General features: G+C 67.5%; 47 protein-coding genes (2 of these 47 cut by a window edge). 25 read left to right on the top strand and 22 right to left on the bottom strand.

All coding sequences use genetic code 11. From position 1 onward, the window contains the following. Both CV_RS07460 and pta read left to right on the top strand, forming a co-directional pair. Nucleotides 1-315 carry the end of an acetate kinase gene (locus tag CV_RS07460; protein WP_011135083.1) on the top strand. It extends 879 nt beyond the left edge of the window, so only the last 315 of its 1,194 coding nucleotides appear in the window; the start codon falls outside the window, past its left edge; it ends in the stop codon at nt 313-315. 13 nt (nt 316-328) lie between these two features. Further along, entirely contained in the window at nt 329-2,410 is a 2,082-nt protein-coding gene (gene pta / locus CV_RS07455; RefSeq protein WP_011135082.1) for a phosphate acetyltransferase, read from the top strand. An 84-nt stretch (nt 2,411-2,494) separates the two neighbouring features. On the opposite strand, the gene CV_RS07450 is transcribed toward pta, so the two are convergent. Genes CV_RS07450 through CV_RS07440 form a run of 3 tightly spaced genes read right to left on the bottom strand, consistent with a single transcriptional unit; the run spans nt 2,495 to nt 4,401 of the window. After that, nucleotides 2,495-2,890 carry a DUF350 domain-containing protein gene (locus CV_RS07450; protein ID WP_011135081.1) on the bottom strand — a complete coding sequence of 132 codons (396 nt, stop codon included), beginning with the start codon at nt 2,888-2,890 and terminating at the stop codon, nt 2,495-2,497. Between the two features lie 3 nt (nt 2,891-2,893). Then, on the bottom strand, nt 2,894-4,030 hold the full coding sequence (locus tag CV_RS07445) for a glutathionylspermidine synthase family protein (RefSeq protein ID WP_011135080.1): 1,137 nt from the start codon (nt 4,028-4,030) through the stop codon (nt 2,894-2,896). Nucleotides 4,031-4,032: 2 nt separating this feature from the next. After that, complete coding sequence (locus tag CV_RS07440) at nt 4,033-4,401, bottom strand: hypothetical protein (protein ID WP_043595781.1); 369 nt, start codon at nt 4,399-4,401, stop codon at nt 4,033-4,035. Between the two features lie 31 nt (nt 4,402-4,432). Between CV_RS07440 and CV_RS23445 the strand changes: the two genes are divergently transcribed. Then, complete coding sequence (locus CV_RS23445) at nt 4,433-4,726, top strand: hypothetical protein (RefSeq protein WP_011135079.1); 294 nt, start codon at nt 4,433-4,435, stop codon at nt 4,724-4,726. 89 nt (nt 4,727-4,815) lie between these two features. On the opposite strand, the gene CV_RS07435 is transcribed toward CV_RS23445, so the two are convergent. Continuing rightward, entirely contained in the window at nt 4,816-5,595 is a 780-nt protein-coding gene (locus CV_RS07435; protein WP_043595779.1) for a Cof-type HAD-IIB family hydrolase, read from the bottom strand. Between the two features lie 156 nt (nt 5,596-5,751). Here CV_RS07435 and CV_RS07430 point away from each other — a divergent pair, with 156 nt between their 5' ends. Together CV_RS07430 and CV_RS07425 are read left to right on the top strand one after the other, a co-directional pair. Then, nucleotides 5,752-6,534, top strand: a complete 783-nt coding sequence (locus CV_RS07430) for a DeoR/GlpR family DNA-binding transcription regulator (RefSeq protein WP_043595777.1) — start codon at nt 5,752-5,754, stop codon at nt 6,532-6,534. Between the two features lie 128 nt (nt 6,535-6,662). Then, nucleotides 6,663-8,168, top strand: coding sequence for a methyl-accepting chemotaxis protein (locus tag CV_RS07425; protein ID WP_043595775.1), 1,506 nt, complete (start codon nt 6,663-6,665; stop codon nt 8,166-8,168). Between the two features lie 12 nt (nt 8,169-8,180). Here the strand turns inward: CV_RS07425 and CV_RS07420 are convergent, their stop codons facing one another. The 3 genes from CV_RS07420 to CV_RS07410 are packed head-to-tail and all read right to left on the bottom strand — an operon-like array spanning nt 8,181 to nt 11,442. Beyond that, nucleotides 8,181-8,849: a response regulator gene (locus tag CV_RS07420; protein ID WP_217806397.1), complete on the bottom strand. Its 669-nt coding sequence runs from the start codon at nt 8,847-8,849 to the stop codon at nt 8,181-8,183. Beyond that, entirely contained in the window at nt 8,816-9,943 is a 1,128-nt protein-coding gene (locus CV_RS22090; protein WP_011135074.1) for a sensor histidine kinase, read from the bottom strand. Before CV_RS22090 ends, CV_RS07420 begins: the two co-directional genes overlap by 34 nt. After that, the gene (locus CV_RS07410) at nt 9,940-11,442 is read right to left on the bottom strand and encodes a sensor histidine kinase (protein ID WP_147296199.1); all 1,503 of its coding nucleotides are present in this window, start codon (nt 11,440-11,442) and stop codon (nt 9,940-9,942) included. Before CV_RS07410 ends, CV_RS22090 begins: the two co-directional genes overlap by 4 nt. 100 nt (nt 11,443-11,542) lie before the next feature. On the opposite strand from CV_RS07410, the gene CV_RS07405 reads away from it, so the two are divergent. Beyond that, a complete protein-coding gene (locus CV_RS07405; protein ID WP_080508947.1) occupies nt 11,543-12,202 on the top strand; it encodes a hypothetical protein in 660 nt (219 codons plus the stop codon). Between the two features lie 57 nt (nt 12,203-12,259). Here the strand turns inward: CV_RS07405 and CV_RS07400 are convergent, their stop codons facing one another. Then, nucleotides 12,260-12,724 (bottom strand): carboxymuconolactone decarboxylase family protein, encoded by a 465-nt coding sequence (locus CV_RS07400; RefSeq protein WP_011135071.1) that lies wholly within the window; start codon nt 12,722-12,724, stop codon nt 12,260-12,262. A 41-nt stretch (nt 12,725-12,765) separates the two neighbouring features. Next, nucleotides 12,766-13,614: an isocitrate lyase/PEP mutase family protein gene (locus tag CV_RS07395; RefSeq protein WP_043595771.1), complete on the bottom strand. Its 849-nt coding sequence runs from the start codon at nt 13,612-13,614 to the stop codon at nt 12,766-12,768. A 95-nt stretch (nt 13,615-13,709) separates the two neighbouring features. Here CV_RS07395 and CV_RS07390 point away from each other — a divergent pair, with 95 nt between their 5' ends. From CV_RS07390 to CV_RS07365, 6 genes are all read left to right on the top strand, one after another. After that, nucleotides 13,710-15,140 (top strand): PLP-dependent aminotransferase family protein, encoded by a 1,431-nt coding sequence (locus tag CV_RS07390; RefSeq protein ID WP_011135069.1) that lies wholly within the window; start codon nt 13,710-13,712, stop codon nt 15,138-15,140. A gap of 66 nt (nt 15,141-15,206) precedes the next feature. Beyond that, the gene (gene hrpA / locus CV_RS07385) at nt 15,207-19,142 is read left to right on the top strand and encodes an ATP-dependent RNA helicase HrpA (protein ID WP_011135068.1); all 3,936 of its coding nucleotides are present in this window, start codon (nt 15,207-15,209) and stop codon (nt 19,140-19,142) included. Between the two features lie 75 nt (nt 19,143-19,217). After that, entirely contained in the window at nt 19,218-20,357 is a 1,140-nt protein-coding gene (locus CV_RS07380) for an HD-GYP domain-containing protein (protein ID WP_043595769.1), read from the top strand. A gap of 100 nt (nt 20,358-20,457) precedes the next feature. Continuing rightward, nucleotides 20,458-21,918, top strand: coding sequence for an alkaline phosphatase (locus CV_RS07375; protein ID WP_043595767.1), 1,461 nt, complete (start codon nt 20,458-20,460; stop codon nt 21,916-21,918). Nucleotides 21,919-21,932: 14 nt separating this feature from the next. Then, nucleotides 21,933-23,291 carry an alkaline phosphatase gene (locus CV_RS07370; RefSeq protein WP_043597572.1) on the top strand — a complete coding sequence of 453 codons (1,359 nt, stop codon included), beginning with the start codon at nt 21,933-21,935 and terminating at the stop codon, nt 23,289-23,291. Nucleotides 23,292-23,343: 52 nt separating this feature from the next. Then, complete coding sequence (locus CV_RS07365; RefSeq protein WP_011135064.1) at nt 23,344-23,985, top strand: hypothetical protein; 642 nt, start codon at nt 23,344-23,346, stop codon at nt 23,983-23,985. On the opposite strand, the gene CV_RS07360 is transcribed toward CV_RS07365, so the two are convergent. After that, complete coding sequence (locus CV_RS07360) at nt 23,964-24,740, bottom strand: AraC family transcriptional regulator (protein WP_011135063.1); 777 nt, start codon at nt 24,738-24,740, stop codon at nt 23,964-23,966. The two genes, CV_RS07365 and CV_RS07360, sit on opposite strands and share 22 nt — an antisense overlap. A 96-nt stretch (nt 24,741-24,836) precedes the next feature. On the opposite strand from CV_RS07360, the gene CV_RS07355 reads away from it, so the two are divergent. Both CV_RS07355 and CV_RS07350 read left to right on the top strand, forming a co-directional pair. After that, on the top strand, nt 24,837-25,961 hold the full coding sequence (locus tag CV_RS07355; protein WP_011135062.1) for a multidrug effflux MFS transporter: 1,125 nt from the start codon (nt 24,837-24,839) through the stop codon (nt 25,959-25,961). A 203-nt stretch (nt 25,962-26,164) separates the two neighbouring features. Continuing rightward, entirely contained in the window at nt 26,165-26,425 is a 261-nt protein-coding gene (locus CV_RS07350) for a hypothetical protein (RefSeq protein ID WP_011135061.1), read from the top strand. A gap of 50 nt (nt 26,426-26,475) precedes the next feature. On the opposite strand, the gene CV_RS07345 is transcribed toward CV_RS07350, so the two are convergent. Then, nucleotides 26,476-27,240: a YdcF family protein gene (locus CV_RS07345; RefSeq protein WP_011135060.1), complete on the bottom strand. Its 765-nt coding sequence runs from the start codon at nt 27,238-27,240 to the stop codon at nt 26,476-26,478. Nucleotides 27,241-27,610: 370 nt separating this feature from the next. Between CV_RS07345 and CV_RS07340 the strand changes: the two genes are divergently transcribed. Next, nucleotides 27,611-28,351 carry a substrate-binding periplasmic protein gene (locus CV_RS07340; RefSeq protein ID WP_011135059.1) on the top strand — a complete coding sequence of 247 codons (741 nt, stop codon included), beginning with the start codon at nt 27,611-27,613 and terminating at the stop codon, nt 28,349-28,351. A 201-nt stretch (nt 28,352-28,552) separates the two neighbouring features. On the opposite strand, the gene CV_RS07335 is transcribed toward CV_RS07340, so the two are convergent. The 10 genes from CV_RS07335 to CV_RS07290 form a co-directional block, all read right to left on the bottom strand. Continuing rightward, the gene (locus CV_RS07335) at nt 28,553-29,263 is read right to left on the bottom strand and encodes an ABC transporter ATP-binding protein (RefSeq protein ID WP_011135058.1); all 711 of its coding nucleotides are present in this window, start codon (nt 29,261-29,263) and stop codon (nt 28,553-28,555) included. Then, the gene (locus CV_RS07330) at nt 29,260-30,030 is read right to left on the bottom strand and encodes an ABC transporter ATP-binding protein (RefSeq protein WP_011135057.1); all 771 of its coding nucleotides are present in this window, start codon (nt 30,028-30,030) and stop codon (nt 29,260-29,262) included. Before CV_RS07330 ends, CV_RS07335 begins: the two co-directional genes overlap by 4 nt. A 2-nt stretch (nt 30,031-30,032) precedes the next feature. Beyond that, nucleotides 30,033-31,124: an ABC transporter permease subunit gene (locus CV_RS07325; protein ID WP_011135056.1), complete on the bottom strand. Its 1,092-nt coding sequence runs from the start codon at nt 31,122-31,124 to the stop codon at nt 30,033-30,035. A 16-nt stretch (nt 31,125-31,140) separates the two neighbouring features. After that, on the bottom strand, nt 31,141-32,070 hold the full coding sequence (locus CV_RS07320) for a branched-chain amino acid ABC transporter permease (RefSeq protein WP_011135055.1): 930 nt from the start codon (nt 32,068-32,070) through the stop codon (nt 31,141-31,143). 661 nt (nt 32,071-32,731) lie between these two features. After that, complete coding sequence (gene astB, locus CV_RS07315) at nt 32,732-34,078, bottom strand: N-succinylarginine dihydrolase (protein WP_011135052.1); 1,347 nt, start codon at nt 34,076-34,078, stop codon at nt 32,732-32,734. Nucleotides 34,079-34,088: 10 nt separating this feature from the next. After that, nucleotides 34,089-35,549, bottom strand: a complete 1,461-nt coding sequence (gene astD, locus CV_RS07310; protein WP_011135051.1) for a succinylglutamate-semialdehyde dehydrogenase — start codon at nt 35,547-35,549, stop codon at nt 34,089-34,091. Next, nucleotides 35,549-36,592 carry an arginine N-succinyltransferase gene (astA, locus tag CV_RS07305; RefSeq protein WP_011135050.1) on the bottom strand — a complete coding sequence of 348 codons (1,044 nt, stop codon included), beginning with the start codon at nt 36,590-36,592 and terminating at the stop codon, nt 35,549-35,551. The genes astD and astA overlap by 1 nt, the downstream gene beginning before the upstream one ends. A gap of 11 nt (nt 36,593-36,603) precedes the next feature. After that, complete coding sequence (gene aruF, locus CV_RS07300; protein ID WP_011135049.1) at nt 36,604-37,623, bottom strand: arginine/ornithine succinyltransferase subunit alpha; 1,020 nt, start codon at nt 37,621-37,623, stop codon at nt 36,604-36,606. A 141-nt stretch (nt 37,624-37,764) separates the two neighbouring features. Further along, nucleotides 37,765-38,979 (bottom strand): aspartate aminotransferase family protein, encoded by a 1,215-nt coding sequence (locus tag CV_RS07295; protein WP_011135048.1) that lies wholly within the window; start codon nt 38,977-38,979, stop codon nt 37,765-37,767. 345 nt (nt 38,980-39,324) lie between these two features. After that, on the bottom strand, nt 39,325-40,245 hold the full coding sequence (locus tag CV_RS07290) for a LysR family transcriptional regulator (RefSeq protein WP_011135047.1): 921 nt from the start codon (nt 40,243-40,245) through the stop codon (nt 39,325-39,327). A gap of 192 nt (nt 40,246-40,437) precedes the next feature. On the opposite strand from CV_RS07290, the gene CV_RS07285 reads away from it, so the two are divergent. Further along, a complete protein-coding gene (locus tag CV_RS07285; RefSeq protein ID WP_011135046.1) occupies nt 40,438-41,469 on the top strand; it encodes an alpha/beta fold hydrolase in 1,032 nt (343 codons plus the stop codon). Nucleotides 41,470-41,694: 225 nt separating this feature from the next. On the opposite strand, the gene CV_RS07280 is transcribed toward CV_RS07285, so the two are convergent. Continuing rightward, nucleotides 41,695-44,331, bottom strand: a complete 2,637-nt coding sequence (locus tag CV_RS07280; RefSeq protein ID WP_011135045.1) for a family 20 glycosylhydrolase — start codon at nt 44,329-44,331, stop codon at nt 41,695-41,697. A 479-nt stretch (nt 44,332-44,810) separates the two neighbouring features. Here CV_RS07280 and CV_RS07275 point away from each other — a divergent pair, with 479 nt between their 5' ends. The 9 genes from CV_RS07275 to CV_RS07235 form a co-directional block, all read left to right on the top strand. Then, on the top strand, nt 44,811-46,910 hold the full coding sequence (locus tag CV_RS07275; RefSeq protein WP_011135043.1) for a TonB-dependent receptor domain-containing protein: 2,100 nt from the start codon (nt 44,811-44,813) through the stop codon (nt 46,908-46,910). A gap of 115 nt (nt 46,911-47,025) precedes the next feature. Then, on the top strand, nt 47,026-47,307 hold the full coding sequence (locus CV_RS07270) for a DUF2218 domain-containing protein (protein WP_011135042.1): 282 nt from the start codon (nt 47,026-47,028) through the stop codon (nt 47,305-47,307). Between the two features lie 10 nt (nt 47,308-47,317). Continuing rightward, a complete protein-coding gene (locus CV_RS07265) occupies nt 47,318-48,427 on the top strand; it encodes an ABC transporter substrate-binding protein (protein WP_011135041.1) in 1,110 nt (369 codons plus the stop codon). Then, nucleotides 48,424-49,491, top strand: coding sequence for a FecCD family ABC transporter permease (locus tag CV_RS07260; RefSeq protein WP_011135040.1), 1,068 nt, complete (start codon nt 48,424-48,426; stop codon nt 49,489-49,491). The genes CV_RS07265 and CV_RS07260 overlap by 4 nt, the downstream gene beginning before the upstream one ends. Then, nucleotides 49,488-50,255, top strand: a complete 768-nt coding sequence (locus tag CV_RS07255) for an ABC transporter ATP-binding protein (protein WP_011135039.1) — start codon at nt 49,488-49,490, stop codon at nt 50,253-50,255. The genes CV_RS07260 and CV_RS07255 overlap by 4 nt, the downstream gene beginning before the upstream one ends. Before the next feature lie 156 nt (nt 50,256-50,411). Further along, nucleotides 50,412-54,320 carry a non-ribosomal peptide synthetase gene (locus CV_RS07250; protein ID WP_043595761.1) on the top strand — a complete coding sequence of 1,303 codons (3,909 nt, stop codon included), beginning with the start codon at nt 50,412-50,414 and terminating at the stop codon, nt 54,318-54,320. Between the two features lie 212 nt (nt 54,321-54,532). After that, entirely contained in the window at nt 54,533-55,711 is a 1,179-nt protein-coding gene (locus CV_RS07245; protein ID WP_011135037.1) for an isochorismate synthase, read from the top strand. Beyond that, entirely contained in the window at nt 55,708-57,315 is a 1,608-nt protein-coding gene (locus tag CV_RS07240; protein ID WP_011135036.1) for a (2,3-dihydroxybenzoyl)adenylate synthase, read from the top strand. The genes CV_RS07245 and CV_RS07240 overlap by 4 nt, the downstream gene beginning before the upstream one ends. A 5-nt stretch (nt 57,316-57,320) precedes the next feature. Next, nucleotides 57,321-57,671 carry the 5' end (the start) of an isochorismatase gene (locus CV_RS07235; protein ID WP_011135035.1) on the top strand. Its footprint extends 528 nt past the window's final position, so the window shows 351 of its 879 coding nt (coding positions 1-351); it begins with the start codon at nt 57,321-57,323; its stop codon lies off the right edge, out of view.

Below are 57,671 nucleotides of genomic sequence, written 5' to 3'. Positions count from 1 at the left end.
GCCAAGCGCGCGCTGGAAGTGTTCGCCTACCGTCTGGCCAAGTACGTGGCCTCGATGAGCGTGGGCGCCGGCCGCCTGGACGCCGTGGTGTTCACCGGCGGCATCGGCGAGAACTCGTCCTTCCTGCGCGCCGAAGTGATCAACCAGCTGGGCTTCCTGGGCCTGAAGCTGGACGCGGCCGCCAACGAAGCCTGCATCCGCGGCAACGCCGGCCGCATCACCGCCGCCGACTCCGTGCCGGCGCTGGTGATCAACACCAACGAAGAGCTGATGATCGCCATGGACACCGCCAAGCTGGCCGGCCTGGCCAACTAAGGGGAAGCAGGCCATGCAGACATTCTTCCTCGCCCCCACCGGCTTCAATGCCGGCCTGACCTCGGTCACGCTGGGCGCCATCCGTTCGCTGGAGCAGGCCGGCCTGCGCGTGGGCTTCGTCAAGCCCATCGCCCAGGACACCAAGGACGGCGAAGCCGAGCGCTCCACCCACTTCGCCCAGGCCATCTGCCGCCTGAATCCGCCGCAGCCGATCAGCATGGAACGCGTCGAATACCTGCTGTCGCAAGGCCAGGTCGATCAATTGATGGAAGAGGTGGTCAGCCTCTACCAGCAGGCCGCGCAAAACGTGGACGCCGTGATCGTGGAAGGCCTGGTGCCGGACCAGAAGCAGGTGTTCTCCACCTTCCTCAACACCAAGATCGCCCGCAACCTGCAGGCGCAGACCATCCTGGTCAGCTCGGTGAAGGAATTGGGCGCCGCGGAAATCGCCGAACAGCTCGAGATGAACATCCAGGCCTTCGGCAGCCAGGCCATCGCCGGCTACATCCTCAACCACGTGCTGCCCGCCGTCGACCGCGCCGAGCTGGCGCGCGAGGTGCGGGAATCCGGCAACCTGAAGAAAGCCGGCCTGCCGCTGCTGGGCGTGATTCCCTACCAGTCCGAGCTGCTGGCGCCGCGCACGCAGGACGTGGCCCGCTACCTGAACGCCAACGTGGTGCATGCCGGCCAGCAGGCCAGCCGCCGCGTGCGCAACATGGTGGTGGCCGCCCGCACCGCGCCCAACATCGTCAATCTGCTGAAGCCGGGCGCGCTGATCATCACCCCGGGCGAACGCGAAGACGTGGTGATGGCCACCTCGATGGCAGCGATGAACGGCGTGCCGCTGGCCGGCCTGCTGCTGACCTGCGACTCCCAGCCCGACCCGCGCATCCAGCAGCTGTGCCAACAGGCGTTCACCGGCGGCCTGCCGGTGCTGGCCACTTCGCTGAACTCGATGGAAACCGCCGGCGCGCTGAACGCGATGAGCCACCAGGTGCCGTCCGACGACCTGGAGCGCATGGAGAAGGTGATCGAGCACGTCGCCGAATTCCTCGACGTGTCCTCGCTGAAGCAAAGCGTCGGCGAGCCGCGCGAACTGCGCCTGCCGCCGCCGGCCTTCCGCTTCCAATTGATGGAAAAGGCCCGCAAGGCCAACAAGCGCATCGTGCTGCCGGAAGGCAACGAGCCGCGCACCATCCAGGCCGCCGCCATCTGCCAGGAAAAAGGCATCGCCCGCTGCGTGCTGCTGGGCAACCGCGCCGAAATCCTGCAAGTGGCCGAAACCCAGGGCGTGACGCTGCCGGAATCGGTCGAAATCCTCGACCCGAACGAAATCCGCGGCCGCTACGTCGAGCCGATGGTCGAGCTGCGCAAGGGCAAGGGCCTGAACGCGCCGATGGCGCTGGCGCAGCTGGAAGACACCGTGGTGCTGGGCACCATGATGCTGGCGATGAACGAAGTGGACGGCCTGGTTTCCGGCGCCGTGCACACCACCGCCAACACCATCCGTCCGGCGCTGCAGCTGATCAAGACCGCCCCGGGCTCCAGCATCGTGTCCTCGGTATTCTTCATGCTGATGCCGGAACAGGTGTACGTTTACGGCGACTGCGCGGTGAACCCGGACCCGACCGCCGAGCAGCTGGCCGACATCGCCATCCAGTCCGCCGATTCCGCCGTCGCCTTCGGCATCAACCCGCGCGTGGCGATGATCTCCTACTCCACCGGCTCGTCCGGCAGCGGCAGCGACGTGGAGAAGGTGCGCGAAGCCACCCGCATCGCCCAAGAGAAGCGCCCTGACCTGCTGATCGACGGTCCGATGCAGTACGACGCCGCCTCGGTGGAATCCGTCGGCCGCCAGAAGGCCCCGGACAGCCAAGTAGCCGGCCGCGCCACCGTGTTCGTGTTCCCGGACCTGAACACCGGCAACACCACCTACAAGGCGGTGCAGCGCTCCGCCAACGTGGTCTCGGTGGGTCCGATGCTGCAAGGCCTGCGCAAGCCGGTCAACGACCTGTCGCGCGGCGCGCTGGTGGACGACATCGTCTACACCATCGCCCTGACCGCGCTGCAGGCCGAGCAGACGCCGGCCAGCTAAGCATCCGCACAGCAGGCTGAACAAAACGGCTCCCGCGAGGGAGCCGTTTTTTCATGTTCGGATCACATCCTGGCCATGGGCAGCTCAGGGAACCAGCGACACAGCGTTCAAGGCCGCCACGCACAGCGAACCCACAGCGGAAACCAGACTGGCGGCCAGGTTCTTGCCGCCGTTCAGATTCGGCATCGCGCGCGCCAGCGCCTGGAACAGCAGAATCTGGGCCAGGCCCGCCACCGCGCCCCAGACCAGGAAATCCGCATAGCCCACGGAAACCGACTGCGCCGTGACCAGCACCGCGGTGAAACCGACTTGCGCGCCCAGCATGGGCAGCACGCCCGTCAGTTCGCCCTTCTCCACCGCCTCGCGCTCGGAATACGGCGTCAGGCGGCCGTACAGCCAGGTGAAGGCCAGCAGCATCAGCGCGCCGGAGGCGAAGTGCAGGGCGAACAGGGAAAAGCTGTCTACATCGATGATGGTCATGGTCTACTCGAAAAAATGGGGAATGAACAAGGCGCCGTTGCCGGTCACCTGGCTGCGCTCCTCGCGGATGCCGATGCCGGCCGGCAGGTCGTTGACCACCCAGGCGCCGACGCAGGCGCGCAGCCCGTCGAACACCGGCAGATCCACCCAGCGCTGCAGCACGTAGCCGGATTCGTCGTACAGATCGAGATGGTGGCTGCCGCTCAGGCTCTGCTGGCGGCCGTCTTCCAGACGGGAAACGTTGGCGCCTTCCCGCGACAGCAGCGGCTTCTTCGCCCACTGTCCGGCGACGGCGGCCATCTGGCCGGCGAAATGCGACTCCAGCAACAGAGGATGCCCTGGGTGCCGTCGCCACAGCATGGGCAAGATGGCCTTGGTCGACAGCAGCAGCTTCCAGGCCGGCTCCAGCAACCGGGTCGGCGTGCTCGCCAGCGCGTCGCCGCATTCCGCCGCCAGCCACTCGAAGGGATATAGCTTGAATAAGGCTTGGATAGGCTCGCCCCTGCTGTCCACCAGCCAGCCTTCGCGCTCGCCGATGTCCTCGATGTTCAGCGACGATGCCCGTTGGCAGCCCGCCTGCAGCGCGGTGTCCAGCAGGTAATGCAGCGTATCCCAGTCCTCGGCGCCTGCGCATTGGCTGGCGGCGAAGTGCAGGCTGGACGGATGGGCGAACAGCAGCCTGCGCCAGCCGTCTATCAGCTTTTCGTGGATGGAGTTGAATTGATCGGGCAGACCGAGATCGGTCAGCCAGCGCCACTGAATCACCGAGGACTCCAGCAAGCCTGTCGGCGTGTCGGCGTTGTACTCCAGCAGCTTGATCGACCGGCCGTCGTAGGCGAGATCGAAACGGCCGTACAACGACGGCTGGTGGCTGCGCCAGGATGATTCGGCCAGGGCGATCGCCTCGTCGGACAGCCCGTAATCCTGATAATGCCCGCGCTGCACGACATCGGCCACCAGGTCCAGGCACATCGCGTGCAATTCCGCGGTCGCGTCGTCCAGCGCGTCGATTTCGGCGCCGCTGAAGCGGAAGGCGTAACCTTCGTTCCAGTACAAGCCGTCTATGCTGTGGATGCTGAAGCCATCCTCCTCGCAGCGGGCCTGCCAATCGTCGCGCTTGGGCACGGTGATGCGTTCCATCGCTAGCCTCCGAACGAAAAACCGGAAGCCCGGGCCGCCGTGTGGCCGAACAGGCCGCTGCGGGTGGGCGTGCCGGCGCGGAAGCTGGCATGCGAGCCGGCAAAGGCATCGGGAGAGGCGTTCAGCTCGGAGCGGGTGACGCTGCGCACGCCCAGCGCCGGGCTGCCGACCGCGCCATCGTAAGACAGCGGTTTGACCTGCCTGCCGTCGGGGGCCTGATAGATGCGGCTCCCGGTGTACGATGGCCCCAGCGCATGCCCGCTGCCCGGCTGTGCCTGGCAATAATCGCGATTGCCCCAATCCTTCTCGCAATCGCTGCGGCTGGCGTAGACATCCCGCTGGACGATGTCGTCGCCCGGATCGTAATCCATCCCGCAGCCGCTTACCCCCAGCACCAGCAGGGTGACGGCCGCGCTTCTTCTTTTGAAATTCAAAATCCGCCCTTCACTGTCCAAGACAAAGAAAAACCCGATAAAAATGCCGGCAGGATCATACCATCCGCAGCCGGATAATCGATACATTCCGCATGACCACCCCCTCTACAAAATACCAAAGACATTGCAATGGAATGGCGTGCGCGCCACCTCGATGAAGGCAATAAAAAACGGCTTCCTGACGGAAGCCGTTATCGCCAATCCAACCGAAAATGCCGCGCTTTCTGCTTGCAGCCGTTTAGCGTCGCCAATAAACCCCTGATCCTGCGCTGCGTCTCCTTGTCGTACTGCTTGTGCTGTCTGCGTCGGGGCGCCTTGGCCCAGGCGCTCGGCGAGGCTCTGTCAGCGCTCTCAGCCCAGCAAAGCCCGCAACTGCCGCGCCACGCCAGCCTGGTCGTGGTCGCCTATCACGGGCGCGCCGGGCAGGCGGCGCTTCAATTCCGGATGCGCGTTGCCCATCACGTGCGGCAGGCCCGCCAAGGCCAGCATCTCGGCATCGTTCAGGTTGTCGCCGAAGGCCGCGCAATCTTCCGCCGCGATGTCCAGGTGATCGAGCAGGCGGCGCAGCGCGCTACCCTTGTGCACGCCGGGCGCCATCACTTCCAGGTAACAAATGTGGGAATAGGTCATGGACACTTCGTCGCCCAGTTCTCGGGCGATGTCGGCCTCTACCGCTTTCAGTTGCTCCGGCGTGCCGCAGAAGATCACCTTGGACACATCTTCGGCCTTGAAACCCGCCAGATCCTCGATTTCCGTCACTTCGCCGGTGTAATGGCTGTATTCGCGCCGGCTGTGGTAGGCCATGATGCAATCGTCGCGGTAGACGCCCAGTTCAGTCTCCCGGATCAATTCCGGCCGTAGCAGCCTCGCCAGCAAGGCCGGCGACAGGCGGCTCTGGTGCAACAGCGTGCCGTCCGCCAGGTGGATGCGCGCGCCGTTGGCGCTGATCACCGGCACCGGAGGCAGATCCCGCGGCCACAGCTTCCTCACCTGGCGCTCATGCCGGCCGGTGGCCACCGCCAGGGCCACGCCGCGCGCCACCGCCGCCTGCAAAGCGGCGCGCGTCTCGTCGGCCAGCCGCGCGTCCTTGTCCAGCAAGGTGCCGTCCAGATCGGAAACAATCAGTCGCATGTCAGAATCTCCGTGTTCGCATCGGTGCAATAATGCACGATCGTGCAAAAACACGCAAACAAACATGCATGTTTTTGCACAAAAAATGCCGAATCTTTGACCTGGCTTGCGGGATCGTGCAAAAATGCCGGCATTCCGTTCACGCCAGTCCGCCTCATGTCCAGAGAACGCCCAAGCGCCAGCCAGCCTTCCGACCGCCATCACTACATCCGCGAGCAGCTGCGGCTGCACGGCAGGGTCTCCGCCGGCGAACTGGCGGCGGTGCTGCGCGTGTCCGAGGACTCCATCCGCCGCGATCTGCGCGAACTGGCTGCCGACGGCGCTTGCCAGCGCGTGTACGGCGGCGCCATCGCGCTGACGCCGAATCGCCACGGCTTCCAGCAACGCCGCCATGAGAACACCGAACGCAAGGCCAGGCTGGCCGCGGCGGCGGTGCGGCTGCTCAAGCCCGGCCAATTCGTGTTCCTGGACGGCGGCACCACCAATCTGGAAATCGCCCGCGCGCTGCCGGAGCATCTGCCGCTGACGGTGGCCACCAATTCCATCCCCATCGCCGCCGCGCTGTTCGGACAAAAACAACTGTCGGTGCTGGTGCTGGGCGGCAACCTCAACCACCTGAGCGGCGACGCGCTGGGCGCCATCGCCAGCCGGATGCTGGGCACCATGCGGCCGGACATCTGCTTTCTCGGCACCTGCTCGGTCGACTGCGAGCTGGGCGTGGGCACGGTGATCGCCGACGAAGCCGCGTTCAAGCGCCAGTTGGTCGAGCAATGCGGCCACACCGTGCTGGCCGTCACCAACGAGAAGCTGGACACCGCCTCGCCCTTCATCGTCGCCCCGCTGTCCGACATCGGCACCCTGATCATCGAGCCCGATGCCGACCCGGCGCGGCGCGCCCATCTGGAAGCGGCAGGCGCGCCCTTGCTGATCGCGGACTGACTCGACACCCCATCGGCATATTGCCTCCAATCAAACATTTGTTTTAAAGTTCTGCACGGCGCGCCGCCTCGATAAAACCATTACAAATCAGCGCGCTTTGCAAACGGAACATCCTTGGAGGGGAATCCATGTCGATACAGGCCATCACCGAATGGTTCATCCCGGACCACGTCCGGCAGATTCCGGAACAGGCGATACGCGCGCGCACCGTGGTGGGCGTCGGCTTGCTGGCCGGCCTGATGGCGCCCTTGTTCGCCGTCGAATACCTGATGCTGGGCCACTATCCGATGGCCGAGGGCATCGCGCTGGGCGGGCTGGGGCTGCTGTGCGGCCCGCTGCTGCTGCGCCTCAGCGGCGCGGTGCGCGTCACCGCCGAATTCATCACCAGCTGCATGTACGCGATGGTGTGCTGGATGGTGTTCGTCAACGGCGGCATCCTGTCCACCAGCCTGATGTGGTTCGCCGCCATTCCCTTCACCGCCGTCTTCATCGCCACCCGCCGCTCCGGCATGTTCTGGCTGGCGATGTCGCTGGCCGCCGTCGGCATCGTCATGTGGCTGTCCGGCATCGACGCGCTGCCCAAGAGCCCGCTGCCGCGCGAGGCGCTGCCCAAGCTGCAGGCCAAGTCGCTGGCCGGCCTGTCGCTGGTGGTGCTGGTGCTGGCGCTGGCCTTCGACAAGGCCAAGAGCAAGAGCTTCGCTAAGCTGGAAACCGCGCGCGCCGAGGCCGAGCGCGCCGGCGAGGCGCTGGCGCGGATGATGGAGCAGATCGGCCATTCGATCCGCGACGCCTCCGGCGCCAGCCGCCAGATCGCCGACAGCACCGGCAGCATGGCGCGCACCATGGCCGAGCAGCGCGAACGCTCCGAGGACATGGTGGTGGTGGCGCAGCAGATGGCGGTGGTCACCAGCCAGAACGCCGAGCAATCGACCGCCGCCACGCTGCTGGCGCAGAATTCCGGCGAAGCCGCGCGCGAAGGCGGCAAGGCGATGAACCAAGCGGTGGAACAGCTGGGCCGCGCCGGCGAAGTGATAGGCCACGCCTCGAACCGGCTGGAGGACCTGGGCCAGCGCAGCGCCGAGGTCAGCGGCATCGTGCAGCTGATACGCGACATCGCCGACCAGACCAATCTGTTGGCCTTGAACGCCGCGATCGAAGCCGCGCGCGCCGGCGAAACCGGCCGCGGCTTCGCGGTGGTGGCCGACGAGGTGAGAAAACTGGCCGAGCGCACCCAGAACGCCACCAAGGACATCGAGAGCAAGATCCGGGTGATCGTCGACGGCACCAACCAGGCGCTGGTGGCGATGCGCGACGGCAACCAGCAGATGCGCGCCGGCCGCGACCACGCGCAGGAAGCGCAGCGCAAGCTGGCCGGAATCATTGACGGCGCCGGCGAGCTGGCCGGCCTGCTGCAGCAGGTGTCCCAGGCCGAGGCCAGCCAGAACCAGGGCTTCTCCCAGTTCGCCGGCGACATCGTCGCCGTCGGCGAATCCAGCCGCAGCCTGTCCGGCGAAACCCACAACATCGCCGAGGCGGTGCGCCGGCTGGACGAGCAGATGGACAAGCTGCACCAGGCGATAAGCCGCCAGGAGACGCCCTCGGCCGATGCCAGGCGCGAACCCGCCTGGCGCTGAGGCGGGCTCGGCTCAGATGTAGCCGAGCTCCAGCCCGCGCAGCACCGCGCGCACCCGGTCGCGCACGCCGAGCTTGGACAGGATGCTGGAGACGTGATTCTTGATCGTGCCCTCGCTCGGCCCCAGCGCGTCGGCGATCTCGCGGTTGTTGAAGCCGCCGGCCATCAGGGCCAGCACTTCCACCTCGCGGCCGGTCAGCCGCTCCGGCAGGTCCAACTTCGGAAAATCGCCGCAGCCGCGCACGCCGTCCAGCACCCGCTCGGTCAAGCCCGGGCGGAACAGGGTCTCCCCCGCCGCGGCCCGCCTCACCGCGTCGGCCAGCCGCTCCAGCGAGATATCCTTCAACAGAAAGCCGCGCGCGCCAACGCGCATGCCGGCCAGCAAGGCCTCGTCGTCGTCGAAGGTAGTCAGCAGGATGGTGGGCGGCAGGCATCCCCTGTCGTTCAACGCGCGCAGCAGGTCGATGCCCGACATGCCGGGCATCCTCACATCCAGCAGCAGCACATCGGGCCGGACGCCAGCCAGCCGCTCCAGCGCCTCGGCGCCGTCGGCGGCCTCCAGCACCACCTGGATGTCGCCGGTCAATTCCAGCAGGCCGCGCACGCCGCTGCGCACCAGCGCCTGATCGTCCACCACGCCGACGCGGATCACGCTCCGACCTCCCGGAATACCTTGGTCCATGCCTCGTCCTTTCCATCCAGATAGTCCAAGCTCAGCGCCGCGCCGCCGTCATCCGTGCCGGACAGGCGCAGCCTGACTGGGCGATCGCCCACGGCGTCCAATCCTTCCCTCGCCGCCGCGAACACCCGCCAAGCCAGCTCGTCCGACGCCGCCAGCGGCGCGATGTCGGCCGCTATCCGCCTCCCCTCGCACAGGCGGCGCAGCACGGCCTCCAAGGGCGCGGCCCTGCCGCTGCGCTCCGCGCCGACCATGGATCTCACCTCAGCCAGCAACTGCCGCGCCGCCTGCCGGGCCTCCCGCAACGGCGGTTCCGCCTCGCCTGCGCCGCGCCTCAGCATCAGCTCCAATTGCAGATTGAGAGCCGAAAGATGATGGCCCAGGCCGTCGTGCAGCTCGCGCGCGACGCGCAAGCGTTCGCCGTTGCCGGCGGCGGCGGCCAGCAATTGCCGCGCGGCCAGCAAGCTGGCATGGGTGGCTTCCAGCCTTTCCCGCCGCCGCCGCTCGGCCGCGCCCAGGCAGCCGACGCCAAACGTCAGCAGCTGAAAACCGCCGCCCAGCGCCGCGTCCAGCCACAATTGGCCCCGCCGCCGCTCCAGCGGCGGGGCCTGGACCTCGGAGCCGCTGACATTGCAAACCAGCTCGCTCTCGTCCAGCCGCTGCGCCTGCCAGGCGCAAGCCAGCGCCATCAAGGCCAGCTGCGCGCCCAGCGTCATGCAGGCAGCCCGCCAGGACAACAGCAGCGCCAGCTCGGCCGCAGTCAGGTACAGCAGCTTGTCGTCGATCAGCAGCGCCAGCGCGATCTGGCCCGCCAGCAGGACAGCTCTCGCCGCCGGCCGCGGTGTCTGCTCGCCCGCGGCGGCGCAGCGCCACAGCATCCAGCCGAATCCGGCGAAGCCCAGCCCATAGGCCGCCTGCGCCATCCACGGCTCCGCCTCCGGCCCCAGCAACAACAGCAGGCGCAGGTGCAGATGGGAAAAGCCCTCCTGGCCCAGCCATGCCAGCGGCAGCGCTTGCCGCAGCCACAGCGCCAGACAGGACAGCAGCGAGACCGCGCGAAACAGCCCCAGCGGCGATGGCGGCGCGTCCCGTCTCATCGCTCGCCTCCCACCAGCGGCAGCCAGACGCGCAGGCAGCAGCCGCCCGCCTGCGGCGACAGGATGTCCAGCGTGCCGCCCCGGCCCTCCACCCGCTCGCGCATGCCGGCCAGGCCATGGCCGCTCCGTTCCGCCGCAGCCGCATCCAGCCCGCGGCCGTTGTCGCTGACCGTGACCACCACGCCGCCGCGCGCAGGCTCCAGCCTCACTGCGGCCCGCGCGGCGCCGGAATGGCGCAAGGCATTGCTCAAGGCCTCCTGCACGCAACGGAAAACCGCATGGGCCAGCGCCGGCTCGTCCAGGATCAGCCCGTCGGCGATGTCCAGCCTGACTGCCGGCGACGGAATGCCGCGGCACAGCGTGGTCAGCGCGCCGGGCAAATCGAACGGGACAGCCGCTTCCGGCCGGCCGGCGGCGCGCAGCTCCTCGCCCAGCAGCCGCGCCGCTTCGCAAGCGGCGTCGATGTCGCCGTCCGCCGCGTCTCCCGGCTTCGCCCTGAGCAGGCGCAACTGCAGCTGCAAGCCCGCCAGCTGATCCGCCGCCAGCAGCCTCAGGCCATCGGCGATCCTGGCGCGTTCGGCGCCGCGCACCGCCTCGGTCAGCAGCAGTTGGGTGGCCTGCAGCTCGGCGTTGGCGGCTTCCTGCCGCCGGCTGCCGCGCCGCGCCTCGGCCCAGCCGTAGCCGACGCAAAAAGCGAAGGCCTGGAACACCAACCCTTGCAGCCAATCCAGCGCCGCCATGGCCCAGAACGGCGGCGGCAAGGCGCCTGGCAGATTGCAGGCCGGATGGCCGTCGCCTACCCGCGCCAAATAAGGCAGCAGCGCCGCATCGATCAGCGCGGCCTGCAGCAAGGCCCCCGCCGCCGCCGCGCGCCACGGCCACAGAAAAGCCAGCTCCGCCGCCACCAGATAGCCGAGGCCGGGTTCGGTCCATGCCTCCAGCGCGGCGGCGATCAGCATCTGCGCCGCCAGCCACGGCCACCAGCGCGCCGGCAGCCCCTCGTCGCGCAGGCAGCGCCAAAGCGCCAGCATGAACAGCGCGATCAGGCCGGCGAACACCAGCAACGCCGCGTCCGGCAAAGCCAGCCAGCCGGAAAAGGCGCGCGCCAGCCGCGCCGGCCACAGCCAGGCATCGGCCTGTGCGTTCAACAGCGGCGCGGGCGCTTGCGCGAGGTCGATCGAGCCGGCTGCCAGCATCAACAGGCAGGCCAGCAACAGGGCGCGGCGAAACAGGCCGGGACGGAGCACCGCGGCATTGAGAAAGGCGGACATCGAATCGGCATTCCTGCGCATGAAAAGGATCAGCGCGGCCAGGGCCGCGCAGCAGCCGACAGCGTAGCACAAGGCCAGACCGATGCCGCCGGCATCCCTTCCCATTTCCCACCCGGCGCGCGCCAGCGGGCGCGCCGCCCATCTCAAGCCATCCAGCATGCTGGCCTCCCGTCTCCACCCGGCCAAGCATGCCGCCTCGCCGATCGGCCCGACAGTGCCGTTAGTCATGTCCGCCGCTTCTATCTTCCGGCACATGCGCGCCCCGCGCCGGCCCGCCGACAATGCGGCATCCGGCCACACGGCCATCCACCCGAGAAAGGACGACAAGATGAAACGGCATTCCGCCCTGGCCGCCTTGGCCCTGCTGTCGCTGTACCTTCCCGCCGCCCGCGCCGCCGATAGCTTCGGCTACGGCAAGATCGGCACCGGCGCCGAACTGGGCGTCGGCTACGCGCTGAGCGACGATCTGGACTTCCGCGTCGGCATCGCCGATACCTTCCGCTACCGGCAGGACAAGAGCCTGGACGGCTCGTCCTATCAGCTGAAATCCCGGGCCAACCCCGGGCTGGCGGCCAGCCTGGACTGGCGGCCGGCGCGCGGCAGCGGCTTCCGCCTGACCGGCGGACTGCTGCTGTCCGGCAAGCCGCGGGACGATCTGGCGTTTTCCGCCAACGGCGCGGGCAACTACACCCTAAACGGCAACGCCTACGCCGCATCGGCCGTGGGTCCGTTGAGCGGCAAGGTGGAATATCGGCAATTGGGCGCCTATCTGGGCGCGGGCTGGGATTTCACGCTGCCGGAGGCGCCTCGCTGGCGCGTCACCACGGATCTGGGCGCGCAGCTGCGCTTCGGCGGCAAAACCACGTTGAATCCGGCCGGCGGCATCGCCGCGGCGGACCTGGCCGCGGCGCAGCAGAAGCTGGACCACGACCTGGGCGGCACCCGCTTCCGACTCAGCGCAGGCGTGGGCTTGAGTTACGCGTTCTGACGCGGAAAAGGCCTGCGCCGCGGATGGCGCAGGCCTCTTTACCCGGCCAGCCGGGTTTCAGAGCGCGTACTGGCCCGGCTGGTAGCCGCCCGCCGGCGTGCCGCAGCCGATGGAAATGCGGTTCCAGCCATTGATCGCGACGATGGTCCAGGTCAGGTCGACGATTTGCTTGTCGTCGAAATGGCGCGCCAGCTCGGTCCGCAGCGCTTCTTCCGGATGCCCGGACGCCACCCGCGTCAGCGCCTCGGCCCAGGCCAGGGCGGCGCGCTCGCGCTCGGTGTAGCACGGCGCCTCGCGCCAGGCCGACAGCAGGTATAGGCGCTGTTCGGTTTCGCCGGCGGCGCGCGCGTCCTTGGTATGCATGTCTATGCAGAAGGCGCAGCCGTTCAGTTGCGACACGCGGGTCTTCACCAGCTCGAGCAGGGCATGGTCGAGGCCGCAGCCGCGGATGTAGCGCTCCAGCCCAGCCTGGGCCTGGTAGCCTTGCGGCGCTAGCGTCGGGTAATCGATGAAACGGGACATATCAGTGCTCCTGTAAAAAAAATTCTGAGTAGGGATGGGTGTCATCCGCGCGGCGCGAACAGCGCCTGGGCGTCGGCGTAGCCCAGCGGCGTTCTCAACGCCGACAAATCGCCCGCGTCATGCAGCGCCGCTGCCGTCTGTTTCAATGCCTGCATCGCCACCAGCGCCGGGCCGATGGCGGTGCTGACGCGCGCCACGCCGAGCGCCGCCAGCTCCGACAAGCCGGGCAGGCCCGGCATCGCGGCGGCATTGACCGGCGCCGGCACCGCCCCGCACAGCCGCGCCAGCAAAGCGGGATCGGTCAGGCCGATGGGAAAGACGCCATCGGCGCCGCTGTCCAGATATAGCCGGGCCCGCGCCAGCGTCTCGTCGAAGCGGGCCTCGGCCGGACCTTCGCCGTGCAGGAACAGGTCGCTGCGGGCATTGATGAAGATCGGCACCTCCAGCGCGTCGGCGGCGGCGCGGGCGGCTTGCAGGCGGGCGCGCATCTCGTCCGCGTCGCGCAAGGAGAAGCGCCCTTCGGCGTCGTAGCGGCCATCCTCCAGATTGACGCCGACCGCGCCGGCGCGGATCACCGCGGCGACGGTTTCCCCCACCGCGGCCGGCGTATCGCCGAAACCGTCTTCAAGGTCGACGCTCAGCGGCGCCTGCAGCACCCTGGAGATGCGGGCGACGGCGGCCAGCAGCGCCTCGCGCGGCAGTTCGCCGCCGTCGCGGTAGCCAAGCGACCACGCCACCGCGGCGCTGCTGGTGGCCAAGGCGGGAAATCCGGCCTGCTCGAACACCCGGGCGCTCAATGCGTCCCAGACAGTCGGCAACAGCAGCGGCCGCTCGTCCTGATGCAGGCGGCGGAAGGTCCGGGCGCGGGATACGGCGTCGTGATGATCCATTGTCATTCCTTGTCGGTCGGCGGTTTGGCTTCCCGGCAAGATACCGGCGGCATGGTACAATGATGAGAGCCAAAAATCGTCAAAACCAATAGGCCATGATTCCCTCCGCGTTCCAGTTCCCCTTGCTGCGCGAGCACGCGCCGCCGCTGCACCGGCAGCTTTACCTGCGCATCCGCGAAGCCATCCTGGCCGGCCAGCTGCCGCCGGGCGCCCGCCTGCCGGCCACGCGGGTGCTGGCCGCCGATCTGGGCGTCTCGCGCGGCACCGTCGACCAGGCTTACGGCCAACTGCTGGCGGAGGGCTTTCTGCTCAGCCGCGCCGCCGCCGGCACCGTGATCCATCCCGAACTGGCCTCCCGTCTTGGCAGCCCGCCGGTTCGCCACGACTCCGCGCCCGGTCCCCGGCAAATCCGGACGGGCGCGCCAGAAGCGGACCTGCCACCGCCCTTCCAGCTGGGCCTGCCCGCGCTGGACGCCTTCCCGCGCAAGCTGTGGGCGCGGCTGGCCGGCCGCCGCGCCAGGGCCTTGCCGTTGTCCGGGCTGAATTATCCCGATGCGGCCGGCTATCCGCCGCTGCGCGAGGCCATCGTCCGCCACCTGGCCTTGTTCCGCGGCATTCAGTGCTCCGCTGATCAGGTATTCATCACCAGCGGCTTCCAAGGCGCGCTGGCGCTGGCGATGCGAACCCTGCTGCGCCCTGGCGACCCGGTCTGGATGGAGGATCCGGGCTATTTCCGCGCCAGCGGCGCGCTGAGGCTGGGCGGCGCCACGCTGGTGCCGGCGCCGGTGGACCGGAACGGGCTGCGCGTGGACGAGGCGATGCGGCGCGCGCCTCACGCGCGGATGGCCTACTGCACGCCGTCGCACCACGCCCCGCTAGGCGTCGCCCTGTCGCTGCCGCGCCGGCTCGAGCTGCTGGGCTGGGCGGAAAAACAGCAGGCCTGGATCGTCGAGGACGACTACGACGGCGAATTCCGCTACCACGGCCCGCCGCTGCCCGCGCTGCGCAGCCTGGATCGCGCCGGACGGGTGCTTTACGTCGGCAGCTTCAGCAAAACCTTGTTTCCCGGACTGCGCCTGGGCTATCTGGTGGCGCCGGCCAGCGAAGCTCCCCGCTTCGCCCAGGCCTGCGATCTGCTCTCCCCCGCGCCGTCCATCCAGGACCAGGCGACGACGGCCGACTTCCTGAGCCAGGGCCACTTCGCCCGCCACATCAAGCGGATGCGCGCGCTCTACGCCCAGCGCCGCGCCGCGCTGGCCGCCGCCTTGCAGGCGGAATGCGGCGATCGGCTGCGGCTGGACGGCCAGCCGGTAGGCCTGCAAGTCACCGTCTGGCTGCCGGACGGCGAAGACGACCGCGCCGTCGCCGCGCGCCTGCAAGCCAAGGGATTGGCGGGCCAGCCGCTGTCCGCCTTCTGCCTGGAAGGCGGCCATCCTCCCGCGCTGCTGCTCGGCTTCGCCAATGTGCCGGCCGAGCGCGCGCCCGCGCTGGCGCGGCGGTTCAGGGAGGCGCTGGACGCGCGCTAGCCATGGGCCTAAGCGGCTTCTGCTATAATCGCCCACTCCTCATTCATCATCGTTCTTTGACGCCGCATGACCACCGCCCCGCTTCTGGCCGAACTCAAGGCCGCCCTGACCTCCTGCCTGATCCGCGACCGCCACATCCTGCGCCGCAAGCTCGCCGACGCCGCCGAGCGGCAAAAGAGGCAACAGCCCGTCGACAAGCTGCTTTCAGACATCGCCAGCCAGGTGGAGCGCTCGCGCGGCCGCGCCGACGCGCGCCGGGCGCATCTGCCGAAGCCCAGCTTCGACGACGCGCTGCCGGTCAACCAGAAACTGGACGACATCAAGAGCGCGATCGACAAGAACCAGGTGGTGATCATCTGCGGCGAGACCGGCTCCGGCAAAACCACGCAGATTCCCAAGATCTGCCTGGAGCTGGGCCGGGGCGTGTTCGGCCTGATCGGCCACACCCAGCCGCGCCGGCTGGCCGCGCGCTCGGTGGCGACGCGCATCGCGCAGGAGCTGGGATCGCAACTGGGCGAGCACGTCGGCTTCAAGGTGCGCTTCACAGATAAATTGTCGGAAAAGTCGGTGATCAAGCTGATGACGGACGGCATCATGCTGGCGGAGACGCAGACCGACCGTTATCTGGAAGCCTACGACACCATCATCATCGACGAGGCGCACGAGCGCAGCCTGAACATCGATTTCCTGCTGGGCTACCTGAAGCAGCTGCTGCCGCGCCGGCCGGACCTGAAAGTCATCATCACCTCCGCCACCATCGACGCCGACCGCTTCGCCCGCCACTTCGACGGCGCGCCGGTGATCGAAGTCTCCGGCCGCACCTTCCCGGTGGAAGTGCGCTACCGGCCGCTGAAGCAACGTGACGAAGACGAGCGCGAGATGGAGATGGAGGACGCCATCGTCGACGCGGCGGACGAGCTGTCGCGCCAGGGCCCCGGCGACATGCTGGTCTTCCTGCCCGGCGAGCGCGAGATCCGCGAAACGGCGGAAAAACTGCGCAAGTCCGGCATCCGCGGCTACGAAATCCTGCCCTTGTTCGCGCGCCTGTCCAACGAGGACCAGCAAAAGATCTTCAAGCCGTCCGGCGGCCGCCGCATCGTGCTGGCCACAAACGTGGCCGAAACCTCGCTGACCGTGCCCGGCATCAAGTACGTGATCGACACCGGCCTGGCCCGCATCAACCGCTACAGCCCGCGCGCCAAGGTGGAGCAGCTGCAAGTGGAAAAGATTTCGCAGGCGGCCGCCCGCCAGCGCGCCGGCCGTTGCGGCCGCGTGGAGTCCGGCATCTGCGTGCGCCTGTACGCCGAGGACGATTTCAACGCCCGCCCGGCCTTCACCGATCCGGAAATCGTCCGCTCCAACCTGGCGGCGGTGATCCTGCGCATGGCCGCGCTGCGCCTGGGCAAAGTGGATGCCTTCCCCTTCCTGGAAGCGCCGTCCAGCCGCCTGATCGCCGACGGCTACCAGGTGCTGACCGAGCTGGCCGCGGTGGACGACAAGGGTGAGTTGACCGCCGTCGGCAAGGAGCTGGCGCGCATTCCGGTGGACCCGAAAGTGGGCCGACTCATGCTGGCCGGCCGCGACTACCACTGCGCGCGCGAGGTGCTGATCATCGCCGCCGCCTTGAGCATCCAGGACCCGCGCGAGCGGCCGTTCGAAGCGCGCGACGCCGCGGAAAAAGCCCAGGCGCGCTTCAACGACGAGAAATCGGACTTCCTGTCCTTCCTGCACCTGTGGGACTTCTTCGCCGACGCGCTGAAACACAAGAAATCCAACCGCCAGCTCGTCAGCGCCTGCCACGACCACTTCCTGTCTTATTTGCGCATGCGCGAGTGGCGCGAACTGCACGCGCAGTTGGCGGAGATCGCCAGCGAGCTGGGCCTGATCACCCGCGACGAAGCCCATGCCGACGCCGAACAACCCGACGCGCAGATGACGCAGAAAAAGCGCCAGCAAGTGGATGCCGTCGCCTACGAAAACCTGCACAAGGCGCTGATCACCGGCCTGATCGGCAATATCGGCATGAAGAACCAGGAAGGGGACGACTACCAGGGCGCGCGCGGCGTCGCCTTCCACGTTTTCCCCGGCTCCGGCCTGAAAAAGACCAAGCCCAAGTGGCTGGTGGCGGCCGAGCTGGTGGAAACCACCCGCCTCTACGCCCGCTGCGTAGCCAAGATCGAGCCGGAATGGGTGGAAAAGCTGGCGCCGCACTTGGTGAAATACCACTACTTCGAGCCGCACTGGGAAAAGAGCCGCGGCGAAGTCGTCGCCAGCGAACGCGTGACGCTGTACGGCCTGACGTTGATCCCGCGCCGCGCGGTCAGCTACGGCCGCATCGCGCCGGAGGAGGCCCGCGAGCTGTTCATCCGCGGCGCGCTGGTCAATATGGAATACGTCAGCAACGCGCCCTTCTTCCAGCGCAACCAGCAGCTGATCCGCGAAGTGGAGCAGTTGGAACACAAGGCGCGCCGCCAGGACGTGCTGGTGGACGAGGAGGCGCTGTACGCCTTTTACAGCGAGCGCATCCCTGCCGGCGTCGTCGATGCCGCCAGCTTCGAAGCCTGGCGCAAGGAGGCGGAAAAATCCGAGCCCAAGCTCTTGCACCTGACCCGCGAAGAACTGATGCGCCACGCCGCCCAGCACGTGACGGAAAACCAGTTCCCGGAATGGCTGGAGCTGGAGGACGGCAAGCTGAAGCTGCGCTACCGCTTCGAGCCTAAACATCCTTTGGACGGCGTCACCCTGGACGTGCCGCTGGCCATCCTCAACCGCCTGCAGCCGGCACCGTTTGAATGGCTGGTGCCGGGCATGATCCGCGACAAGCTGCAGCAGCTGATCAAGGGCCTGCCCAAGCAGATCCGCCGCTGCTGCGTGCCGGTGCCGGACTTCGTCACCCGTTTCCTGCTGAGCAATCCGGACCAGCAGCAGCCCATCGCGCCGCAGCTGGCGCGCTTCATCCTGCGCGAGACCGGCGGCGTCAAGGTGGACATCGACGAATTCAATACGCAGGAATTGCCGGAACACATGCTGTTCAACTTCCGCGTCATCGACGACGGCAAGCAGGAAATCGGCATGGGCCGCGACCTGATCGCGCTGCAAAAGCAGTTCGGCCAGGCGGCGCAGCTGACCTTCCGCGACACCAGCGCCGAATTCGAGCGCGACGATGTCAAGACCTGGGACTTCGGCGAGCTGCCGGAGAGCATCCAATTCGCCCGCGGCCGCCAGCAGCTCACCGGCTACCCGGCGCTGACGCTGGAGGAAGACCGCGTCGCCATCCGCCTGTTCGACACCCAGCAGGTCGCCGAGCGCCACCATCGCCAGGGCGTGGTGAAGCTGCTGCAGCTGCAGCTGAAGGAGCAGATGAAGCAACTGGGCAAAGGCCTGCCCGGCATGACGCAGATCGCCCTGCAGCTGCGCGCGGTGGCCAACGCCGACGACCTGCTCGCCGACGCCATCGCCGCCATCTGCGACCGCGCCTTCATCGGCGAGGACGCGCTGCCGCGCAATGAAAAAGCGTTCAACGACCAGAAAAACCGCGCCCGCACCCGGCTGCCGGCGGTGATCCAGGCGGTGGCCCAGTACCTGCAGCAAATCTCGGCCGAGTACGTGCCGCTGTCGCAAAAAATCCAGAAGCATAAGCTGGGCCATGAGCTAAAACAGCAAATGGACAAGCTGGTCTACAAAGGCTTCCTGGCCGCCACGCCGTGGAGCCAGCTGCCCCACCTGCCGCGCTATATGAAGGCGATGAGCATGCGGATGGACAAGCAGCCGGCCAATCCCCAGCGCGACGGCCAGCGCGGCGCGGAAATCCGCGAACTGTGGCAGCGCTGGGAACAGCGCGTGGCGGAACAGCAGGAACAGGGGGACGCGGCGCCGGCGGTGCTGGATTTCCGCTGGATGCTGGAAGAGTTGAGAGTCAGCCTCTTCGCGCAGGAACTGAAAACGCCGTACCCGGTTTCGGTGAAGCGCTTGCAGAAGGTCTGGAGCGAGCTGCCGCGATAGTCGAGATGGGGATGCGGCCTGCCATGACATTGAATTATCATGCTGTGAATTTTCACGTCGCAAGCGACTATCGACATGACCGTTGATTCAAGCAAGAAACAGACTAAGGTCTCCTCATCGATGCTGTCCATCGGCAAGGAATTGCCGGTGGACGTCTATTCCAAGAGCGGCTTCCTGCTGCTCAAGCGCGGCCATTACGTGCTGACGCCCGAGCAGAAGCAGAAACTCGTCACCCTGGGCTTCGCCGAAGCCAAGGCCGAAGCCCGGGCGGTGGAAAAGCCCAATATCAACGACAGCAAGAAGCCGTCGCTGTTCGAGGACATCGCCTTTCTGCAGCAGCGGGTGCGCAGCGCGCTGCATCACGCGCTGGTCACCCGCAACTTCGAAGCCAAGGTGATGGAGATCGCCCAGTCGCTGATCCAGCTGGCGGAAAAACATCCGGACGCGCTGATCGCCTCCATCTTCCTGGTGCCGTTTTCCGAATACAGCGTCGCCCACTCGATGCACGCGGCGGCGTTGCTGTCCATTCTCACCCGCCACATCGCGCTGCCGCCCAGCCACCGCGAAACGCTGATCTGCGCGGCGCTGACGATGAACATCTCGCAGGTGGAGCTGCAGAACGAGCTGTTCGGCCAGGCAGCCCGCCTCGACGACGGCCAGCGCCAGGCGGTGCTCGATCACCCGATCATGAGCTCCGCCATCCTGCGCGAAGCCGGCGTGGAAGACCAGCTGTGGCACACGCTGGTGCAGACCCATCACGAATCCTGGCGCGGCAACGGCTATCCCTTCGGCCTGGCCAGGGAGCAGATCCTGCCGCCCGCCCACCTGCTGCATCTGGCCGACATCACCTGCGCCAAGCTGCTGCCGCGCCGCTACCGCTCGGCCTTGCTGCCCGCCACCGCGCTGGGCCAGATCTTCCAGCGCAAGGACAAGGAGTTCGACCAGTCCTTCACCACCATGCTGGTCAGGGAGCTGGGCATCTATCCGCCGGGCAGCTTCGTCCGCCTGGCCAGCGAGGAAATCTGCGTGGTGATCTCCGCCGGCGCCAAGCCCAGCGAGCCGCTGGTGGCCGCGATACGCCGCGCCGACGGCCCGCCCTACGGCGAGCCGCTGTTGCGCGACACCAGCAAGCCCGGCCTCAAGGTCGCCGCGCCCTGCCATGCCGGCGAGGCCAAGGTGCGGGTGTCCTTCCTCGCCCACCTGTGGAAGTGCTGAGCAACGCGTTCGTCATAAAATCTTAATGCCGCCTTATTTTGGCAGAAATGCGCGGAAAATATCATCTGTGCGCATTTTTAATAAAATAAGGTATGTCGTGATGCGCACTTTCACTCTAGGCGCCGGCCTGCTGGCCGCGCTGACGCTCGCCGCGTGCAACAGCGACGGCGGCGGCAACGCCAATCGTCCCCAGGACAATGCGGAAGCCCGCCCGCCGGTCGTCACCACCGCCAAGAACGTCATCTTCTTCCTCGGCGACGGCATGGGCATCGCCACCACCACCGCCGCGCGCATCTACGCCGCCGGCGAGGATGGCGCGCTGACAATGGACACGCTGCCCGAGTCCGGCTTCGTCAAAACCTTCTCCAACGACGCCCAGGTCACCGACAGCGCGCCGTCGATGTCGGCCTACATGACCGGCGTCAAGATGAACAATGAAGTCATCTCCATGTCCACCGACACCGTGGCCAAAGCGCCGACCGCCGACCTGACCTCCGGCTGCGGCGCCGGCAACGGCAAGCCGGTGTCCACGCTGCTGGAGCTGGCCAAGGCCGGCAACCGCGCCACCGGCGTGGTCACCACCACCCGCGTCACCCACGCCACCCCGGCCGCCACCTATGCCCACGTCTGCCACCGCGACGCCGAAGCCGACATCGCCGCCCAGCTGGTGCCGGGCGGCGCGCTGTACAACGCCGCGCTGAAGGACGGCGTGGACGTGGTGTTCGGCGGCGGCCGCCAGTTCTTCCTGCCCAAGACGGCAGGCGGCAAGCGCGCCGACGGCCGCGACCTGGTGGCGGAGCTGAAGGCCAAGGGCTATGGCTACGCCGCCGACAAGGCCGCGTTCAGCGCCATCGACCCGGCCAAGACCCAGCGCGCGGTCGGCCTGTTCACCTCCAGCCACATGAGCTACGACCTGGACCGCGACCCGAACAAGGAGCCCAGCCTGGCCGAGATGACCACCAAGGCCATCGACCTGCTGGCGAATCGCAGCGGCAAGCAAGGCATGTTCCTGATGGTGGAAGGCGGCCGCATCGACCACGCGCTGCACGAAACCACCGCCAAGAAGGCGCTGCAGGACACCGTGGCCTTCGACCAGGCGATCAAGGCCGCCATCGACGCGATGCAGCAGAAGGACCCCGGCCTGAAGAACACGCTGATCGTCGTCACCGCCGACCATGACCATACCCTGGTGCTCAACGGCTATGCCAAGCGCACCGGCAAGACCGCGCCGGGCAATCCCGGCGTGCTGGGCCTGGCCAAGGACTACGTCAGCGGCAAGAACCTGACCGACGCCGACGGCATGCCCTACTCCATCATCGGCTTCGGCAACGGCGAAAACCGCGTCGCCGGCAACCGCAACGCGGCGGCGGCGCTGACCGACGACGCCGTCTCGGCCAACGACTACCACCAGGAAGCGGCGATACGGATGCCGACCGGCGGCGAAACCCACGGCGGCACCGATGTCTACATCGGCGCCATCGGCCAGGGCGCCGACAGCATCCACGGCTTTCTGGAAAACATAGAAGTGTTCGGCCTGGTCAAGAAGGCCGCCGGCCTGTGATGGAGAACGACAAGATGAAAACCGCGATGAACACCCTGCTGGCCGCCGCCGCGCTGGCCGCGCTGCCGGCCCTGCCCGCCCACGCCGCCGGCGAGGCCAAGAACGTGATCTTTTTTCTCGGCGATGGCATGGGGCCCGCCACCGTCACCGCTGCCCGCATCTACCAGTACGGCGAGGGCGGCAAGCTCGCTATGGAGAAACTTGATCGCACCGCGCGCATCAAGACCTTCTCCAACGACGCGCAGACCACCGACAGCGCGCCGTCGATGTCGGCCTATATGACCGGCGTGAAGATGAACAACGAGGTGATCTCGATGTCGTCCGACACCCGCGCCATCGAGCCCAACAGCGACGGCACCGGCAACTGCGGCAGCAATAACGGCGCGCCGGCCGCCACGCTGCTGGAGCTGGCCAAGGCCAAAGGCAAGGCCATCGGCGCGGTCACCACCACCCGCGTCACCCACGCCACGCCGGCGGCCACCTACGCCCACGTCTGCCACCGCGACGCCGAATCCGACATCATCGCCCAGGCGGTGCCCGGCGGCGCCGGCTACAACGCCAGGCTGGGCAACGGCCTCGACGTGCTGATGGGCGGCGGCAGCAAGTTCCTGCTGCCCAAAGCCAGCGGCGGCAAGCGCGGCGACGGCCGCAACCTGCTGCAGGAATTCGCCGCCAAGGGCTATCCGGTGCTGCAGACCGGCAGCGATCTGGCCGCCTTCGACGCCAAGTCGGCCAGCCGCGTGGTGGGCATCTTCGGCAAGGACCACCTGGAATACGAGCTGGACCGCGTCAAGAACAAGGTGGACCAGCCCAGCCTGGCGCAGATGACCGCGGCGGCGATAGACGTGCTGTCCAAGAACGGCAACGGCTACGTGCTGATGGTGGAAGGCGGCCGCATCGACCACGCGCTGCACGGCACCAACGCCAAGCGCGCGCTGACGGACGCCATCGCCTTCGACGACGCGATCAAGGCCGCGCTGGCCAAGGTGGACTTGAACAACACGCTGGTGGTCGTCACCGCCGACCACGACCACACCATGACCATCAACGGCTATTCCAAGCGCGGCAACCCCATCCACGACATCGCGCGCAGCTATGTGGACGGCCAGCCGGCCAAGGACGCCGACGGCGCCGTCTACACCACGCTGGTGTTCGGCAACGGCCCCAACCGCAAGCCGACCCGGGTGTCGGTGGACTCGGCCGCCGCCACCGCCGACGACTACCAGCAGGAAACCGGCATCCGCCTGTCCAGCGAGACCCACGGCGGCGGCGACGTGATGCTGATGTCCGGCGGCGCCGGCAGCAAGGGCTTCAAGGGCGTGATGGACAACACCAGGGTGTTCGGCCTGGTGAAGTCCGCGCTCGGCCTGTAATCCCCTCCCGCGCGCGGCCGCCCGGCCGCGCGTTCCGCATTGGAAGAAATCGATGAAAGTCTTGTCTCTCGCCGCGCTGGCGTTCGCCGCCCAGCAGGCGCTCGCCTCCCCGCCTGACCTGCAGGCCATCGTCCGTTACGAAACCGTCAGCCTCGGCGCCGACGGCGTCGAGAAAACCGTCCGCTACAGCGAACGCTGGGTGCGCCAGGGCGGGCATGCCTGGCGCGAGCGGCTGAACGCCGGCGCGCCGCACCGCCACGACGACGACGGCCACCAGCACCTGGATTTCGCCGCTGCCCCGCGCCATGTCTGGCGCGACGCCAAGGGCAAGCTGCAAGTGGAATTCATCCACGCGGCCAAGCGGGAAAGAATCGCGGTGGCGCCGCGCGAATGGCGCGACGCCGGCTTCGACGGCTCCTGGGCGCGCGCCAGCCAGCTGGTGGACATGGCCAAGATGCGCGGCTTCGCCAAGAAAACCGGCGGCGCGGATGTCGCGGTCTACAGCAAGGCGGGCAAGACGCTGCGCTGGAGCGAACGCTGGCAGATGCCGCTGCAAGTGTCGCTGCGCTCGGCCGACGGCCGCCAGCGCGAAACCATCGCCGTCGAGCCGCAGCCGCTGCCGGCCGGCTTCGTCCCGCCCTGGAAGCGCAGCGCCGGCTGGCCTGAGCGCGACTACCTGGATACCCTGGACTGAGCGTAGCGCGCCGGCGTCTCGCCGGTGTGCTGGCGGAAAAAGGCGATGAAGGCGCTGTCGCTGGCGAAGGCCAGCCGCTGCGCCGTCTCGCTCGCGCCCATCCCGTCCGCCAGCAGCTCCATCGCCCGCAGCAAGCGCCATTGCTGTCGCCAAGCCTGGTAGCTCATGCCGGTGTCGCGGATGAAGATGCGGCTGATGGTGCGTTCGCTCGCCCCCGCCCTGTCCGCCAGTTGATTCAGCCGCGGCGGCAGCGCGCCGCCCCGCACCCCGTCCAGCCATGAAGACAGGCGGGCATCCTTCGGAAACGGCAATCGCCAGTTCTCTCCCTTAGCCGCCAGCAATTCCTCGCCGAATACCGCCAGCAGGCTCCGCTGCCGCGCGGCCGGCTCATCCCACGGCCAGAAAGCCATCCGCTCGATCACTTCGCGCAGCAAGGGGTTGACCGCCAGCACCTGCAAGGGCGGCGCCGGGAACGGCAGCTCGGGCGCGAAATACAGCGAGCGGTAGGCGACCACGCCGCGCATCAGCGCGCGGTGCGCGGTGCCGGCCGGGATCCAGGCCGCGCGGCTGGGCGGCAGCAGGCACAGCGTGTCCGCCAGCTCGATGGTGATGCAGCCCGCGGCGGCGAACAGCAGCTGATGCCGCTGATGGCAATGGCGGCCCGAATCGTGCACGCCCATGTCGGCGGCGATGCCTATCACCGGCGCATCGAAGGCGTCGGCGTCGAATGCCTGTCCAGCCAGAATCAGAGCCACGCGTCCGATTTTCAATAGATAAAGTCCTGATCATTGTAATCAGACAAATCGGCTTTCTCTAGACTGGCGTTCGTCAAGCAAGAAAGGAAAAAAACAATGAAAACGACGACCCGTCCGGCCCTGTGGCTGCTGACGGTGCTGATCCTGTTCCCGCAACTGGTGGAAACCATCTACAGTCCGGCGCTGACCGATATCGCCGCCGCCTTCGGCGTCAGCCAGGCCCGCGCCTCGCAAACCTTGTCGGTCTACTTCCTGGCCTTCGCCGCAGGCGTGGCGCTATGGGGCTGGCTCAGCGACGCGCTCGGCCGCCGCCCGGCGATGCTGCTGGGGCTGGCATGCTATGGCGCGGGCTCCGCGCTGGCGCTGGCCGCCGCCGATTTCGACACCCTGCTGCTGGCGCGGATGATTTCCGCGCTGGGCGCGGCGGCCGGCTCGGTGGTGGTGCAGACCATGCTGCGCGACAGCTACGATTCGGTCGGTCTGGCGCGCGTGTTCTCGCTGCTGGGCGCGGCGCTGGCGCTGAGCCCGGTGCTGGGCCTGGTCAGCGGCGGCTGGCTGGCCGGCCATTTCGGCCATCGCGGCGTGTTCTCCGCCTTGCTGCTGCTTGCCGCCGCGTTGCTGGCGCTGGCCGCGCTGCGGCTGCCGGAAACCCGCCCGCTCGGCACGGTCCGCCCCGATATGGCGCGGCTCGCCGGCCGCATGCTGCGCGACGCCGAGCTGCGGCGCAATGCGCTGCGGGTGGCGCTGTTCAACACCATGCTGTTCAGCTACTACAGCCTGGCGCCCTTTCTGTTCGAGCGCCAGGGCTGGAGCCCCAGCCAGTTTGGCTGGTCAGGCATGGTGCTGGCCGCGGCCTCGCTACTGGGCAGCCTGCTGAACCGCAGGCTGCTGGGAAGCGGCTGGCAGCCGGCGCAGCTGGTGCGGGCCGCCTGCCGGCTGGCGCTGGCCTCCAGCCTGGCCGCCTGGCTGCTCGGGGATTCGGCATGGATACTGCTGCCGGTGGCCGGCGTGGTGATCGCCTTCGGCATCGCCATTCCCAATGTGCTGAGCCAGGCGCTGCGCGATTACCGCGAGCAGGCCGGCGCCGCCGGCGCGCTGTTCGGCCTCAGCTACTACCTGCAGCTGGGAGCGATGCTGGCGCTGGCCGGTTTGGCGCAAAACCTCGGCCTGGTGCTGAGCGCCTGTGCCGCCGCCGCGCTCATGTGCCGATCGCCGAAGTAGTGCGAGCGCGCCCCGGCTGAAGCGCATGCAAGGCCTGGACGCTGCCGCGTCAAGGACTTAGGGCGGAGAGCCGACACCCTCTGTGCCCGTTCATCGCGCCTATCGCCCTTCCATCCCCAGCATCGCGCGTTCCGTCGCAATCCCGTATCGCACCGCCAGGCGGCGCTTTACAGTCAGGATACTCAAGGACACAGGAGAATCGCATGAACCGGCAAAAACATTCGGAAGCGTTGGCCGATCTCAGCGCCGTCTGCCACAAGATGGCCATCTACTGGCGGCTATATGTGGATTGGCTGGCGGAGGTCGGCTGGGGACGGCTGGCGCTGTTATCGCTGCTCACCCTGATCCTGGACGGCATGCTGATGCTGCCGGGCCTGGCGGCCCTGATGATACTGGTTTCCATCTTCGTCAAGCTCTTTGCCGGCTCGCGCCGCGCATCGCAGGCGCTGCCCGACAAATCATAGGGATGCGAAGCGCCCCCATCCATCGCCCCGCATCGTCGCGGGCACGGCGCTCAGGCTCCCGGCCGCAAGCGGTAGTAAAGCAAACCGATGTATTCGCGCAGCAAGACGTGGCAGTCGCCCATCGCCTTGCCGCTGGGAAGGTAACGCGTGAATGCCGGTCCTTCGTAACGGACAAAGCCGGTCGGCGCCGGCGACACCTGCAGGCCTTGGCTCTGGAAGAATGGCACCGCCCGCCCCAGGTGCCATCCCTGGCTGACCAGCGCGATGCGCGTCGCGCCGGCCGCCTTCAGCATTTCAGCCGACAAGCGCGCGTTATCCAAGGTGGTGTCGGAACGGTCCTCCACCCAGCGCGCGCGGATGCCGTAATCGTCGTGCAAGGCGCTTGCCATCACCTTCCCTTCCGGCTCGCCGCCCAGAGGGGAACCGCCGGTCACCAGCACCGGCTTGCCGCTTTGCCGCGCCAGATAGGCGGCGTAGCGCAGCCGCGCCAGCGTGTCGCTCGACGGCGCGTTGCCGCCGAACTCCGGCGCCGGCCGCTTGCCGCCGCCCAATACCACGATGGCGTCCGCCGCCGCCAGGTCGGCCGGCCGGATCGGCGGATAGCGCTCCACGCCCTGCGCCAGCCAGATCGCCGTCTGCGGAATCGACAGCATATAGGTCAGCGCCACGCCCAAGGCCAGCAGCACGCGGCCGGCATGCTGCCAGCGCCGGACCAGCATGGCCCCGGCGACGATGGGCAGCAGATTCAGAACAGGCGGCAACAATGCCGCGCCCAACAGGCGATGCCACAATACCATCAGACTCATGCCTTCCATGCGCGCTCCCGGAATACGGATATGCGGCGAGAATAGCAGGCTTTGCCTGAGCGCCCCAGCCTGCGGAATTTCAGTTTTTTCGAATATGCAAGATCGCCACACTACGCATTCCGCCTCCATCCTACGCCCGCCCATCACCTGGCGGGCGCCTCTCCCGATGCCCGGATTAACAGAATCAAAAACTTGAAATACCGGCGCCATCTACCCATGGCATGCCGCAACCGCGGCGATGCCCTGCCGCGCCATGCCGGGCACATACCCTGCTCCGGCCATCGTCCGGCGCGGTTTCCACGGCTATGCTCACCGCGGTTTATCGTTATACTCATCGCAGCAGGGGCCGCCATGCCGGGTGGCCGTCATGGAGGACACAATGGCCCGCTGGCAGCATGCATGCATATTCGTTCTGTCCGCCTTTCTTGGCGCCGCGGCAGCCGACGCCGCCGAAACCCTGATGCTTGCCGCCTCCGAATATCCGCCCTACATGTCGTCGCAGATGGCGGATGGCGGCGTCGCGGTGGCCATCGTCCGCGAAGCCTTCCGCCGCGCCGGTTATTCGGCCAAGGCCGTCTACTTGCCGTGGGCGCGCGCGGTCAATCAAGCCCGCGACGGCCGCCTGGATGGCATCGTTGGGCTATGGACGACACCCGAACGCACACGCGCCTTTCTGTTCTCCCAGGCCTTCCTCGACAATCACATCGGCTTCTTCAAGCGGCGCGAAGACGGCATCCGCTACCAGACGCTGGCCGATCTCAAACCCTATGCGATAGGCATCGTGCGCGGCTACGCCAACTCGGATGCCTTCGACGCCGCCCGCCTGCATACCGACGAAACCCTGAGCGACGCCAGCAACCTGTCCAAGCTGGCCGCGCACCACATCGACCTGGCGCTGATAGACCGCGGCGTCGCCAATTACCTGTTGGGCGGCAGCCTGGCCGCGCTGGCGCCCAAGCTGGAATGGCTGTCGCCCGCCGTCGTCGACTACCCGATGCACCTGGGGATCGCCAGGCGGCAGCCGCAGGCGGCAAAACGCATTCAGGACTTCAATCGCGGGCTGGATGCGATGCGGCAGGACGGCACGCTGGACAAGATGCTGAAGCAGGCCAAAATCTAGAAGCCCATCCAGGCATGATGCTGTCGAGTCCGCTGCGCGGATGACGTTTTCATGCCGCGGCCGGGGCGCAGCACGCATGCCCGCCTCCCCCGTCAGCCCCGGAACCCGCGCCAAAGATCGATCGCCCACCGCAACGCCGAAAACGAAAATCCCCCGCCGGCGAACCGGCGGGGGATGGTCGATGCGGATTGGCGAAGCGCCTTATTCGCCCAGATAGGCGTTGCGGACGCGTTCGTCGTTGAGCAGTTCCTTGGCGTCGCCGCTCATGGTGATGCGGCCGCTTTCCATCACGTAGCCGCGCTGCGACACCTCCAGCGCCAGCTTGGCGTTCTGCTCCACCAGCAGCATGGTCACGCCCTGCTTGGACACCATCTGGATGATCTCGAAGATCTTCTCGACGATGATGGGCGCGAGACCCATCGACGGCTCGTCCAGCAACAGCAGCTTGGGCTTGGACAGCATCGCGCGGCCCATCGCCACCATTTGCTGCTCGCCGCCGGACAGGGTGCCGGCCAGCTGCAGGCGGCGTTCCTTCAGGCGCGGGAACAGTTCGTAGACGTGCTCGATCTCGCTCTGGATGGCCGCCTTGTCGTTGCGGTAGTAGGCGCCCATCTGCAGGTTTTCCTCCACCGTCAGCTTGGCGAACACGCCGCGGCCTTCCGGCACCATGGCCAGACCGTGGCGGACGAAATCGTGCGACGGGATGGACGCGACGTCCTTGCCATCGTAGACGATGCTGCCGCCGGACTTCTTCACCATGCCCACCAGCGTCTTCAACGTGGTGGTCTTGCCGGCGCCGTTGGCGCCGATCAGCGTCACCAGCTCGCCCTGGTCGATATGAAAATCGATCCCCTTGACCGCTTGAATGCCGCCATAGGCCACTTGCAGGTTTTTGACTTCCAGAATGCTCATGCGTGGGCCGCTCCCAGGTAGGCTTCGATCACTTTCGGATTGCGGCGCACTTCTTCCGGCACGCCTTCGGCGATCTTCTTGCCGTAATCCAGCACCGCGATGCGGTCGCACAGACCCATCATCAGCTTGACGTCGTGCTCGATCAGCAACACGGTGACGCCGCCGTCGCGGATCTTGCTCATCAAGGCCTTCAACTCTTCGGTTTCGCGCGGGTTCATGCCGGCGGCCGGCTCGTCCAGCGCCAGCAGCTTGGGCTCGGTGGCCAGCGCGCGGGCGATTTCCAGCCGGCGCTGGTGGCCGTAGGACAGGTTGCGGGCGCGCTCCTCGGCCACGTCGGCGATGCCCACGTACTCCAGCAGCTCCCAGGCCTTGGCCTCGATCGCGCGCTCCTCGGCCATCGTGCCCTTGTCGCGCAGCACCGCGCCCAGGGCGCCAGCCTTCGAGCGGATGTGGCGGCCCACCATCACATTCTCCAGCGCGGTCATTTCTGCGAACAGGCGGATGTTCTGGAAGGTGCGGGCGATGCCGGCGGCCACCACCACGTGCGGCTTCTGCTGGAACAGATTGTGGCCGTCGAACTCGAACTTGCCCTCGTCCGGCACGTAAAGGCCGGTCAGCACGTTGAACAGCGTGGTCTTGCCCGCGCCGTTGGGGCCGATCAGGCCGTAGATCTCGCCCTTGTTGATGGTCAGGGAGACATCGTTGAGCGCGTGCAGGCCGCCGAAACGTTTATGGATGCCTTCGATTTTCAGCAAAACTTCAGCCATGATTAACCTTTCTGCACCGCGGCGTCTTCTTTGGCGTGCTGGAACTCAGCCTTGCGCCGCTTGGACGGCCACATCCCTTCCGGACGGACCAGCATCATCACCACCATCGCCAGGCCGAACAGCAGCATGCGGGCGTTTTCCGGGTCGATCAGCATGCGGCCGACGGTCTTCATCTGCAGCGGGCCGATCACGTCGCGCAGGATTTCCGGCGCGATGGTCAGCACCACGGCGCCCAGGATCACGCCCGGGATGTGGCCCATGCCGCCCAGCACGATCATGGCCAGGATCATGATGGACTCCAGCAGGCTGAACGATTCCGGCGACACGAAGCCCTGGAACGAGGCGAACAGGCCGCCGGCCACGCCGCCGGACAAGGCGCCCAGGCCGAAGGCCAAGAGCTTGATGTTGCGGATGTTGATGCCCATCGCCGCGGCGGCGATGTCGTCCTCGCGCAGCGCCACCCAGGCGCGGCCGATGCGGGAGTGCTGCAGACGCCAGGCCATGATCACCACCAGCACGGTCAGCGCCAGGAACAGGTAGTAGTACAGGTAGACGTTGTGGAAGCTCAGCCCGAACAGCTCGATGGTCTGGCCCAGCGACGCGCCGCCGATGTGGATCGGGTCGATCAGGTTGATGCCCTGGGGACCGTTGGTGATGTTGACCGGCTGGTTCAGGTTGTTCATGAAGATGCGCACGATCTCGCCGAAACCCAGGGTCACGATGGCCAGGTAGTCGCCCTTCAGCTTCAGCACCGGCGTGCCCAGCAGCACCCCGCCCAGCGAGGCGAAGGCCGCGCCCAGCGGAATGGTGAGGAAGAATAGCCAGTGGATGTCGAAGTGCGGCGAGCTCAGCAGCGCGTAGGTATAGGCGCCGATCGCGTAGAAGGCGATGAAGCCCAGGTCCAGCAGGCCGGCGAAGCCCACCACGATGTTCAGGCCCAGCGCCAGCATCACGTACAGCAGCGCGAAGTCGATGATGCGCACCCAGGAATTGCCCAGCGCGCCGCCGACCAGGAAGGGCAGCACGGCCAGAAGGACCGCGCAGGCGGCGAAGACCGCCATTTTCTTGCCGGTGCTCAGATGATTCAGATCCATGTCTCTCTCCTCCGGATCAGGCGCGGTCGGCCATTTTTTCGCCCAGCAGGCCGGACGGACGGAAGATCAGCACCAGGATCAGCACCATGAAGGCGATGATGTCCTGGTAGTTGGACCCCAGGAAGCCGCCGGTCAGCGAGCCGATGTAGCCGGCGCCCAGGCTTTCGATGATGCCCAGCAGAATGCCGCCGGCCACCGCGCCGCCCAGGTTGCCGATGCCGCCCAGCACCGCGGCGGTGAAGGCCTTCAGACCGATCATGAAGCCCATGTAGTAGTGGGCCTGTTCGTAGTTGGTGGCCACCATCACGCCGGCGATAGCGCCCAGGCCGGAACCGATGACGAAGGTGGCGGAGATGATGGTGTTGACGTTGACGCCCATCAGGCCGGCCACGGCCGGGTTCTGGCTGGTGGCGCGCATGGCGCGGCCGAGCTTGGTCTTTTCCACCATCAGCAGCAGGCCGGCCATGATGGCCAGGCACAGCGCGATGATCACGATCTGCAGCTTGGTGATGCTGGCGCCGAAAATGCTCACCACATCATGGTCCAGAATCTGCGGGAAGGGGATGTAGTTGCGGCCCCAGATCAGGATGGCGACCTGTTGCAGCACGATGGACACGCCGATCGCGGTGATCAGCGGCGCCAGGCGCTGCTTGCCCCGCAACGGGCGGTAGGCGACGCGCTCGATGGTGAAGCCGAGCAGCATGCAGGCGGGAATGGCCACCAGAAGGCCGATCAGCACCAGCGCCGGCCCCGGCAGGTTGATGCCCATCCCCATCAGGGTGGTGATGACGGTGATGGTGACCATGGCGCCGAACATCACCACTTCGCCGTGGGCGAAGTTGATCAGGCCCATGATCCCGTACACCATGGTGTAGCCCAGCGCGATCAGCGCGTAGATGCTACCCAGAACGAGACCGTTCAGGATTTGCTGCAGAAAAATGTCCACGTTTGGAGATCTCCTCTGATTGTCTACCCGGCAGCTTTGCGGGATGTTTCCTCTTATTGACTGCTGCCTGTTTTATCCTCCCGGGACAGGCCATTTCGCTGGCTTCTGTCCGACAGGCGAACCGATTATCACCATGTATCCAATCGACTGTCAATTGCGAATAGTCGTCTCAAAAACAGCTTGGAAAACAGTCATTTAAATCATCTTATCTATTTGATTTTTATGGATATTATTAAATTTCCTCCACATCGAAATTTACCGAAGGCCATACTTGGCAAAACTCTTTCCCTTTTACCGCCGGTTTTACATTTCAGTCACATTTGCCATTCTTTTTATTCACATTCGAACAAGGCCTGCATCGCGCATGCGCCCATTGCGAACAAACTCGCATGAGCATCGTTCATTTGCATACAATCTACAGTACCAATTGCTATCCATTTTCCCGAGCCATGCCCCCCGCAGAAAATTTCTTGCAAGCGTTCCGGGCTCTCCTGTGACTTCATGCCCACACCCGCCGGAATATGCAACAACCATGCCAATTTTCACCATAGTCCGTCATCCGGAATAACCGGCAAGCAATTTGTTAACAGCCGCTAAATGGCGCGGACAAGAAAAAACCCGCCCCGGTTTCGCGGGACGGGCTGTGCGTTGGAAAAACGCCTCAGGCCAGCTGGAAGGGATAGACGCTGCCCAGGCCCAGGATGCCGGTCAACTCGTCCAGCGCGCCGCGGCATTCGATCAGCAGCTGCGGATCGGCCAGGTCCTCCGGCGCCAGGCGGTCGCGGTAGTGGCGGTCCACCCAGCCGTTGAGCGATGCGAACAACGCGTCGCTCATCAGCACCTTGGGATTCACCGCGGCCAGTTCCGCCTGGTTCAGCGCCACGCGCAGGCGCAGGCAGGCGGGGCCGCCGCCGTTCTGCATGCTCTGCTTCAGGTCGAACACCCGGACCTCGTCGATCGGTCCGCCGCTGGCCGCCAGCTTCTGCAGATAGCTCCACACCCGCTCGCTGTTGCGGCACTCTTCCGGCACCACGATCAGCATCTTGCCGCCCGGCTTGGACAGCAGCTGGCTGTTGAACAGATAGCTCTTCACCGCCTCCTCCACCGTCACCTCGGCGCGCGGCACCTCGATGGCCGTGAAGCGGCCGCCGCGCGCTTCCAGCTTGCGGGCAATCTCGTCCAGCACGTCGGCCTGGTTGAGGAAGGCCTGCTGATGGTGGAACAGCACTTCGCCGTTGCCGACCGAGATCACGTCGTTGTGGAACACGCCGGCGTCGATGGTGTCCGGATCCTGCTGCGCGTACACCACGCCGGCCTCGGACAGGCCGTGCAGCCTGGCCACCGCCTGGCTGGCCTCCAGCGTCTGCCGCGCCGGGAACTTGGCCGGCTTCGGATAGCGCATGTCGAAGGCCGCCGCGCCGAACACGAAGAACTCCACGCCCGGCTGGCCGTAATCCGCGCAGAAACGGGTATGGTTGGCCGCGCCTTCGTCGCCGAAGTGCATCTGCGCCGGCAACGCCTCATGCACCGCGAAACGCGTCTCGTCGGCGAACATCGCCCGCAGCACGCGGCGAGTGGTCGGGTGCTCGATCGAGCGGTGGAACTTGTTGTTCAGATTGGCCGGCGTGAAATGCACGCGGCCGTCGGCGGTGTCGGCCGACGGGCTGACGGTGGCCGCGTTGGCGGTCCACATGCAGGACGCCGACGTCGCCGCCGCCAGGATGGTGGGCGCTTCCTTCGCCGCGCGGGCGATCACCTCGGCGTCGCTGCCGCCGAAGCCCAGCCGGCGCAAGGACGCCACGTCGGGCCGCTCCTGCGGCGCCAGCACGCCCTGCTTGAAGCCCAGGTCGTACAGCGCCTTCATCTTCTGCAGGCCCTGCTTGGCCGCCAGCTTGGGGTTGGACGCCGCGCTGACGTTGCTGGTGGAGGCGACGTTGCCGAAGGACAGGCCGCTGTAATTGTGGGTCGGGCCGACCAGTCCGTCGAAATTCACTTCATAGGCGTTCATCGTCTTCCCCTCACAGCACGATGCCGGGCGACAGCTGGGCCGGCAGCGCCAGGCTGTCGCACTCCAGCGAGGCCACCGGGTAGGCGCAGTAGTCGGCCGCGTAGTAGGCGCTGGGGCGGTGGTTGCCGGACGCGCCTATGCCGCCGAAGGGCGCGGCGCTGGAAGCACCGGTCAAGGGCTTGTTCCAGTTGACCACGCCGGCGCGGGACTCCAGCCAGTAGCGGTCGTACAGCTCGCGGCTGTCGGACAGCACGCCGCCGGCCAGGCCGAAGCGGGTGTCGTTGGCGATGGCGATGGCCTGGTCGAAATCGGCGTAGCGGATCACCTGCAGCAGCGGACCGAAGAACTCCTCGTCCGGGCGGACTGCGGCGGTGGTGTCGATGATGCCCGGCGTCAGCATCGCCGCGCCCTCTTCCAGCCTGCGCATCGCCAGCAGCGGCGTGCCGCCGGCGGCGACCAGATCGTCCTGCGCCTTCAGCAGCGCGTCGGCGGCGGCATTGGAGATCACCGCGCCCAGGAAGGGCGCCGGCTCGGCGTCGAACTTGCCGACGCGCAGCTTGCCGGCCACTTCCACCAGGCGGGCGACAAAGGCGTCGCCCCACTCGCCTTGCGGAACGAGCAAACGGCGCGCGCAGGTGCAGCGCTGGCCGGCGGAGACGAAGGCGGACTGGATCACGTGGTGGACCGCGCCGTCGACGTCGGCCACTTCGCCTACGATCAGCGGATTGTTGCCGCCCATTTCCAGCGCCAGGATCTTGTCCGGGCGGCCGGAGAACTGCTTGTGCAGCAGCGCGCCGGTGGCGGAGCTGCCGGTGAAGAACAGGCCGTCCAGACCCTCGTGGCCGGCCAGCGCCACGCCGGTATCCTTCGCGCCTTGCACCAGGCCGATCACGCCGGCCGGCAAGCCGGCTTCGGCCCACAGCTTGACGGTCTCCTCGGCGGTCCACGGCGTCAGCTCGGACGGCTTGAAGATCACCGAGTTGCCGGCCAGCAGCGCCGGCACGATGTGGCCGTTGGGCAGGTGGCCGGGGAAGTTGTAGGGGCCGAACACCGCCACCACGCCGTGCGGCTTGTGGCGCAGCACCGCCTGGGCGTCGCCCATCGCCGCGGCGCGCTCGCCGGTGCGCTCGGCCAGCGCCTTCAGCGAGATGTCGATCTTGCCGACCATGGTGGTGACTTCGGTCGTCGCCTCCCACAGCGGCTTGCCGGTTTCCTGGGCGATGACGCGGGCCAGCTCGGCCTTGCGCTCGGTCAGCCGCTCGCCGAAGCGGCGCACCACTTTGGCGCGTTCTTCCAGGCCCATGCGCGCCCATGCCGGGAAGGCGGCGCGGGCGGCGCGCACGGCGGCGTCCACCTGGGCGGCGCTGGCGGCGCGGCCCTGCCACAGCGGCGCGTTGTCGGCCGGATTGGTCTTGGCCATGGCTTCGCCGTCTCCGGCCAGCCATTTGCCATCGATGAACAGACTGCTCATTACACTGCCTCCTTCGGCGTCAGCGTCACGCAGCGCACGTGATCGCCATCCTTAACCTTGAGCACCCGCGCCAGATCCGGCGTCAGGCAGAATTCGCCCTGCGGCCGCGCAGACTCCACCAGCACCGCGCGGTAGTCCTGCAGGGCGTCGTTGCAGACCAGATAGCATTCCTTGTCGCCGTCCGGCAGCGGATCGACGACGCGCGCCGGCAGGCGCTGGCTTTCCTTCACCGCGCGGATGTCGCCGGTGTAGGCCTGCACGGTCGGGCCGGCGTCGAAGATGTCGACATAGCCCTCGTAGCGGAAGCCTTCCGACTCCAGCATCGCCACCGCCGGGCGGGTGGCCTCGTGGGTCAGGCCGATCACCGCTTGCGCCTCGGGCGGCAGGAAGTCGACATAGACCGGGTGCTTGGGCATCAGCTCGGCGACGAAGGCCTTCTGGCCGATGCCGGTCAGGTAGTCGGCCTCGGCGAAATCGATGGAGAAGAAGTGGCGGCCCAGCGCCTCCCAGAACGGCGAGCGGCCGTTCTCGTCGGACACGCCGCGCATCTCCGCCACCACCATCTTGCCAAACAGCTGCGGGAACTGCGCCAGGAACAGGAAACGGCTCTTGGACAGCAGGCCGCCGTTGCGCTTGACGCGGTAATCCGGGTGCAGATACAGCGTGCACAGCTCGGAATAGCCGGTGTGGTCGTTGGACAGGAACAGGGTTTCGTGGCGGCTGTACACGCCCAGTTCTTCCGACGCGTGGACGATGGTGCCGATGCGGTAGTTGTACCAGGGCTCCTTCAGGCCGACGGCGGCTTCCACCGCGCAGATGCCGGCCACCTTGCTGTTGGCCGAATCCTCCAGCACAAAGACGTAGCCGTGGTCGGCGCGGTCCAGCTCGCCGGCGAAGGACAGCACCGAGCGGGCGATGCGCTTCTGCAGCCGATCTTCGTTGATCGGCAGCGAGGTGAGGCCGACGCCGCCGCTGGCGGCGCTCCGGGCCAGGTCCATCAGGCCGGGCAAGTCCTTGTGTTCAACGGGACGGATAAACATCATGGCCAGGCTCCTTAGACTTGCTGCAAACCGGCGACGCGCACCGCGTCGCCGCTGGACACGCCCAGCGCCTTGGCCGCGTCGGGATTGATGAAGGCAACGCCGTCCACCACCGCCACGCGGGCGGCGGTGGCGGCGAAGTCGGCCAGGCGCTGGTTGCTGACCAGCTGCAGGCTGGCCTGAGCTGGCAGGCTGGCCTGGATTTCCACCGGGTAGCTGCGGCTGTGCTCCACGGTCTTCAGCCGGTCCAGCTCGGCGGTCAGCACCGCGCCGCCGTCGAAGATGTCCAGGTAGTTGTCGGCCTCGAAGCCCTCGTTGCACAGCAGCTGGCAGACGCGCTCGAAATGCGGATGGATCTGGCCGATGGCCTGCTGCGCCTCGTCCGGCAGCAGCGGCACGTAGATCGGGTAGCTGGGCATCAGCTCGGCGATGAAGGTCTTGCTGTGGCTGACGAAGGCCTGCTCCACCTGCAGGAAGTCCAGGTTGAAGAAGCGGCGGCCGATGGCGTTCCAGAACGGCGACTGGCCGGCGTCGTCGTGCACGCCCTGCATTTCGGCGATGATGCGGCGGCCGAAGCGCTCGCGCTCACCGGCGATGAACAGTAGCCGCGCGCGCGACATCAGTTCGGCGGCCATCGCCTCCAGTCCGCTGTCGACGTAGAAGCCGCACAGCTGCACGGTGCCGGTCAGGTCGTGGCAGATGTTGAGCACGTGGATGCGGTTGTTGACCTTCAGCGCGCGGGACGCATGCACCGCGGTTTCGCTGCGGTAGCTGTAGAAGGGCTCGTCGAAGCCGGCCGACGCGCAGATCGACGCGGTGCCGACCACATTGCCGCCCTGCTCCAGCACGAACATGTAGTAATCGCGGCTGGATTCGCCGCTGGCTTCGTGCTCGAAGGCGCTGACCGACTGCTGGATGCGTTCGAACAGCTTCTCGCGGTTGCTCGGCAGGCTGGTGACGCCGATGCCGCTGGCTTGCGCCAGCCGCTCGATCGCCGGCAGGTCCGAGGTGCGGACGGGACGCACGGTGAACATGGGACTACCTCCCTGGGTTGGGGGCGGCCGCGCGTATTTCGGGCGCAGCCGCAGCCGCGACCCGGCCGGAGCGGGGTCGTGGCGTTTGCGTCTTGGTCGGGGAAGCCGCATGGCGAGCCATGCGGCGCGGCCTTGCTGGGCTTACTTGGCGGATTGCAGATCGGCGATGGCGGCGTCGAGGCGCTTCAGGCCCTCGGCGATGTCCGCATCGCTGATCACCAGCGACGGCGCCAGGCGCAGCACGCTCAGGCCCGCCACCAGAATCATCAGCTGCTGCTTCTCGGCAGCCTTCAGGAATTCGCGCGCGCGGCCGTTGTATTCGTCGGTCAGCACGCAACCGATCAACAGGCCCTTGCCGCGCACCTGCTTGAACACCTTGTATTTGGCGTTGATCGCCTCCAGGCCGGCCACCAGGCGCTTGTGGCGCGCCTCGACGCCGGCGAGCACCTCGGGGGAGCTAACGATGGACACCACTTTGTGGGCCACCGCACAGGCCAGCGGGTTGCCGCCGTAAGTGGAGCCGTGGCTGCCGATGCCGAAGCTCTTGGCCACTTTCTCGGTGGTCAGCATCGCGCCGATCGGGAAGCCGCCGCCGATGCCCTTGGCCGAGGACAGGATGTCGGGCGTCACGCCGTACTGCTGGTAGGCGTACAGTGCGCCGGTGCGGCCCATGCCGCTTTGCACTTCGTCAAAGATCAGCAGCGCGTTGTGCTGGTCGCACAGCTCGCGCGCGGCCTTCAGGAAAGCCGGATCGGCCGGCAGCACGCCGCTCTCGCCCTGGATGGGCTCGATCACCACCGCGCAAGTGCGGTCGGAAATGGCTGCTTTCAGCGATTCGATATTGTTGAATTCGAAATGATCGATGCCGCCCGGCACCGGGCCGAAGCCTTCGGTGTATTTGGGCTGGCCGCCCACGCTGACGGTGAACAGGGTGCGGCCATGGAAGGAATTGACGCAGGACAGGATCTGGTTCTTGTCCGCGCCGAAGTTGTCATGAGCGTATTTGCGCGCCAGCTTGAACGCGGCCTCGTTGGCCTCGGCGCCGGAGTTGCAGAAGAACACGCGCTCGGCGAAGGTCTTTTCCACCAGCAGGCTGGCCAGCTTCAGCGCCGGCTCATTGGTGAACACGTTGGACACGTGCCACAGCTTGTTCGCCTGCTCGGTCAGCGCGGCCACCAATTCCGGATGGCAATGGCCCAGCGAGTTGACGGCGATGCCGCCGGCCAGATCGACGAATTCGCGGCCGTCCTGGTCCCAGATGCGGGAGCCTTCGCCGCGCACCGGGATGAAGCCGGCCGGGCCGTAGTTGGGGACCATGACCTGGTCGAAATCAGCGCGGGTTACCGAATTGCTCATTGATGGTTTTCCTTCCTTGTTCTGTCGTGCGCCAACGCTTTTTGCGCGCGGCTGTTTTTACATGCTCGATCGATTCTAAAGGAAGCGGACGAGAAGTCACTATCCTGTTTGCGACACTGCCGTACAAAAACCACCCGCCCAAACGCAGTTTTATGTTTGACAATCAGCAATATCCAATTCTCACGCCAGACCTCCCGCCCGCTCGCCACCGCGCGTCGCCAAGCGGAAAAAAAGGCCGGGACGCAGCCAAACATTGAGAACGCCTCCCACCACTTCATTCCGGAACAGTCTACCACCATGCAAAAGCATCGCCGCCCGCCGGCAGCGGCGACGCGCGCCTGGGGCCTAGCCCGCGGGCAGAGCGAACATCGACATCCGTCGCTCAATCCAGGCGAGCAACTCACGGGGCGCGGCCGCCAGCGGACGGCCTGCCTTGACCAGCAGCCTGGCCTTGGCTCCTTGCAGCAGCGGATGGTCGATCGGCACGACGGTCAATTCGCCGGCCAGCAGCTCGCGGTAAGCGGCGAACTCGCCGATCAGCGCGACAAAGTTGTCGGCGGCGACGATGCGCTTAAGCGCGGACAGCGAATTGGTGGTCAGCGCCGGGCGAATCCGGATGCCCTCGGCGAATTCCAGCATCCTGACCGCGTGGCCGATGCCGAACGCCGGCGGCATCAAGGCCAGCGGGTAGGACAGCAGGTCTGCGATGCAGGCGGAACCGCCCCGCTGCGCCAGCGGATGGTCCGGCCGGGCCAGCAGCACGACCGGCTGCGCGGAGCTGGCGCGATATTCGATGTGGGGATGCGCGGGCGGATTGTAGGCCAGGCCGATGTGCGCGCGCCCTTCCGCCACTTCGCGCAGCAGATCGTCGACCGGCCACATCTCCAGCCCGATTTCAAGTTGCGGATATTGCCGGCAGAACGGGGTCAGCACCTCGTCGACCAAGGCGTCGACATACCCTTCGCTGATCGCCAGCCGCACCTGCCCTTGCCGCAGCCCTTTCAGGGCCAGCAACTGGTCTTCCAATTGCTCCTGGTGCGAGCGGCAGCCGCGCCAATATTCCAGCAGATGCGCGGCGGCCTCGGTCGGCCTGACTCCGCGCGCCGCGCGTTCGAACAGTACGGCGTCCAGCTCGTCCTCCAGCAATTTGATCTGGCGCGTGATCACCGACGGCGAGGTGTTGAGGCTGTCGGCCGCGCCGCGTATCGAGCCGTGCCGCAGCACCTCCCGGAAATAGCGCAGCCGTTGTTGATTGATGTCCCGCATGCTCAGGCTCCGGCTTTGTGTTGCTCATGGAGCAACGAAGTGTGCGCATTGTTGCTATTCCTGTGAGATCAGCAAGTTGGCATAGTGAGGCCACCTGCCCGGAGCGCCGGCCGAACGACGCCAGCGCGCAGCGCCGGTCATCCCGCTCCATGGATGCGCGATACCCCACCCAACCACCACAGGTGAAACAAGATGAAAAAAACCATCGACAGCAAGCGCCGCAACCTCCTCGCCGCAATCGCGCTTTCCCTGGCGGGCGCGTTCGCGCTGGCGGAAACAACCAACGCCGCGCCGGACGCCACGGCGATCGCAGCGCAAGCGCTGCCCACCTTCAAAACCATCAGGCAGATCGACGCCGGCGCGCTGAACATCGGCTACGTCGACGAAGGCCCGGCCGACGGCCCGGCTGTCATCCTGCTGCACGGCTGGCCGTACGACATCCACAGCTTCATCGACGTCGTCCCGATGCTGACCCGGTCCGGCTACCGCGTGATCGTGCCATACCTGCGCGGCTACGGCAGCACGCGCTTTCGCGACGCAGGCGCCGTGCGCAACGGCCAGCCGGCGGCGCTGGCTTCCGACGTCGTCGCGTTGATGGACGCGCTGAAGATAGACAAGGCCATCCTCGCCGGCTACGACTGGGGCGCGCGCTCCGCCGACATCGTCGCCGCGCTGTGGCCGCAGCGGGTGAAGGGGCTGGTTGCCGTCAGCGGCTACCTGATAGGCAGCCAGGAAGCCGGCAAGCAACCGTTGCCGCCCAAGGCCGAGCTGCAATGGTGGTACCAGTTCTACTTCGCCACCGAGCGCGGCCGCGCCGGCTACGACAAGAACCATCGCGATTTCGCCAGGCTGATCTGGCAAACCGCCTCGCCGCGGTGGCATTTCGACGACGCCGTCTTCGAGCGCAGCGCCGCGGCGCTGGACAACCCGGACCACGTCGCCGTCACTCTCTACAACTATCGCTGGCGCCTGGGCCTGGAAACCGGCGAAGCCAAGTACGCCGACTGGGAAGCGCGCCTGGCCACCTTCCCCGCCATCGCGGTGCCGACCATCACCATGGAGGGCGACGCCAACGGCGCGCCGCACCCCGAGCCGGCCGCGTACGCCAAGCGCTTCACCGGCAAGTACAAGCACCTGCTGATCCGCGGCGGCGTGGGACACAACCTGCCGCAGGAAGCGCCGCGCGCCTTCGCCGATGCGATGATCGAGGTCGATCACCTCTGAGCGAGACGCCGCCGATGACCGACAACAACCCTGTCAACGCATGGCCATGACTGGCCGACGTGACCTTAAGCCTGCGCGCTCAGCGGCGTGGCGAAGCCGACCGCCCGCACCAAAGAAAACGGCGGACCAGCAGGCCCGCCGTCTCTTGCCAAGCACACCAGGCATTCACCGGATGCGTCCGGCTCTCAAACCGCGGGCCAGCGTCTTGCCCGCGCACCCTGCCGCTCACTGCCCGGACACGGTCTCCACCCTGCCGGCGCGGCGGCCGTCCTGGGTGATGCCACGCCAGTAGCGCGCCTGCACCTGCTGGCCCGGCTGGTAGGTTTGCCAGCCATGGCCGTCGCTCGAGTACTGCAGCCGCGCGCCTGGCCATTCGGTCGTCACCGACACGCCGCCGGAACCCGGCAGCACCGCCGGCATCGACACCCGGTAGCCTATGCCGGCGCGCTCCAGCTTGGGCGCCTCGCGCCAGCCCAGCACCGCGGCGAACTGCTGCCAGTCGGCGTTCAGCGCCGCCTTGTCCACCAGTTTGGTGACGCCCAGTTGATAGGTTTCGCCCGCCTTGTACGGCCGTTCCCACCCCGCCTTGTGCCAGGCGCGCTCGGCCAACGCCAGCAGGCGCGGGTAGACCATGGCTTCGAACTCGGCGTCGGTGCGCATCACCTCGGTCCAGGCCTGGCCCTGGATGCCGGCGTATTGCGCCGGCGCGGCGGTGCTGGTCACCGCGAACGGCTGGCCCTGGCGGTCCGGCATCACTTCGGCGTTTTGCGGCAGGTTGTCCGGCGCGAAGCTGAACACCTTGTAGCTGTCGGTGTCGCGCGAGGCCCAGTAATAGCCGTGCTCGCGCGGGTTCAGCTCGTAGGGGAAGTCGAAGTACAGGTAGTCCGGCAGCGCCAGCACGGTCTTGAAGCCCTTGGCGGCGTAGCCGCTGGCCGCCTGCGCCGCGCCCCAGTACAGCGTGTCCCATTCGGTGACCATGGTGTTGCGGGTGGCGAAATCGGACGCGCCGCCGGAGCCGGCCACGCCGTCCTGCCAGGCCGCCATCGTCGGGATGCCCTGGGCGGAGACGATGCGGCTGGCCTCGCGCGCGAAGCGCAGCGGCAGCTCGTCCACGCTCTTCAATTTACCCTTGGCGATCTGCGCCTGGCAGGCCGGCGAACGGCCCCAGGGCTTGTCCTGCTGCGCCATATTGACCTTGCCCTTGCCCGGATCGCTGCCGCTGGCGTCCTGGAAGCCGGAGCCCAGCAGGATGTTCTTGGCCTCGTCGCCGCCGAAGTGCCAGGTCTGCAGCGGCTGGCCGGCCTCTCGGTGCATCTGCGCCACCTCGGACACCAGCTTGGACACGAAGCGGCCGCTGCCCGGCACGCAGGGATTGAGATAGGTGCGGCGGTCGTAGAACTGCACCGACAGCGTATTGGACTGGTCTTGCGGGTCCAGCAGCCGGTATTCGGACGCCGCCTGCGGCTGGCCTTGCGCGATCAGCTTGCGGTAGCGCGCCTCCATCGACACCACCGCGGCGCGGGCGTGCGCCGGCATGTCGAACTCCGGGATCACCTCGATGAAACGGGCCTGAGCATAGCTCACCAGCGCGATGTAGTCGGCGCGGGAGAGATAGCCGCCGCCGGACTGGTTGGCCGGCCCGGAGCCCAGCTGCGGCACCAGGCACTGGGTTTCGCTCAAGTCGTGGCAGCGGCGCGCGCCGACCTCGGTCAGCTCCGGCAGTCCGGGAATCTGCAAGCGCCAGCCCTCGTCGTCGGACAGGTGCAGGTGCAGCTTGTTGAGCTTGTAGGCGGCCATCTGGTCTATCAGGCGGCGCACCGTGGCCGGCTGCTTGAAGTTGCGCGCCAGGTCGGCCATGAAGCCGCGGTGGGCGTAGCGCGGCGCATCTTCCACCGTCATCCAGCGCACCTGGCCGCCGCCCTGCGGCAGCAGGCCCAGCAGCGTCTGCACGCCGTAGAACACGCCGGCGGCGTCGAAGCCTTCCACCTTCACGCCCTGCTGGCCGATCAGCAGCCGGTAGCCGCCGGGCACGGCGATGTCGGCCGGCAGCTTGGCGCCGACCACGCCGCCCTCCACCCGCGTGCCGCCCGCGCGCAGCTCCAGCTGCGCCGCGCGCCCGGCCAGCGCGTCCTGCTGCGCCGGGCTGACGCCGGACAGGTTCAGGCTGACGCCGCGCACCAAGAGCTCGCCGCCGCCCAGCTGCTGACGCCGCACCGCAGGGATGGTCCGGTTGGCCGCCTGCGCCGCCGACAGCTGCGTCCCGCGCAGGCTGAAGGCGCGGTAACGCTGCTCCGGCGTGGCCAGCGGCCGCAGCTCGCCGGCCGGGTTTTTCCAGTTGTCGCCGCTCAAGGGCAGCAAATAGCTGGCCTCGTCGCTGCTGTCATGCCGCAGCAACGCCGGCGGCTGGCCGTCCACCGTCACGTAGGGGCGCGGCAGCACGTCGCTTTCCTGCAGGATCCAGTATTCGTCTATCAGCGGCAGCTCCAGCTTCTGCCCCGGCGCCAGGCCCTGGAAGGCGGCGGTGGGGGTGATCTGGTACAGGTCGCCGGTGATGTGGCGGAGGGTGAACTGCGGCGTGTCCAGCTTCAGGATGCGGCGGATGCTGTGCAGATACAGGTTCCAGCCGCCGCCGGCCGGCACCGCCTGCCCGCCCTTGTTTTCCAGGATCAGCCGCCCCTTCAGGCAGGATGCCCAGTCCGCCCCCAGGTCGGCGCACGGCGCGCCGGCGGCCGCGCCCTTGTTGCTGTCCACCGCAATTTTCAGCGACAGGCTCTGCCCCAGCGCCGCCGCATCCGGCGCGGCCCACGCCCACGCCGACAAGGCGGCCAGCACGGCCGCGCCCAGCAATCGCTTCACGTTCATCGTCCACTCCCTTGCATATCCACCATGGCATTCCGGGCTTGCCTGCCCGAGCCGCCGCCCTCGCCCGCGATGCGAACGGAATTGGTATTTAATTGGTATTCACAGTAGCGCGCAAGCGGTACTGCCAATTAGGACTGCTGCAATGCAAACTTTGCGCAACAGGCTTGCGGAAATGGCACAGAAGTCCAAACCAAGCGCCATGGCCACGCAACATGATGAAATTTAAAGCCAATTCCATGTCGCCGCGTTCCAGCCAGCCATCGCGGATGCGCCGTCCGCCTTCTCGCCGCTCCATTCGCCTGAAATAAAAACGATTCCTATTTGTGTTCTCATTAAGTCGATGTAATAATGGTTAGCTCAATTGACATTCATTGCGCAAATCTAATCCGACGCCATGATCGGAACGGCTTGCGATGCGCCAGCCAGCTTGCCAATTGGATATGCGTTCCGTGATGAACACTCTGGGTATGACCAACACAATGAAAAACAAGCGCTCCCCGCACCTCGCGCGCCCGGCCTTCCGCCTGGCCATGCTGTCCGCCGCCGTCGGCGCCCTCTACCTGCCCGCCGCGCACGCCGCCGAAGCCGTGCTGCCCTCGGTGGTGGTGACCGCCACCGGCTACGAGCAGAAAATCAAGGAAGCCCCGGCCAGCATTTCGGTGATCACCCGCGAAGAGCTGGAAAAGAAACCGTTCACCAACCTGGCCGACGCGATCCAGGATCTGGAAGGCGTCAACATCAACGGCTCCGGCCCCGCCGACAAGGACATCTCCATCCGCGGCATGCCCGGCGAATACACATTGATCTTGGTGGACGGCCGCCGCCAGAACACCCGCGAGGCCCGCAGCCGTGGCACCGGCGGTTTCCAGCAGTACCAGATCCCGCCGATGGAGGCGATCGAGCGCATCGAAGTGGTGCGCGGCCCGATGTCGTCGCTGTACGGCTCCGACGCGATGGGCGGCGTGGTCAACATCATCACCCGCAAATCGCCCAAGGAATGGCACGGTTCGATGACGCTGGGCGGCACCATCACCGAGCACGCCGATGAAGGCAACACCGGCCAGAGCAGCTTCTGGGTCGGCGGCCCGCTGGTGAAAGACCTGCTGTCGCTGCAACTGTACGGCGCGCTGAACAATCAGGCGGAAGATAATATTTACTACGCCCGAAGCCGCGATGGCGGCAAAGATGCCGCCCATCTGGGCGACTTCAACGCCAAGCTGAGCTTTACCCCGAACAAAGATCATGAGATCACCTTCGAGGCCGGCCACAATGAATTGCGCAAAACCACGACGCCGGGCAAAACCCTCGCCCTCACATCCGACAAATATGATCAATTGGACCAGCGAGACCACTGGAGCCTGAGCCACAACGGCAAGTACGGCATCGTGCGCTCGAATCTGGCGCTCTATCAGGAAATCGAAAAATCCAGTTCCGACACAAACAATATCAACGACGGCACGGATCTGAAGATTACCAATACTACGCTGGATGGCCAGCTGTCCTTCCTGTTCGATCGCCACACGCTGAAGATCGGTACACAGGTCGGCCAACAAGTGGGTTCCAGCCTGCGAGCCCAGGAAGCGCTGAAACCGCCGTTCAAATATGTCGGCACGCAGAACCCGGATAAGGTCACCGTAAATACCTGGGCACTGTTCGCCGAGGATACCTATGACCTTACCGACAGCCTGAAATTGACTGGCGGTGGCCGCCTTGACCATCACAGCGTGTTCGGCAGCCACTTCACGCCGCGTCTGTACCTGGTCGAGCAACTGAACTCGCAATGGACTTTGAAAGGCGGCGTCGGCAAGGGCTTCAAGGCCCCGACCATACGCCAGAGCACCGACGGTTACTGCATGCGCACCGGCAGCCAGGTGGAAACCGGCCTGCTGTGCGGCAATTCCAATCTGAAGCCGGAAGAAAGCACCTCCTACGAGGCCAGCCTGCACTTCGACAACAACCAAGACCTGAGCGCCAACGCCACGCTGTTCTACAACGACTTCAAGAACAAAGTGGTCAGCTACGGCACCGACCAGTTCACCAATCAGCTGATCGCAAAGGGCAAACCGGCGCGCGTCTATGTTTACGGCAATGTCGACTCGGTGAACATCCGCGGCCTGGAGCTCTCCGGCAACTGGACGTTCGCGCCACGCTGGACCGTATCCGGCAACTACACCTACACCAAGTCCAAACGCCACGGCGGCAAGGAAACCAGCTACTCCGGCCAGTCGCTGGAAGGCATGCCGCTGGACAAGACGCCGGAGCACGCCGGCAACGTCAAGCTGGCCTGGAACCCGGTGGAGAAGCTTGACCTCTATACCCGCCTGAACTTCGAAGGCAAGCAGTACTACACCGGCTTCCGCAACGGCGCCAACGTCGCCCGCACCCGCGGCGGCTCCAGCACCTGGGACCTGGGCGGCACTTACCGCATCAACAAGACCTTCGACGTCAATTTCGCTGTGTTCAACGTCGGCGACCGCAAGGTGGCCATCGACGACCGCGCCCGCGATGGCGGCCTGGACGGCAACTGGATGGTCGACGAGGGCCGCCGCTATTGGCTGACCCTGACCGGCAAGTTCTAAACCCCGCGCTCCCCGTCCGCTCCTCGAAAGCGGGTGGGAAGCCACGCACGGCAGTTGCCGGACCCCCTTGGTCCGCCAACTGCCTGTTCCCGTTTAAAAGAATGGAGCAAACATCATGCTGAGCAGCCGCGCTTCCCTCACCACCGCCCACGCCGACAAGGTGCTGTACAAGCTGTGCAAGCACTACGCGCTGAAAGTGCCGGTGGATTTCGACACCGAGCGCGCCCATGTGCAATTCCCCATCGGCACCTGCGACATCCAGCGCTCGGGCGACACGCTGGACATGGTGTGCGCGGCGGACGCCGCCGACAAGCTGGCCAAGATCGAATTCATCATGGACGAGCACCTGGGCCTGATGGCCAAGCAGCCGGAACTCAAGCTCGACTGGCAAAAGTAAAGGACGCCCGATGAAAACCCGATTCTCCCGCCTGCTGGCCGCCGCGCTGATCGCAGCCGCCGCGCTGTCGGCCCAGGCCGCCGCCGTCACCGACATCGCCGGCCGCAAAGTGGAAGTGCCGGCCAAGGTGAACCGCATCCTGCTGGGCGAAGGCCGGCTGTTCTATTCCTTGGCGCTGCTGGAAGGCAAGCAGCCGCTGGCCCGCATCGCCGGCTGGCAGGGCGATTTCCGCCAGCTGGACCCGCAGACCTACGCCCAGTACAAGAAACGCTTTCCCGAGATCGACCGCATCCCGCTGATCGGCCAGACCAGCGAAAACTCGGTCAGCGCCGAAAAGGTGCTGACGCTGAAGCCGGACATCGCCATCTTCAGCATCTCCGGCCACGGCCCGGGCCTGAACAACCCCATCGTCCAGCAGCTGCAAGCGGCCAAGGTGCCGGTGGTGTTCGTCGATTTCCGCAACGCGCCGCTGGAGCACACCGTGCCCAGCCTGCGCATCATGGGCAAGGCGCTGCAGCGCGAGGCCGAAGCCGAGCGCTTCATCCGCTTCTACCAAAGCCGGATCGACGCCATCCGCAACACGGTGGCCGCCATCCCGGCGCAGCAGAAACCCAAGGTCTTCCTCGATCTGCGCGCCGCCGCCTTCCCCAATGTGACCAGCGCCGGCAAGGGCAGCCTGGGCGAGCTGGTGGACGCCGCCGGCGGCGTCAATATCGGCGACAAGCTGATTCCCGGCGCGGTGGGCGAGGTGAACATGGAGCACGTGCTGGCCGCCAGGCCAGACTGGTACATCGGCACCGGCAGCGCCGACGCGGCCGACAAGATCGGCGTCCAGTTCGGCGCCGACATCTCGCCGGCCCAGGCCCGGGCATCGCTGGCCCGCGCCGCCGCGCGCAAGCCGGTGAGCGCGCTCGCCGCCGTGCGCGACGGCCGCACTTTCGGCGCCTGGCACCACTTCTACAACACGCCCTACCACATCGTGCTGCTGGAAGCCTTCGCCAAGACGCTGCAGCCGGCGCGCTTCGCCAAGCTGGACCCCGACGCCAGCTGGCAGCAGCTGCACCGCGACTTCCTGGCGATCCCGCCGCAGGGCACCTACTGGGTCAAGGGAGGCAAATGAACGACTCCGCCCTGCCCCCGCTCACCGCCGCCGCGGTGAGCGGCGACTACCGCCGCGCGCTGCTGCGCCGGCTGCTGCTGGTGGCCGGCCTGCTGGCGCTGCTGTCGCTGTCGCTGTCGCTGGACGTCACCACCGGCGCCAGCGGCATGCCGCTGGCCGAGTTCTGGCGCACGCTGCTGGAGCCGTCCGCCGCCGACCCGGCCACCGCCGTCATCGTCTGGGACATCCGCCTGCCCTACGCGCTGATCGCCGTCGGCGCCGGCCTGGCGCTGGGCCTGGCCGGCGCCGAGATGCAGACGGTGCTGCACAATCCGCTGGCCGATCCGTTCACGCTGGGCCTGCAGCCGGCCGCCGCCTTCGGCGCGGCGCTGGCGCTGCTGCTGGGCTTCAGCCTGCCCGGCGTGCCGGCGTCGTGGATGCTGCCGGTCAACGCCTTCGTGTTCGCGCTGGGCTCGGCGCTGCTGCTGGACCTGGTGGCGCGCTGGACGCGGATGGCCGCCAGCGGCGTGGTGCTGTTCGGCATCGCGCTGTTCTTCAGCTTCAACGCCTTGGTGTCGCTGCTGCAATTCGTCTCCACCGCCGACGCGCTGCAGGATCTGGTGTTCTGGCTGATGGGCAGCCTGTCACGCGCCGACTGGCCAAAGATCGGCCTGATCTTCGCCGCCTTCGCGCTGATCCTGCCGTGGTCGCTGGCCAACGCCTGGCGGCTGACCGCGCTGCGCCTCGGCGAGGACCGCGCCGCCAGCTTCGGCATCGACGTGCGCCGGCTGCGGCTGACCGCCCTGCTGCGCGCCAGCCTGCTCACCTCGCTGGCGGTGGCCTTCGTCGGCACCATCGGCTTCATCGGCCTGATCGCGCCGCACATCGCCCGCCGGCTGGTGGGCGAGGACCACCGCTTCTACCTGCCGGTGAGCGCGCTGACCGGCGCGGCCATCCTGTCCATGGCCTCGGTGGTGACCAAGAACCTGATTCCCGGCGTCATCGTGCCGGTGGGCATCGTCACCGCGCTGGTGGGCATTCCCTTCTTCATCGTCATCGTCTTGCGCAACGGAGGCCGGACATGAGCGAGCAGCTGTCCATCGAAAACCTGTCGGTCAGCTACGGCAAGCGCCGCGTCATCGACAAGCTGTCCGTCCCCTGTATGCGGGCGGGCGAGGTCACCGCTCTGCTCGGCCCCAACGGCAGCGGCAAGTCCACCCTGCTGCGCGCGCTGGCCGGCCTGCAGGGCGGCGACGGCCTGGTCCGCCTGCGCGGCCGCCCGCTCAGCCGCCAGCGCGGCGAGGTGGCCTACCTGCCGCAGACGCTGCCGCCCTGCGTGCATCTGACGGTGTTCGAATCGCTGATGGTGGCCGGCCAGGCCACCGCCGCCGGCCTGTTCCGCCGCCACGACGACCAGCAGGTGTTCGCGCTGCTGCAATCGCTGGGCATCGACCACCTGGCGCTGCATTTTCTCGACCAGCTCTCCGGCGGCCAGCGCCAGCTGGTAGGCATCGCCCAGGCGCTGATACGCGAGCCGGCGGTGCTGCTGCTGGACGAGCCGCTGTCGGCGCTGGACCTGAATTACCAGTTCCACGTGATGGACCTGCTGCGGCGCGAAACCCGCCGCCGCGGCATGGTGACGGTGATCGTGCTGCACGACCTGAACGTGGCGCTGCGCCACACCGACCGGGTGCTGATGCTGAAGGCCGGCAAGCTGCTGGCCAACGGCGGCCCGGACCAAGTGATAGACGCCGGCACGCTGCGCGCGGTGTACGGCGTGAACGGCCGGGTGGAGCGCTGCACGCAGGGCGTGCCCCACGTGCTGGTGGACGGCCTGGCCGCAGGCTGAGCGCCGCGGCGGGGCGGCGCTCGCCGTCCCGCCCGATTGAAATCTTCACTCCCTCGCAAGAATGCGATTGAAATTGATATTCAATCGCATTTATGATGTCAGCCTCCGCTCAGGAGCCGCCCAGGCGGCCAAAACCAATAACAGGCAGACATCCTCATGACCGAGATCCCCACGCGCCTTCCCGTCAGCTACGCCCAGCACGGCATCTGGATGGGCCAGCAACTGGCCCCCGACAATCCCGGCTACTGGACCGCGGAAGCCATCGAACTCAAAGGCCCGCTGGACGCCGGCATCCTGCGCGCCTGCGCCGCCGAAACCCTCGCCCACTGCCCGGCGCTGAACATGCGCTTCGAATTCGACGGCGAGACGCTGTGGCAGCGCCCGCAATCCCGCTCGTCCCAGTCCCAGCCCCTGCCCTGGCACGACCTGAGCGGCGAAGCCGATCCGGAAGCCGCGGCAGAGGCCTGGATGCGCCGCGCGCTGGCCCACCCCTGCAACCCGGCCGCCGATCCGCTCTACCGCAGCGCGCTGCTGCAGCTGGGGCCGCGCCATTTCCTGTGGTATGTGCAAACGCATCACATCGCGCTGGACGGCTTCGCCTACGGCCTGCTGGCCAAGGTGGTGGCCGCGCGCTACAACGCCGCGCTGCGCGGACAGGACGCCCCTCCGCTGCCGGACTGGCGGCTGGAGCCGGTGCTGGCGGAAGACCAGGCCTACCAGGCGTCGGAACAGCGCGGGCGGGACCAGGCCTTCTGGACCGCGCGGCAGCAAGCCTTCCCCGCCGCCGCCACGCTGGCGCCGCCGCAGCCGCTGGCCAATGGCGTGCGCAAGGCCAGCCGGCTGCTGGCCCAGGGCCAGATCGACGCCTGGCAGCGCGCGGCCCAGGCCTGCGGCGTCAACTGGGCGGCCTGGACCGCGGCGGCGGTATCGGCCTGGCTGGCGCGGCACTGCGGGCAGCGCGCGATCACGCTGGGCCTGCCGGTGATGAACCGCATGGGCTCGGCCGCGCTCGGCGTGCCCTGCATGGCGATGAACATCGCGCCGCTCAGCCTGCGGCTGGATCCGGCCAGCAGCCTGGGAGAACTCGCGCGCCAGGCCGCCGACGGCCTGCGCGGCATCCGCCCCCACCAGCGCTACCGCTACGAATGGCTGCGCGGCGACCTGGGCCGGCTGGATGGCCGCCAGCGGCTGTTCGGCCCGGTGCTCAACCTGATGCCCTTCGACCGCCACGCGCCGTTCGACGGGCTGGAAAGCCGCATCCGCCCGGTCAGCTCCGGCCCGGTGGAAGACCTGTCCATCAACATCAACCTGCTCAACACCGAGTGGCGGCTGAGCCTGGAAGCCCATCCGGACGCCTATCCGGCCGAGCGGCTGGACGCGCTGTGGCGCGATCTGCCGCAGTGGCTGGACGCGCTGGCCCAGGCCGAGCCGGACACGCCGCTGGCGCGATTGCTGCCTGAATTGCCCCCGCTGTCCATCCTCGCAGGCCCGGCGCTGGAGCAGCCCGCCATCCCGGTGATGGAACGGCTGGCCGCGCTGGCCGGTTCCCAGCCCGACGCGGCCGCGCTGGAAGGCGAAGGACTGTCCCTCAGCTACCGCCAGCTGCTGGAACGGGCGCGCGCCCTGGCCGGCCGGCTGAAAGCCCATGGCCTGGAGGACGGCGACCGCGTCGCCATCCTGCTGCCGCGCTCGGTGGACGCCATTGTCGCCATCCTGGGCACCTTGTGGGCCGGCGGCTGCTACGTCCCGCTCGATCCGCAGGGCCCGGCCGCCCGCCTGGCCATGGTGCTGGACGACGCCCGCCCCAGGCTGGCGCTGACCCGCCGCCGCTGGGCCGAGCTATGCGGCGAGCTGCCGGCGCTGTGCCTGGACGAAGCCCCGGCCGACGACGCGCCGCGGCTGGAGCGCTGCGCGGCCGGCATCGACAGCCCGGCCTACCTGCTCTACACCTCCGGCTCCACCGGCAAGCCCAACGGCGTGCTGGTCGGCCACCGCGCGCTGGCGCATTTCGTCTCCAGCGCCGGCCAGCTCTACCGCGTCCGGACCGGCGAGCGCATCCTGCAGTTCGCGCCGCTGCACTTCGACGCCAGCATCGAGGAAATCTTCCTGGCGCTGTGCCATGGCGGCACGCTGGCGCTGCGCGACGACGCGATGCTGGAATCCATGCCGGCCTTCGCCGACGCCGTGGCGCGGCTGCGGATAGACGTGCTGGACCTGCCCACCGCCTTCTGGCACGAGTTGGCCTACGCGCTGACGCCGGAGCTGGCCGCCCGGCTGTCCCGCGTCCGCCTCGCCATCATCGGCGGCGAAGCCGCGCTGCCCGAGCGCGCGCGCCGCTGGCGCGAACTGCTGCCAACCGCCACGCTGCTCAACAGCTACGGCCCCACCGAGGCCTCCATCATCGCCACCGGCGCCGCGCTGGCGGGGCCGGACGCGGTGTGGGACGGCAACGAGGACATCCCCATCGGCCTGCCCCGCCCCGGCGTGGACGCCGCCATCGTCGACGCCGGCCTGCGGCCGGTGGCGCAGGGCGAGGAAGGCGAGCTGTGCCTGCTGGGCGACGCGCTGGCCATCGGCTACCTGGGCCGCGACGAACTGACCGCCCGCCGCTTCGTGACGTTGGACGCGCTGCCCGGCGCGCCGCGCGCCTACCGCACCGGCGACCGCGCGGTCTGGCGCGGCGGCCAGTTGCGCTTCCTCGGCCGGCTGGACCAGGAGCTGAAGATCAGCGGCCTGCGCATCGACCCGGCCGAAGTGGAAAACGCGCTGCTCGCCTGCCCCGGCGTGCGCGAAGCCGCCGTGATCGGCCTGCCGCTGGCCGGCGGCGGCTACGCGCTGGCAGCCTTCCTCGCCGCCGACGCGGAACCGGACGCCGGCGCGCTGCGCCGCCAACTGGCCGAACGGCTGCCCGCCGCCGCCATTCCCGACCGCTGGCAATGGCTGGAGCAGCTGCCGCGCAACGTCAACGGCAAGATAGACCGCAAGCAGCTGGCCGCCCTGGGCGACGCGCCAGGCCAAGGCGCGTCCCAGGCCGCCGAGGCGACGCCGCTGGAGCGGCAGATCATGGAAGTGTGGAGCCAGGCGCTGGGCCGCATGCCGGAAGGGCCGCACGCCAACTTCTTCGCCATGGGCGGCAAGTCGCTGCAAGCGATCCAGGCCGCCAACCGGCTGGCCCAGCGGCTGCAGCGCGAAATCGCCGTATCGGCGCTGTTCAGCTACAACACCGTATCCGCGCTGGCGCAAGCCTTGAACGCGCCAGCCGCCCACCGCCCGCCCGCGGCGAGCCAGGGCGGCGAGTTCGCGCCGCTGCTGACCATCCAGCCGGGCGCGCTGCCGGCGCTGTTCTGCCTGCACCCGGCGGAAGGCCTGTCCTGGTGCTACCTGGGGCTGGCGCGCCACCTGCCGGACACCGCGATCTACGGCCTGCAGGCCACCGGCATCCAGGGCGAGCCGCCCGTCAGCTTCGACGCGATGGTGGCCGACTACGTCGCCCGCGTCCGCGCCATCCAGCCGCAGGGCCCGTACCGGCTGCTGGGCTGGTCGCTGGGCGGCGCGCTGGCGCAGGCGATGGCCGCCGCGCTCGCCGACGCCGGCGAGCCGGTGGAGCTGGTGGCATTGATGGACAGCTACCCGGTCAGCAGCTGGCATGGCCGGCCCGAGCCTACGCTGCACGACGCGCTGGTGACGGTGCTCAGCGTCAACGGCGAAGTGGACGCCGACGCCGACGGCCTGCCGCTGGACAACGACGCCATCTACCAGCGACTGCTGCGCCCCGGCAGCCCGCTGGCGCCGCTGGGCCGGGAGGCGCTGGAAAAGCTGGGCCAGGCCTCGCTGCACGGCATGCGCCTGTTCCGCGGCAGCCGCACGCCGGTCTACCGGGGCGACATGCTGCTGTTCCGCGCCGGCCGCCATCCCGAAGACGCCCCGACGCCGGCCGACTGGCAGCCCTATCTGCAGGGCCGGCTGGACTGCGTGGAGCTGGATTGCGACCACTTCGGCATGAGCGATCCGGAGCCGATGCGCCGCATAGGCGAAGAGCTGTCCAGACGTCTGCGCAGAACGTGACATGGCTTTATCGGGCGCGCATGGCTTGCGCGCCCGATAAAGCACATGATTCCCATCATTGTCATTTAATAAATAATTACAACCCTACAAATAGCTATTCATAATATTTTCAATATTTCCCGAGCATGAACAGGGGCATTCAACAATTGACAGGTGATGGCTTTGAATATACATTGAACGATAATTATTATCATTATCATCGGAGCGCAATCATGCACACCGCGTCGGCCCTGACCGGCAACGCCGAAGACGGCGAGTTTTATTTCATGTCGTCCCACCGCAGCCTGAAGGCCGGCGGTGTCCATTCCCGGATCCGCACGCCCGCCCGCGGCGCGCTGGATCCCCGCAGCGCTTTTAGCCTCGAAGTGGCGGAAGCCTTCGCCCGCGCCCGCGCCGGCGGCATCGAATCCCCAGTGCTGATGGGCGCCATCCCCTTCGACATCGACCAGCCTTCCGAATTGTTCATCCCCGCCCGCCATGCCTTCTTCGACCGCGGCGAGCGCCTGCTGGCGGCCGCCCAGCGCGCCGGCGACGGCGGCAAGGTGGTCAGCGCGCGCAGCATTCCGGACGAGCAAGGCTTCAAGGCGGCGGTCAGCCAGGCCATCGAGCAATTCGGCCGCGGCGAGATCCGCAAGGCGGTGCTGTCCCGCGTGCTGGAGGTGGACTTCGAGCGCCCGGTGTCGGCGGAACGGGTGTTCGACGCGGTATGCGCGCAGAATCCCAACGGCTACCAGTTCCAGCTGCCGCTGGCCGACGGCGGCCACCTGGTGGGCGTGAGTCCGGAGCTGCTGCTGCAAAAGGACGGCGCGCGCGTGCGCACCTTCCCGCTGGCCGGCTCCGCCAAGCGCCAGGGCGACCCGGCGGCTGACGCCGCCGCCAGCGCCAAGCTGCTGGATTCGGCGAAGGACCACTACGAGCACAGCCTGGTGATAGACGATATCCGCGACGTGCTGGCGCCCTATTGCTCCCGGCTGGACATCCCCGCCGCGCCGACGCTGCTGGCCACCCGCGCGATGTGGCATCTGGGCTCGCCGATAGACGGCGTGCTCTCCGACCCCTCGCTGCCGATTCTGCAGCTGGCCTGCCGCCTGCATCCGACGCCGGCGATCTGCGGCTTCCCCACCCAGGCTTCGCGCCAACTGATCCGAGAGATCGAGCCGTTCGAGCGCGGCGTGTTCAGCGGCATCGTCGGCTGGTGCGACGAACACGGCAACGGCGAATGGGCGGTGACCATACGCTGCGCCACCGTCGCCCAGCGCCGCGTGCGGCTGTTCGCCGGCGCCGGCATCGTCGCCGCTTCCACGCCGGAAGCGGAATGGGCGGAAACCCAGGCCAAGCTCGGCACCATGCTGGGTGCCTTCGGCCTGTCCGGCCAGGAGGCGGTGGCATGAGCGTCGCCTTCACCCGCTGGCCGGATGACCTGGCCGCGCGCTACCGCGCCGCCGGCTACTGGAACGACCAGCCGATGACCGAGATGCTGGCGCGGCAATGCCGCGAGCGTCCCGACGCGCCCGCCGTGCTGTGCGGCGAGCGCGAGATCAGCTACGCCGAGCTGGACCGCCGCGCGGGCAACCTGGCCGCCTGGCTGCTGGCGCGCGGCGTGGCCCGCCACGACACCGCGCTGGTGCAGCTGCCGAATGTCGCCGAGTTCTACATCGCGTTGTTCGCGCTGTTCAAGATCGGCGCCGCGCCGGTCAACGCGCTGTTCAGCCACCAGAAGCTGGAGCTGTCGGCCTATGCCCGCCAGATCCAGCCCAAGCTGCTGATCGCCGACCGCCGCCATTCGCTGTTCGGCGACGACGCGATGGCGGACGAGCTGGCCGCGATCTCGCCGGCGCTGAGCGTGCGCCTGTTCGCCCACGACGAGCTGGAAACCGTACTGGAGCGCGACTGCGGCGGCCTGCCGGACCAAGCCGGCCCCAGCGCCGCCGACGAAGTGGCGTTCTTCCAGCTGTCCGGCGGCAGCACCGGCACGCCCAAGCTGATTCCGCGCACCCACAACGACTACTTCTACAGCGTGCGCCGCAGCGCCGAGATCTGCGAACTCGGCCCGCATACCCGCTTCCTGTGCGCGCTGCCTGCGCCGCACAACTTCCCGCTCAGCTCGCCGGGCGCGCTCGGCGTGTTCCACGCCGGCGGCGCGGTGGTGCTGGCGCCCAATCCGGAAGCGCTGTCCTGCTTCGCGCTGGTGGAGCGCCACCGGGTGGACATCGCCGCGCTGGTGCCGCCGGCCGTCGCGCTGTGGCTGCAGGCCGCGCCCGGCCGCGAGGCCCAGCTGAAAAGCCTGAAACTGCTGCAGGTCGGCGGCGCCAGCTTCGCCGAAGCCACCGCCCGCCAGGTGCCGGAAGTGCTGGGCTGCAAACTGCAGCAGGTGTTCGGCATGGCCGAGGGCCTGGTCAACTACACCCGCCTGGACGACGGCGATGACATCGTCTATGGCTGCCAGGGCCGGCCGATGAGCGATGCCGACGAGGTGAAGGTGGTGGACGAAGCCGGCCATCCGGTGCCGACCGGCACGCCGGGCATGCTGGCCACCCGCGGTCCCTACACCTTCCGCGGCTACTACCTGGCGCCGGAGCACAACGCCCGCGTGTTCGACAACGAGGGATTCTATTACTCGGGCGACGTGGTGGTGGCCGACGAGCGCGGCTACCTGCGCGTGGTCGGCCGGGTGAAGGACCAGATCAATCGCGGCGGCGAGAAGATCGCCGCCGAGGAAATCGAACACCTGCTGCTGCAACACCCGCACGTGGCCCAGGCCGCGCTGGTGGCGATGCCCGACGCGATGCTGGGCGAGAAGAGCTGCGCCTTCATCGTGCCGCGTGGCGACGGTCTGAAGTCGGTGGCGCTGCGCCGCTTCCTGCGCGAGCAGGGCGTGGCCGACTACAAGCTGCCCGACCGTTTCGAACTGCTAGACACCCTGCCACTGACCCACGTCGGCAAAATAGACAAACAAGCGCTGCGCGGCATGCTGGCCGCCGCGGCCGGAGCCTGAACACCATGAGCATTCCCAAGCTGAACGCCTACCCGCTGCCGCAGGCGGCCGACTTCCCCGCCAACAAGACCGCCTGGCGCGTGGATCCCAAGCGCGCCGCGCTGCTGATCCACGACATGCAGCGCTACTTCCTCGCCTTCTACGGCGAGGACAGCGCGCTGGTGAACGAACTGGTTTCCAAGGTGGAGGCGCTGCGCCGCTGGGCCGACAGCCACGGCGTGCCGGTGATCTACACCGCGCAGCCGACCGAGCAGAAGCCGGAAGACCGCGCGCTGCTGAACGATATGTGGGGCCCCGGCCTCACCACCGCCGATCCGGCGGTGCAGGCGGTGACGCCGCGGCTGGCCCCGCGCGAG

This window comes from Chromobacterium violaceum ATCC 12472 (assembly GCF_000007705.1).
Classification (GTDB): domain Bacteria; phylum Pseudomonadota; class Gammaproteobacteria; order Burkholderiales; family Chromobacteriaceae; genus Chromobacterium; species Chromobacterium violaceum.
This window is presented reverse-complemented; position numbering and strand designations above follow the sequence as displayed.

Coding starts and splice junctions, on each gene's coding strand:
- CV_RS07370 (WP_043597572.1), top strand. CDS start 21,933: ATGAAAACCGCGATGAACACCCTGCTGGCCGCCGCCGCGCTGGCCGCG.
- CV_RS07425 (WP_043595775.1), top strand. CDS start 6,663: ATGTCGATACAGGCCATCACCGAATGGTTCATCCCGGACCACGTCCGG.
- CV_RS07345 (WP_011135060.1), bottom strand. CDS start 27,240: ATGGAAGGCATGAGTCTGATGGTATTGTGGCATCGCCTGTTGGGCGCG.
- hrpA (WP_011135068.1), top strand. CDS start 15,207: ATGACCACCGCCCCGCTTCTGGCCGAACTCAAGGCCGCCCTGACCTCC.
- CV_RS07265 (WP_011135041.1), top strand. CDS start 47,318: ATGAAAACCCGATTCTCCCGCCTGCTGGCCGCCGCGCTGATCGCAGCC.
- CV_RS07390 (WP_011135069.1), top strand. CDS start 13,710: ATGATTCCCTCCGCGTTCCAGTTCCCCTTGCTGCGCGAGCACGCGCCG.
- astD (WP_011135051.1), bottom strand. CDS start 35,549: ATGAGCAGTCTGTTCATCGATGGCAAATGGCTGGCCGGAGACGGCGAA.
- CV_RS07245 (WP_011135037.1), top strand. CDS start 54,533: ATGCACACCGCGTCGGCCCTGACCGGCAACGCCGAAGACGGCGAGTTT.
- CV_RS07290 (WP_011135047.1), bottom strand. CDS start 40,245: ATGCGGGACATCAATCAACAACGGCTGCGCTATTTCCGGGAGGTGCTG.
- CV_RS07340 (WP_011135059.1), top strand. CDS start 27,611: ATGGCCCGCTGGCAGCATGCATGCATATTCGTTCTGTCCGCCTTTCTT.
- CV_RS07395 (WP_043595771.1), bottom strand. CDS start 13,614: ATGGATCATCACGACGCCGTATCCCGCGCCCGGACCTTCCGCCGCCTG.
- CV_RS07430 (WP_043595777.1), top strand. CDS start 5,752: ATGTCCAGAGAACGCCCAAGCGCCAGCCAGCCTTCCGACCGCCATCAC.
- CV_RS07240 (WP_011135036.1), top strand. CDS start 55,708: ATGAGCGTCGCCTTCACCCGCTGGCCGGATGACCTGGCCGCGCGCTAC.
- CV_RS07335 (WP_011135058.1), bottom strand. CDS start 29,263: ATGAGCATTCTGGAAGTCAAAAACCTGCAAGTGGCCTATGGCGGCATT.
- CV_RS07420 (WP_217806397.1), bottom strand. CDS start 8,849: ATGGACCAAGGTATTCCGGGAGGTCGGAGCGTGATCCGCGTCGGCGTG.
- CV_RS07355 (WP_011135062.1), top strand. CDS start 24,837: ATGAAAACGACGACCCGTCCGGCCCTGTGGCTGCTGACGGTGCTGATC.
- CV_RS07280 (WP_011135045.1), bottom strand. CDS start 44,331: ATGAACGTGAAGCGATTGCTGGGCGCGGCCGTGCTGGCCGCCTTGTCG.
- CV_RS07365 (WP_011135064.1), top strand. CDS start 23,344: ATGAAAGTCTTGTCTCTCGCCGCGCTGGCGTTCGCCGCCCAGCAGGCG.
- CV_RS07270 (WP_011135042.1), top strand. CDS start 47,026: ATGCTGAGCAGCCGCGCTTCCCTCACCACCGCCCACGCCGACAAGGTG.
- CV_RS07295 (WP_011135048.1), bottom strand. CDS start 38,979: ATGAGCAATTCGGTAACCCGCGCTGATTTCGACCAGGTCATGGTCCCC.
- CV_RS07375 (WP_043595767.1), top strand. CDS start 20,458: ATGCGCACTTTCACTCTAGGCGCCGGCCTGCTGGCCGCGCTGACGCTC.
- CV_RS07400 (WP_011135071.1), bottom strand. CDS start 12,724: ATGTCCCGTTTCATCGATTACCCGACGCTAGCGCCGCAAGGCTACCAG.
- CV_RS22090 (WP_011135074.1), bottom strand. CDS start 9,943: ATGAGACGGGACGCGCCGCCATCGCCGCTGGGGCTGTTTCGCGCGGTC.
- CV_RS07275 (WP_011135043.1), top strand. CDS start 44,811: ATGAAAAACAAGCGCTCCCCGCACCTCGCGCGCCCGGCCTTCCGCCTG.
- astA (WP_011135050.1), bottom strand. CDS start 36,592: ATGATGTTTATCCGTCCCGTTGAACACAAGGACTTGCCCGGCCTGATG.
- CV_RS07450 (WP_011135081.1), bottom strand. CDS start 2,890: ATGACCATCATCGATGTAGACAGCTTTTCCCTGTTCGCCCTGCACTTC.
- CV_RS07260 (WP_011135040.1), top strand. CDS start 48,424: ATGAACGACTCCGCCCTGCCCCCGCTCACCGCCGCCGCGGTGAGCGGC.
- aruF (WP_011135049.1), bottom strand. CDS start 37,623: ATGTTCACCGTGCGTCCCGTCCGCACCTCGGACCTGCCGGCGATCGAG.
- CV_RS07350 (WP_011135061.1), top strand. CDS start 26,165: ATGAACCGGCAAAAACATTCGGAAGCGTTGGCCGATCTCAGCGCCGTC.
- pta (WP_011135082.1), top strand. CDS start 329: ATGCAGACATTCTTCCTCGCCCCCACCGGCTTCAATGCCGGCCTGACC.
- CV_RS07250 (WP_043595761.1), top strand. CDS start 50,412: ATGACCGAGATCCCCACGCGCCTTCCCGTCAGCTACGCCCAGCACGGC.
- CV_RS07445 (WP_011135080.1), bottom strand. CDS start 4,030: ATGGAACGCATCACCGTGCCCAAGCGCGACGATTGGCAGGCCCGCTGC.
- CV_RS07255 (WP_011135039.1), top strand. CDS start 49,488: ATGAGCGAGCAGCTGTCCATCGAAAACCTGTCGGTCAGCTACGGCAAG.
- CV_RS07435 (WP_043595779.1), bottom strand. CDS start 5,595: ATGCGACTGATTGTTTCCGATCTGGACGGCACCTTGCTGGACAAGGAC.
- CV_RS07440 (WP_043595781.1), bottom strand. CDS start 4,401: ATGGATTACGATCCGGGCGACGACATCGTCCAGCGGGATGTCTACGCC.
- CV_RS07405 (WP_080508947.1), top strand. CDS start 11,543: ATGAAACGGCATTCCGCCCTGGCCGCCTTGGCCCTGCTGTCGCTGTAC.
- CV_RS07380 (WP_043595769.1), top strand. CDS start 19,218: ATGACCGTTGATTCAAGCAAGAAACAGACTAAGGTCTCCTCATCGATG.
- astB (WP_011135052.1), bottom strand. CDS start 34,078: ATGAACGCCTATGAAGTGAATTTCGACGGACTGGTCGGCCCGACCCAC.
- CV_RS07325 (WP_011135056.1), bottom strand. CDS start 31,124: ATGGATCTGAATCATCTGAGCACCGGCAAGAAAATGGCGGTCTTCGCC.
- CV_RS07410 (WP_147296199.1), bottom strand. CDS start 11,442: ATGACTAACGGCACTGTCGGGCCGATCGGCGAGGCGGCATGCTTGGCC.
- CV_RS07330 (WP_011135057.1), bottom strand. CDS start 30,030: ATGGCTGAAGTTTTGCTGAAAATCGAAGGCATCCATAAACGTTTCGGC.
- CV_RS07285 (WP_011135046.1), top strand. CDS start 40,438: ATGAAAAAAACCATCGACAGCAAGCGCCGCAACCTCCTCGCCGCAATC.